The sequence below is a fragment of the Soonwooa sp. genome (assembly GCF_030151385.1).
Classification (GTDB): Bacteria; Bacteroidota; Bacteroidia; order Flavobacteriales; family Weeksellaceae; genus Soonwooa.
In genome coordinates this window covers 1-52,870 of sequence record NZ_JASLDS010000001.1, presented here as the reverse complement: position 1 = coordinate 52,870, position 52,870 = coordinate 1, and the positions used below count along the sequence as shown (strand labels likewise).

Annotated in this window: 44 protein-coding genes; 25 read left to right on the top strand and 19 right to left on the bottom strand. The window is 34.9% G+C overall.

Annotated features, from left to right (window positions below; all coding sequences use genetic code 11):
- The 4 genes from Q1V95_RS00220 to rocD all read left to right on the top strand — a co-directional run.
- Positions 1 to 134, top strand: a 134-nt coding sequence (locus tag Q1V95_RS00220) for a 50S ribosomal protein L32 (RefSeq protein WP_300668873.1), incomplete at its 5' end; no start/stop codon positions are given.
- A 108-nt stretch (positions 135 to 242) separates the two neighbouring features.
- Positions 243 to 719 (top strand): acetyl-CoA carboxylase biotin carboxyl carrier protein, encoded by a 477-nt coding sequence (gene accB, locus Q1V95_RS00215; protein ID WP_300668867.1) that lies wholly within the window; start codon positions 243 to 245, stop codon positions 717 to 719.
- A 91-nt stretch (positions 720 to 810) separates the two neighbouring features.
- Positions 811 to 2,169 carry an acetyl-CoA carboxylase biotin carboxylase subunit gene (gene accC / locus Q1V95_RS00210; RefSeq protein ID WP_300668864.1) on the top strand — a complete coding sequence of 453 codons (1,359 nt, stop codon included), beginning with the start codon at positions 811 to 813 and terminating at the stop codon, positions 2,167 to 2,169.
- 78 nt (positions 2,170 to 2,247) lie between these two features.
- The gene (gene rocD, locus Q1V95_RS00205; RefSeq protein ID WP_300668861.1) at positions 2,248 to 3,489 is read left to right on the top strand and encodes an ornithine--oxo-acid transaminase; all 1,242 of its coding nucleotides are present in this window, start codon (positions 2,248 to 2,250) and stop codon (positions 3,487 to 3,489) included.
- A 33-nt stretch (positions 3,490 to 3,522) separates the two neighbouring features.
- On the opposite strand, the gene Q1V95_RS00200 is transcribed toward rocD, so the two are convergent.
- The gene (locus Q1V95_RS00200; RefSeq protein WP_300668859.1) at positions 3,523 to 4,584 is read right to left on the bottom strand and encodes a glycosyltransferase family 1 protein; all 1,062 of its coding nucleotides are present in this window, start codon (positions 4,582 to 4,584) and stop codon (positions 3,523 to 3,525) included.
- Positions 4,585 to 4,597: 13 nt separating this feature from the next.
- Positions 4,598 to 5,722: a glycosyltransferase gene (locus Q1V95_RS00195; RefSeq protein ID WP_300668857.1), complete on the bottom strand. Its 1,125-nt coding sequence runs from the start codon at positions 5,720 to 5,722 to the stop codon at positions 4,598 to 4,600.
- An 80-nt stretch (positions 5,723 to 5,802) separates the two neighbouring features.
- Between Q1V95_RS00195 and Q1V95_RS00190 the strand changes: the two genes are divergently transcribed.
- The gene (locus Q1V95_RS00190; RefSeq protein WP_300668854.1) at positions 5,803 to 6,618 is read left to right on the top strand and encodes a DUF6492 family protein; all 816 of its coding nucleotides are present in this window, start codon (positions 5,803 to 5,805) and stop codon (positions 6,616 to 6,618) included.
- A gap of 3 nt (positions 6,619 to 6,621) precedes the next feature.
- Here the strand turns inward: Q1V95_RS00190 and Q1V95_RS00185 are convergent, their stop codons facing one another.
- The 3 genes from Q1V95_RS00185 to Q1V95_RS00175 form a co-directional block, all read right to left on the bottom strand.
- Positions 6,622 to 6,828 carry a hypothetical protein gene (locus Q1V95_RS00185; RefSeq protein ID WP_300668853.1) on the bottom strand — a complete coding sequence of 69 codons (207 nt, stop codon included), beginning with the start codon at positions 6,826 to 6,828 and terminating at the stop codon, positions 6,622 to 6,624.
- On the bottom strand, positions 6,792 to 7,874 hold the full coding sequence (locus tag Q1V95_RS00180) for a hypothetical protein (protein ID WP_300668851.1): 1,083 nt from the start codon (positions 7,872 to 7,874) through the stop codon (positions 6,792 to 6,794). Before Q1V95_RS00180 ends, Q1V95_RS00185 begins: the two co-directional genes overlap by 37 nt.
- A gap of 200 nt (positions 7,875 to 8,074) precedes the next feature.
- Positions 8,075 to 9,013: a glycosyl transferase family 90 gene (locus Q1V95_RS00175; RefSeq protein WP_300668848.1), complete on the bottom strand. Its 939-nt coding sequence runs from the start codon at positions 9,011 to 9,013 to the stop codon at positions 8,075 to 8,077.
- Between the two features lie 263 nt (positions 9,014 to 9,276).
- On the opposite strand from Q1V95_RS00175, the gene gltX reads away from it, so the two are divergent.
- Complete coding sequence (gene gltX / locus Q1V95_RS00170) at positions 9,277 to 10,791, top strand: glutamate--tRNA ligase (protein ID WP_300668846.1); 1,515 nt, start codon at positions 9,277 to 9,279, stop codon at positions 10,789 to 10,791.
- 74 nt (positions 10,792 to 10,865) lie between these two features.
- Positions 10,866 to 11,822: an acetyl-CoA carboxylase carboxyltransferase subunit alpha gene (locus Q1V95_RS00165; RefSeq protein WP_300668843.1), complete on the top strand. Its 957-nt coding sequence runs from the start codon at positions 10,866 to 10,868 to the stop codon at positions 11,820 to 11,822.
- A gap of 84 nt (positions 11,823 to 11,906) precedes the next feature.
- Here the strand turns inward: Q1V95_RS00165 and Q1V95_RS00160 are convergent, their stop codons facing one another.
- On the bottom strand, positions 11,907 to 12,461 hold the full coding sequence (locus Q1V95_RS00160) for a DUF6759 domain-containing protein (RefSeq protein ID WP_300668840.1): 555 nt from the start codon (positions 12,459 to 12,461) through the stop codon (positions 11,907 to 11,909).
- 137 nt (positions 12,462 to 12,598) lie between these two features.
- On the opposite strand from Q1V95_RS00160, the gene tsf reads away from it, so the two are divergent.
- Positions 12,599 to 13,420 (top strand): translation elongation factor Ts, encoded by an 822-nt coding sequence (gene tsf / locus Q1V95_RS00155; RefSeq protein ID WP_300668837.1) that lies wholly within the window; start codon positions 12,599 to 12,601, stop codon positions 13,418 to 13,420.
- A gap of 56 nt (positions 13,421 to 13,476) precedes the next feature.
- Here the strand turns inward: tsf and Q1V95_RS00150 are convergent, their stop codons facing one another.
- A complete protein-coding gene (locus Q1V95_RS00150) occupies positions 13,477 to 13,938 on the bottom strand; it encodes an Lrp/AsnC family transcriptional regulator (protein ID WP_300668834.1) in 462 nt (153 codons plus the stop codon).
- Positions 13,939 to 14,083: 145 nt separating this feature from the next.
- Here Q1V95_RS00150 and Q1V95_RS00145 point away from each other — a divergent pair, with 145 nt between their 5' ends.
- The 10 genes from Q1V95_RS00145 to Q1V95_RS00100 all read left to right on the top strand — a co-directional run bounded on the left by Q1V95_RS00145 (position 14,084) and on the right by Q1V95_RS00100 (position 27,309).
- Positions 14,084 to 15,289 (top strand): aminotransferase class I/II-fold pyridoxal phosphate-dependent enzyme, encoded by a 1,206-nt coding sequence (locus Q1V95_RS00145; protein WP_300668831.1) that lies wholly within the window; start codon positions 14,084 to 14,086, stop codon positions 15,287 to 15,289.
- Positions 15,290 to 15,437: 148 nt separating this feature from the next.
- Positions 15,438 to 16,115, top strand: a complete 678-nt coding sequence (locus tag Q1V95_RS00140) for a VCBS repeat-containing protein (protein ID WP_300668828.1) — start codon at positions 15,438 to 15,440, stop codon at positions 16,113 to 16,115.
- Positions 16,116 to 17,168, top strand: a complete 1,053-nt coding sequence (locus Q1V95_RS00135) for an FG-GAP-like repeat-containing protein (protein ID WP_300668825.1) — start codon at positions 16,116 to 16,118, stop codon at positions 17,166 to 17,168.
- A gap of 336 nt (positions 17,169 to 17,504) precedes the next feature.
- Positions 17,505 to 19,028 (top strand): choice-of-anchor L domain-containing protein, encoded by a 1,524-nt coding sequence (locus Q1V95_RS00130; protein WP_300668823.1) that lies wholly within the window; start codon positions 17,505 to 17,507, stop codon positions 19,026 to 19,028.
- Positions 19,029 to 19,037: 9 nt separating this feature from the next.
- On the top strand, positions 19,038 to 19,976 hold the full coding sequence (locus tag Q1V95_RS00125; RefSeq protein WP_300668820.1) for a gliding motility-associated C-terminal domain-containing protein: 939 nt from the start codon (positions 19,038 to 19,040) through the stop codon (positions 19,974 to 19,976).
- A gap of 92 nt (positions 19,977 to 20,068) precedes the next feature.
- Entirely contained in the window at positions 20,069 to 24,361 is a 4,293-nt protein-coding gene (locus Q1V95_RS00120) for a T9SS type B sorting domain-containing protein (RefSeq protein ID WP_300668817.1), read from the top strand.
- A 130-nt stretch (positions 24,362 to 24,491) separates the two neighbouring features.
- Positions 24,492 to 25,283, top strand: coding sequence for a hypothetical protein (locus tag Q1V95_RS00115; RefSeq protein ID WP_300668814.1), 792 nt, complete (start codon positions 24,492 to 24,494; stop codon positions 25,281 to 25,283).
- Positions 25,284 to 25,349: 66 nt separating this feature from the next.
- Positions 25,350 to 26,027, top strand: a complete 678-nt coding sequence (trmB, locus tag Q1V95_RS00110) for a tRNA (guanosine(46)-N7)-methyltransferase TrmB (RefSeq protein WP_300668811.1) — start codon at positions 25,350 to 25,352, stop codon at positions 26,025 to 26,027.
- A 2-nt stretch (positions 26,028 to 26,029) separates the two neighbouring features.
- Complete coding sequence (locus Q1V95_RS00105) at positions 26,030 to 26,656, top strand: DUF6759 domain-containing protein (protein ID WP_300668808.1); 627 nt, start codon at positions 26,030 to 26,032, stop codon at positions 26,654 to 26,656.
- Positions 26,657 to 26,805: 149 nt separating this feature from the next.
- Positions 26,806 to 27,309, top strand: coding sequence for a hypothetical protein (locus Q1V95_RS00100; protein ID WP_300668805.1), 504 nt, complete (start codon positions 26,806 to 26,808; stop codon positions 27,307 to 27,309).
- Between the two features lie 73 nt (positions 27,310 to 27,382).
- Here the strand turns inward: Q1V95_RS00100 and rpsB are convergent, their stop codons facing one another.
- The 3 genes from rpsB to rplM all read right to left on the bottom strand — a co-directional run bounded on the left by rpsB (position 27,383) and on the right by rplM (position 29,196).
- Positions 27,383 to 28,141, bottom strand: a complete 759-nt coding sequence (gene rpsB / locus Q1V95_RS00095) for a 30S ribosomal protein S2 (RefSeq protein WP_079667344.1) — start codon at positions 28,139 to 28,141, stop codon at positions 27,383 to 27,385.
- Positions 28,142 to 28,348: 207 nt separating this feature from the next.
- Positions 28,349 to 28,735, bottom strand: coding sequence for a 30S ribosomal protein S9 (gene rpsI, locus Q1V95_RS00090; protein WP_300668797.1), 387 nt, complete (start codon positions 28,733 to 28,735; stop codon positions 28,349 to 28,351).
- Positions 28,736 to 28,740: 5 nt separating this feature from the next.
- Positions 28,741 to 29,196: a 50S ribosomal protein L13 gene (gene rplM, locus Q1V95_RS00085; protein ID WP_300668795.1), complete on the bottom strand. Its 456-nt coding sequence runs from the start codon at positions 29,194 to 29,196 to the stop codon at positions 28,741 to 28,743.
- An 808-nt stretch (positions 29,197 to 30,004) separates the two neighbouring features.
- On the opposite strand from rplM, the gene Q1V95_RS00080 reads away from it, so the two are divergent.
- Positions 30,005 to 31,144 (top strand): DUF3667 domain-containing protein, encoded by a 1,140-nt coding sequence (locus tag Q1V95_RS00080; protein ID WP_300668792.1) that lies wholly within the window; start codon positions 30,005 to 30,007, stop codon positions 31,142 to 31,144.
- Positions 31,145 to 31,225: 81 nt separating this feature from the next.
- Here Q1V95_RS00080 and Q1V95_RS00075 read toward each other — a convergent pair whose 3' ends face one another.
- Positions 31,226 to 31,558 carry a hypothetical protein gene (locus Q1V95_RS00075; protein ID WP_300668790.1) on the bottom strand — a complete coding sequence of 111 codons (333 nt, stop codon included), beginning with the start codon at positions 31,556 to 31,558 and terminating at the stop codon, positions 31,226 to 31,228.
- 7 nt (positions 31,559 to 31,565) lie between these two features.
- A complete protein-coding gene (locus Q1V95_RS00070) occupies positions 31,566 to 33,092 on the bottom strand; it encodes a hypothetical protein (protein ID WP_300668788.1) in 1,527 nt (508 codons plus the stop codon).
- Between the two features lie 139 nt (positions 33,093 to 33,231).
- On the opposite strand from Q1V95_RS00070, the gene Q1V95_RS00065 reads away from it, so the two are divergent.
- The 4 genes from Q1V95_RS00065 to Q1V95_RS00050 all read left to right on the top strand — a co-directional run bounded on the left by Q1V95_RS00065 (position 33,232) and on the right by Q1V95_RS00050 (position 41,251).
- Positions 33,232 to 36,579: a methylmalonyl-CoA mutase family protein gene (locus Q1V95_RS00065; RefSeq protein ID WP_300668870.1), complete on the top strand. Its 3,348-nt coding sequence runs from the start codon at positions 33,232 to 33,234 to the stop codon at positions 36,577 to 36,579.
- 112 nt (positions 36,580 to 36,691) lie between these two features.
- Positions 36,692 to 39,664, top strand: a complete 2,973-nt coding sequence (locus Q1V95_RS00060) for a T9SS type A sorting domain-containing protein (protein WP_300668785.1) — start codon at positions 36,692 to 36,694, stop codon at positions 39,662 to 39,664.
- 102 nt (positions 39,665 to 39,766) lie between these two features.
- Complete coding sequence (locus Q1V95_RS00055) at positions 39,767 to 40,630, top strand: hypothetical protein (RefSeq protein ID WP_300668782.1); 864 nt, start codon at positions 39,767 to 39,769, stop codon at positions 40,628 to 40,630.
- 81 nt (positions 40,631 to 40,711) lie between these two features.
- The gene (locus Q1V95_RS00050) at positions 40,712 to 41,251 is read left to right on the top strand and encodes a hypothetical protein (RefSeq protein WP_300668780.1); all 540 of its coding nucleotides are present in this window, start codon (positions 40,712 to 40,714) and stop codon (positions 41,249 to 41,251) included.
- 94 nt (positions 41,252 to 41,345) lie between these two features.
- On the opposite strand, the gene Q1V95_RS00045 is transcribed toward Q1V95_RS00050, so the two are convergent.
- The 3 genes from Q1V95_RS00045 to Q1V95_RS00035 all read right to left on the bottom strand — a co-directional run bounded on the left by Q1V95_RS00045 (position 41,346) and on the right by Q1V95_RS00035 (position 45,957).
- Positions 41,346 to 42,707, bottom strand: coding sequence for a T9SS type A sorting domain-containing protein (locus Q1V95_RS00045; RefSeq protein ID WP_300668777.1), 1,362 nt, complete (start codon positions 42,705 to 42,707; stop codon positions 41,346 to 41,348).
- A 6-nt stretch (positions 42,708 to 42,713) separates the two neighbouring features.
- Positions 42,714 to 44,093, bottom strand: a complete 1,380-nt coding sequence (locus tag Q1V95_RS00040; RefSeq protein WP_300668775.1) for a T9SS type A sorting domain-containing protein — start codon at positions 44,091 to 44,093, stop codon at positions 42,714 to 42,716.
- Between the two features lie 190 nt (positions 44,094 to 44,283).
- Positions 44,284 to 45,957 (bottom strand): tetratricopeptide repeat protein, encoded by a 1,674-nt coding sequence (locus Q1V95_RS00035; protein ID WP_300668773.1) that lies wholly within the window; start codon positions 45,955 to 45,957, stop codon positions 44,284 to 44,286.
- 195 nt (positions 45,958 to 46,152) lie between these two features.
- Between Q1V95_RS00035 and Q1V95_RS00030 the strand changes: the two genes are divergently transcribed.
- Positions 46,153 to 47,259, top strand: a complete 1,107-nt coding sequence (locus tag Q1V95_RS00030) for a serine hydrolase domain-containing protein (protein ID WP_300668770.1) — start codon at positions 46,153 to 46,155, stop codon at positions 47,257 to 47,259.
- 13 nt (positions 47,260 to 47,272) lie between these two features.
- Here the strand turns inward: Q1V95_RS00030 and Q1V95_RS00025 are convergent, their stop codons facing one another.
- Both Q1V95_RS00025 and Q1V95_RS00020 read right to left on the bottom strand, forming a co-directional pair.
- The gene (locus Q1V95_RS00025; protein WP_300668767.1) at positions 47,273 to 48,634 is read right to left on the bottom strand and encodes a M64 family metallopeptidase; all 1,362 of its coding nucleotides are present in this window, start codon (positions 48,632 to 48,634) and stop codon (positions 47,273 to 47,275) included.
- A 2-nt stretch (positions 48,635 to 48,636) separates the two neighbouring features.
- Positions 48,637 to 49,125 carry a hypothetical protein gene (locus Q1V95_RS00020; protein WP_300668766.1) on the bottom strand — a complete coding sequence of 163 codons (489 nt, stop codon included), beginning with the start codon at positions 49,123 to 49,125 and terminating at the stop codon, positions 48,637 to 48,639.
- Between the two features lie 113 nt (positions 49,126 to 49,238).
- Here Q1V95_RS00020 and Q1V95_RS00015 point away from each other — a divergent pair, with 113 nt between their 5' ends.
- Positions 49,239 to 50,942: an OmpA family protein gene (locus Q1V95_RS00015; RefSeq protein WP_300668765.1), complete on the top strand. Its 1,704-nt coding sequence runs from the start codon at positions 49,239 to 49,241 to the stop codon at positions 50,940 to 50,942.
- Between the two features lie 85 nt (positions 50,943 to 51,027).
- Here the strand turns inward: Q1V95_RS00015 and Q1V95_RS00010 are convergent, their stop codons facing one another.
- Both Q1V95_RS00010 and Q1V95_RS00005 read right to left on the bottom strand, forming a co-directional pair.
- Complete coding sequence (locus Q1V95_RS00010) at positions 51,028 to 52,296, bottom strand: ectonucleotide pyrophosphatase/phosphodiesterase (protein WP_300668762.1); 1,269 nt, start codon at positions 52,294 to 52,296, stop codon at positions 51,028 to 51,030.
- A 300-nt stretch (positions 52,297 to 52,596) separates the two neighbouring features.
- Positions 52,597 to 52,869 (bottom strand): DUF3467 domain-containing protein, encoded by a 273-nt coding sequence (locus tag Q1V95_RS00005; RefSeq protein ID WP_300668759.1) that lies wholly within the window; start codon positions 52,867 to 52,869, stop codon positions 52,597 to 52,599.
- Between the last annotated feature and the right edge of the window lies 1 nt (position 52,870).

Genomic DNA, 52,870 nt, shown 5'->3' with positions numbered 1-52,870 from the left:
CTCCTCAATTAGCTAAAGACGCTACAACTGGAGAATTACACCTTTTCCACAGAGCGCATTGGCATGAAGGAAAACTATACTACAGAGGAAAAGTAGTATTGGAAAAAACAGTAGAAACTACTGAAGAAAACTAAGATATTTTACATAAAATATCTTATTCACGACATAAAAAACCACTCAATTTGCTCAAAATCGAGTGGTTTTTTATTATCTTTGACTTTCAAAATTAATTTACCTATAATATGGATATTAAAGACATTCAAAATCTAATTAGATTTGTTGCAAAAGCAGGTGTATCTGAAGTAAAATATAAAAACAAGGACTTCGAAATTTTTATTAAGACACCACTAGGTGGAGAACCAGTAAGTTACGTTTCTCAACCAGTTGCTTATCAAGCGCCAGTTGCAGCTCCTCAAGCAGCTCCAACTTCTGCACCAGCAGCGAGTACAGCTACTGAATCTGCTGATGACGACAGCAAATTTATCATTATCAAATCGCCAATGATTGGTACTTTCTACAGAAAGCCATCACCTGACAAAGATGTATTTGTTAATGTTGGTGATAGCATTACTTCTGACAAAGTTGTTTGTGTAATCGAAGCAATGAAATTATTCAACCAAATCGAAGCTGAAGTTAGCGGAAAAATCGTTAAGATTTTAGTTGATGACGCTACACCAGTAGAATACGACCAACCATTATTCTTGGTAGATCCATCGTAAGCAATTTTAGATTGTAAATTATAGATTTTAGATGTTTTTTGACATTTAAAATAATTTAAAATTCAAAATTTAAAATTTAAAATTCTAAAAGATGTTCAAAAAAATATTAATTGCAAACCGTGGCGAAATCGCAATGCGAATTCTACGTACCGCAAAAGAAATGGGTATCAAAACGGTTGCAGTATATAGTACAGCAGACAAAGATAGCTTACACGTAAGATTTGCGGACGAAGCAGTATGTATCGGTCCTGCGATGAGTAAAGATTCTTACCTAAAGATCCCTAACATCATTGCAGCAGCAGAAATCACTAATGCGGACGCGATCCATCCTGGTTACGGATTCTTATCTGAGAATGCTAACTTTTCTAGAATCTGTGCCAACAACAATATCAAATTTATTGGAGCAACGCCAGAACAAATTGAAAAAATGGGTGACAAAGCTACAGCTAAAGCAACCATGAAGGCAGCAGGAATCCCTTGCGTGCCAGGTTCTGACGGACTAATCGATTCTTATGAAGATGCTAAACGCATCGCGAAAGAAACAGGTTATCCAGTAATGATTAAAGCAACTGCTGGTGGTGGTGGTAAAGGTATGCGTGCCGTTTGGAAAGAAGAAGACCTAAAAGAACATTGGGAATCTGCTATCCAAGAAGCTGTTGCCGCTTTCGGAAACGGTGGTATGTACATGGAAAAACTTATTGAAGAACCTCGACATATCGAAATTCAAGTTGCTGGTGATCAATATGGAAAAGCTTGCCACTTGTCAGAAAGAGATTGCTCTATCCAAAGAAGAAATCAAAAGTTGATTGAGGAAACACCATCTCCATTCATGACAGATGAACTTCGTGAAAAAATGGGTGAAGCTGCTGTTAAAGCTGCTGAATTCATCGGATACGAAGGTGTTGGTACAATCGAGTTTTTGGTAGATAAGCATCGTAATTTCTACTTTATGGAGATGAACACTCGTATCCAAGTAGAGCATCCAATTACAGAGCAGGTTATTGACTACGACCTTATTCGTGAGCAAATTTTGTTAGCGGCTGGAACGCCAATTTCGGGTATCAATTACTATCCAAAATTACATGCTATCGAATGTCGTATCAACGCAGAAGATCCGTATGCGGATTTCCGTCCTTCACCTGGAAAAATCACTGGATTGAATATCCCTGGTGGTCATGGTGTAAGAGTTGACACGCATGTATATTCTGGTTACGCAATTCCGCCAAACTACGACTCTATGATTGCTAAGTTGATTACAACAGCGCAAACAAGAGAAGAAGCGATTGCAAAAATGAAACGCGCTCTAGAAGAATTCTACATCGAGGGTGTTAAAACCACAATTCCTTTCCACAGACAATTATTAGAAGACGAAGCTTTCTTGTCTGGAGATTACACGACTAAATTTATGGAGTCTTTTGTTATGGATCGTAAATACGAGTATAGCATTTAAGATTTTAAATAAATACGAAATTGCCCAGCCTAGGTTGGGCATTTTTTTTAATTTTGACAACCACGAAATTATTTAATAATGGAAAACAATAAAGATTCAAACTATTATATTGAATTAGAAGAAAAACATGGTGCTCACAATTACCATCCACTACCAGTGGTTTTGGAAAAAGGTGAAGGCGTTTTTGTTTGGGACGTAGATGGTAAAAAATATTATGATTTTCTTTCAGCTTATTCTGCGGTAAATCAAGGGCATTCGCATCCGAAAATTGTAAAAGCTTTAACAGACCAAGCGCAAACTTTGGCTTTAACATCAAGAGCTTTCTACAATAACAAATTAGGAGAATACGAAAAGAAAATTACTTCACTTTTCGGTTTTGATAAGGTTTTACCGATGAATTCTGGAGCAGAAGCTGTAGAAACTGCTGTTAAATTAGCTCGTAAATGGAGTTATGAAGTGAAAGGTATCTCAGAAAATGCTGCAAAAATCATCGTTTGCGAAAATAACTTCCATGGAAGAACAACTACAATTGTTTCTTTTTCTAATGACCCAGATGCTAATTTAAACTATGGTCCTTTTACACCAGGTTTCATTAAAATTCCTTACAATGACTTAAATGCTTTAGAGGAAACTTTAAAAGCTGACGCTCAAAATATCGCTGCATTTTTAGCAGAACCAATTCAAGGTGAAGCGGGAGTTTATGTTCCTGATGAAGGTTTCTTGAAGGGCGCATCTGAACTTTGTAAAAAATACAATGTTCTTTTTATTGCAGACGAAGTACAAACTGGAATTGCAAGAACAGGTGAGTTAATTGCCTGTCACCACGAAAACGTACAACCCGATATTTTGATTCTTGGAAAAGCGCTTTCTGGCGGAATGTATCCAGTTTCAGCGGTTTTGGCAAATGATAATATTATGAATGTTATCAAACCAGGTCAACACGGTTCTACGTTTGGAGGAAATCCTTTGGCTTGCGCTGTTGCAATCGCTGCTTTGGATGTTGTTGAAGAAGAAAAATTATCGGAGCGTTCACAAGAATTGGGTGAACTTTTCCGTTCTGAAATAGAGAAACTAATTCAAAAAACAGATTTAATAACAGCTGTTCGAGGAAAAGGTTTGTTAAACGCTATTTTAATTAATGATACTCCAGAAAGTTCTACAGCTTGGAATCTTTGTGTCGCTTTAAAAGAAAATGGCCTTTTAGCAAAACCAACACACGGAAACATTATCCGTCTTGCACCACCATTGGTCATCACAAAAGACGAATTATTGGATTGTGTGAAAATCATCGAGAAAACAGTTTTGGAATTTAAGAAATAACAAAAAAGTGGCTCTCTTAGGAAAGCCACTTTTTTATCGCAGAACTTTTGAGTAAAACTCGAGATAGTTAAAAGCCATCACTTTGTAGTCAAATTGCTTCGCCCAATCCTTTATTTTATTTTCTTCTAGAACTTTATTTTCGTGGTAGAATTTCATTTTATCTTGATAAAACTCAGCCATTTGTTTGGCTTCAAAATTATCAAAATAATAAGCAGCATCCCCGCCTATTTCGGGAAGACTTGTATACTTTGAAAGGAAAACTGCTTTACCAAAAGCCATTGCTTCAATTGGGGGAATACCAAAACCCTCCGCAATGGACGGATGGCACATTGCTTCGCAGTTTTGGATTAACGCATATTTTTCCTCTTCGGATACATTTCGAAGGAAATGAACACGATCTGCAAGATTTAATTCTTTAATAGTTGCTCGGACTTCACTAGCATAAGGCTCTTTTTCTGCGGACGCCAATAAAACTAAGTCTTCATTAATATAAGGCAACATTCTAACTAAAGAAATTTGATTCTTTTTATCAAATAAAACACCGATATTAAGAATGTATTTTTTCTGTTTTAAAAACTCAAACTGTCCCAAATCGTAATCCTTGGCATCTGGAAGTTTGATTCCGTTATGGATAACATGAAAAGCTTTGAGTTTATTTAACTTAAATAATTGTTGATTTTTCTCAAAATCAGTTTTTGCATATTCTGAAATGAAAACAATATAATCTGCATTTTTAACATTGTTATTGACCTTAGTCAACATTTTTTCTTTCTTAGAATCGGAAAGATTTTCGTGTAAAAAATTAAGATCATGTAAAGTCAAGATTTTAATCGTCTTTTTATAATCCTTTTGGAAGTAGGACGAAAGCTGATGACTTACATGGACAATATCATATTTATCACTAAAATTTTCATAAAACTTATGCCATTTTTGCCATTGACGCTGACTTTCCGAATTGGCGAATTTTCCGAAAAAACTGAGATCAAGATTACAATTATTGGCTTCTAGACCAGCTCTCAGATTCCGAAATACATTAGCAATTCCAGAATACGGATAACGGAGTCTCTCAAGATCTATCAGGATTTTTTTTCTCATTCAATAACTTTTACTAGCCAAAAATTTGACTTAAAATTTCGTCCTCTTTAGTGGGACTATGATTGTTTACAAAATAAGAAACAGCTTCGTCTCTAGTTTTATTGTAAAAATCATCATTTATTAATAGTTTCTTAATTTGGTTTGCAAAATCCAAACCAGTATCTGCAACCAAACAACCATTGTCAACTTTGTTAATAAGTCCATCGACACCGCGTCTATTGGTAACAACAGGAATCCCGTAGGACAAAGCTTCTAAAACTTTAATTTTGATACCTGTGCCACTTAACATTGGACAAATGGCAATTTTTGCGTGATTATAATAATCTTCCAAATCATCGACCAAACCATGTTTAACAACATTTGGATAATCTCCTATCACCTTACAAATTTTTCCAATGACATGAATTTTAACATTTTCTAAATTTGGTAAAACATATTCTAAAAACCATTGGATTCCCTTTACGTTATGAGGATTATCACTTGCGACAAACAATACATCATACTTAAAATCTTGGGTATGATTTTGAAATTTCACAGGAAAAGAGATCGGCATCAATGTCACTTTTTTATCAGTGAATTGCTCAAAAATGTACTCTTCCTCCACCGAATAAGTCAAAATATTATTGTAATAACGCAAAAGATTCATTTCATCTTGAAACAATTTTCCGATTTTATTTTTTTTGTGACGACTTTGTGCTGTTATAAAATCATGAGTATCGATAATTTTCGTCGTCGTATTTGGAAAATAATCGCCCAACTTTGCCCAAGATGCATAGCTGATAACTGCAATATCGAATTGGGATTGTTTTGCGATATTTCCGAATTCCTTTCTTAGGATAAAGCTCGTAATATCAATTGAATTTTGCTTGAATAAATTCGGGATTTTGTAGAGAAAAAGGTATTTAAAAAAACGTTTTTTGTATTTTTTTTCAAGCAGTTCCAATTTAATATTTGGAAATTTGTCTTGAAACAAAAGCACGTCCTTTTCTGTCCATTGCCCCCAATCGCGTAATGACACAAATGTGACATCAAACCGCACATCATTAAAATAAGAAAGCATCTGGTTAAGACGTGTGATATTCCCTGCTTTGCCAGAGATTGGATTATCTGGCATAAAATAGAGGATTCGTTTTTTCAAACTTTAATTTTTTTTTGAATATACAAATATGGATATTTGCATTGAATACAGCAAGAATCTAGCCTTAATTATCGTTCAAAATGCATAAACTGATTTTATTTATTAAAAGTTATCGTCGAGATTTTGAAGCTGTCAAAAATCTGCTTCAATCTGTAAGTAAGTTTAACAAAGAAAATATCCCTGTTTATCTTTCTGTTAATGACAGCGATTTTGACTTCTTTAAAGAAAATATCAACAGCGAAAATTTAACATTAATAAAAGATGGTGATGTTATTAACTGTAACATTAAAGATGGTTGGCGCTATCAACAAGTTATTAAAGCCAACGTCTATCGACTAGGTATTTGCAAAAACTATCTTTGTATAGACTCTGACTCCCAATTTATTCGGGATTTTTATTACTCGGATTTTTTATATGATGACGACACACCTTACACCATTATGCATGAGTCCAAAAGCTTTTTGGAAACGATGGAAAACATAGGCAAAGATTCGGACAAAATTTTCTTTAAAGAAGCGCTGAAAGCAACGCGACCTTTGTTCGGAAACAAAGGAAAAGAATGGGATTATGGACCATCTCCTTATTTGTGGAGTTGCAAAGTCTGGCAACACTTCAATGACGTTTTTCTAAAAGAGCGTAACCAAGATTTCATGAATTTCTTTAACGAGATTGATGCGATAACCTCGCCGTCAGAATGTATTATCTATGGTGAATATTTATTAAAAACGAGATTAATTGACATACTTCCTGTTGAAGGATTCTTTAAGGTATATCACTTTCAGGAACAATTTAATTTGGAGAAAAAATTCCATAATCTTGAAAAATTAAGAAAAAATTATCTTGGTGTAATCTTCCAAAGCAACTGGAAAAAGAAGAAAAAGTTTTTGTTTTGGTAAATCCTATTTTGCCAAAGCCTCATCCATTTTTTTCTTACTCAACTGAAACTCTCGATAAGTGAAAACTCCATTTTTGGTGGCAACGACTGCACCAAAATTGATATGTTCACCATCACTTGATTTCGGAAATACCGAAGATCGATATGCATTGTACTCCACCATCATCTTAGGAATTACCTTAAAGTTGACACCATCTTTAGAGAAAGCCAAGTACAAACTTTCTGCAGTAAACTTTTGACATCTCCTACTGCAAGACATAAAAAGTAATAACCATCAACATACGAAGCTTGCAGATGCCAAGGCGAGTAATTAGCATTAGTTTTGGTCCAAGGCTTATTGATAAAGTTGACAACTTTGCTTTTATTAACAAATGAAAAATCTAAACCATCTTTCGAAGTTCTTTTTACAACAAAAGAAGCTTCATCACCGGGAAAATTTGCATTTGCATTATTCTGTACCTCGTAGCTTGTGTAACTTCTACCATCATATACAAAACTTGGTGACAACAAAAGATTATTCTGTGGAGAATACGGAGCATTGCTAGTATACAAAGCCTCTAATGGTGTCCAGTGGATACCATCTGTAGAAGTTTGTCGCACGATTACTCTTTGCGCATCGACAGATAATTTATTGTTATTATTTTGTGATTTAGCTCCTCGTTTTGCCAAAACCGCAGCTTTAATGAAGCTTGCACGATAATACAAATAGAACTTATTATTTTCATAAAGCAAATCAACGTCCGACCAAAAACCTTGTTTTGGCGCTTTGTCACCATCTGACATACTTTCCTTCATCGAAGGAGCAAATTGTAAAGGATTTTTTAAACCTTTGGGAACTTCCCAATTAAGTCCATCATTTGAGGCTACAATTGTAGGATTCTCATAAGGTGTTGACGACCTCTGTGCTCCAACGGACCCGAAATACGGCGTAAAAGCCATCCAATATTTGTAGCCGCCAAAAGCCTTTTCAAAGTAGACAACATCTGGATGACAATAGGCAGGATTTGGCTGATTAATATTCTTAATTAAGTTACTGGTATTATTTCCAAATGAATTAGCATTGGCATTAACATCAATATTAATAACGCCAATATCTTTTGTAAAATCCGCCAATGGCGCGTAGGCAACCAGATTATCAGGATTTTGAACTTCTGACTCTGGTGCTAGGAAATCACCACTTTTTGAACACGAATTAAATAAGAAAAAAACACTGCAAAAAAGAATTGTTTTCTTCAGAAAGATTAATTTTCTAGACATAAAAAAATCAAAAATATTAAATGCTTTAACCAATAATCTTAAATTACAAATCATTATTGCCATGAAATTAAGTGTTCGGTTTAACTACAAAAATTGATTTAATTCTAAAACTATGTATTAAAAAATTAAAATACAATTTCACAACTAATTTTAAGTTTTTTTTAATTTTTTATTAATCTTTAAACAAAAACCCACACAAATCACACAACAATATCAAAATATTTTTTAAGAACAAGCAAAGATATTAAATCTTCCAATTTCTTATTATTAAATTTTGTTCTAAATTCTTTCGCAGCATCAATGATTAATTTTGCCTCATTAGGATGATCAAGGTAATACTGCATACGTTCTTCCAAATCCGAATAGTCATCAGCAATCTGGACATAATGTTGGTTAGGAATTAAAGTACCTTCCATATACCATGTTTCCATTTTTAATTTTGGAGAAATAGCTAAAGAATTGGAGCACATGATCCACTTGAGATTAGTTGCAACATCGTTGCCTTCTAGACTCAGAATGAATTTGTTTTTTAAATGTTCGTGAATCGAAATCTTGGGTTTTAACCATTTGGAATCGCCGCCCTTTTTATTAACTTGTCCCAAATCGCATATAGGATGCTCGAAATATATTTTGAAAAAATCAATACGATGTTGTTGATGTACAGCTGCCCGACCAATTAATTTATCCGACTTCGACTCGAAATCTCGAGGATCAACAATCTTAACAAAATGTCTAGCTTTATCAAGATTTAACAAAACGTTATTTTCATTATTACCATCAATAGGACGACTTTTCGTAATCATTGGAAACGACAAAATCTTGTCAACATCGCCGAACGTGAAATCTATTAACAGATTTGGATCAAAATATTTGGCATACTCATACGTATCAAAATAGTAAGACTTGGGTGATTTGGGATTTTGTAAATCTTTGATTTTAGTACCCGACTTTTCGAAATTGTGCTTTCCCGACAACTTATTATAATAAGCGACACGATATTCAGCAACATCCAAATCCTTTTTACTCAAAGTTTTTGAAAGTGTAGAAATCTTTTTTTCAAGACTTTCCCTAAGAAGAAACTTTGCCGAATAACCTTTAATATAGAATAAGAATTTGTTTTGCTTTTCTACTTTTGTCATGATACACACCTATTTACAACTGATTCATAATTCTACCAAAGCTTTCCAAACTGCAGTACCATGAAAACTAAATTAAATTTCAAAATTCTTTTAATTTAGTTAACTACTTGTATTTTTAACATAGTCTGCTTACTCTCCAAATATAAATTAAAAATACATATCAAAATAGATATAAAAATTTTAGCAATAAAAATTAAACACGTTCCTAAAACTAATACATTCGATTCAAAATTCGTAAATTTGCACTCTAAATTTTTCAAACAATGGAAAGAGTAAGAGTCCGTTTTGCGCCAAGTCCTACAGGTGCTTTGCATTTGGGTGGTGTAAGAACTGCATTATATGATTATCTTTTCGCTAAACATAATGGAGGCGATTTTGTATTAAGAATTGAAGATACAGACACGGCAAGATACGTGGAAGGTGCTGAAGATTACATTATGAAATCTTTGGAATGGTGCGGATTAATCCCTGATGAAAGCCCAATCCACGGCGGACCTTACGGACCTTATCGTCAATCGGAAAGACGTGATATTTATGATAAATACACTGAGCAAATCTTAAAAACGGATTACGCTTATATCGCTTTTGATACTCCAGAAGAGCTAGATGCGATTCGTGCTGAATTTGAGGCTAAAGGTGAGGTTTTCGCTTACAATAATTTTACGAGAAATCGCATGAAAAATAGTTTAACACTTTCTAATGAAGAAGTTGAAAAACTAAAAGCAGATGGCATTCCGTATGTTGTACGTTTCAAAATGCCAGTTGGTCGTCAATTGAATATGGAAGATATTATCCGTGGAAATTTTAGTGTAAATACGGATACATTGGATGATAAAGTTTTGGTAAAAAAAGATGGAATGCCAACTTACCATTTTGCCAATATTATCGATGATCACGAAATGAAAATTTCACACGTTATTCGTGGTGAAGAGTGGTTGCCATCTATGGGACTTCACGTTTTGTTGTACGAAGCAATGGGTTGGGAAGCGCCAGAATTTGCACATTTATCATTGATTTTAAAACCTGAAGGAAAAGGAAAATTAAGCAAAAGAGATGGCGCTAAGTTTGGTTTTCCTGTGTTTCCGATGGACTTCAAAGATCCAGAAAGCGGTGATGTTTGGAAAGGATACAAGGAATCAGGTTATTTCCCAGATTCATTCATCAACATGGTAGCATTGTTAGGTTGGAGTCCGGCAAATGATAGAGAAATCTTGACAATGGATGAAATGATTTCTGAATTTGATCTTCACAAAGTTCACAAAGCCGGTGCAAGATTTAACCCAGAAAAAGCAGTTTGGTTTAACCACGAATATTTAATTAAAAAATCAGATGCAGAAGTTTTAGAATTGTTCAAAGATTTGGATGAGGTTAAAAATTCAAGTTTAAATGATGATACGTTGTTAAAGATTGTTTCTTTGATGAAGGAAAGAGCTAGTTTCATTAAAGATATTTACAATGATAGTAAATTCTTCTTCGAAGCGCCAACTTCTTACGACGAAAAAGCGAGCAAAAAAGCTTGGAACGAAGAAACAGGAAATCTTATGCAAGATTTTGCAGGCATGCTGAGCAGAGTCGAAGCATTTGAGCCAGAAACGCTTAAGCAAGCTATTCATGATTTTGCAGAAGCAAAAGGACTTGGAATGGGCAAAGTTATGATGCCACTTCGATTAGCTTTAGTAGGAGAATTAAAAGGACCAGATGTACCAGACATTCTTTCAATTCTTGGAAAAGATGAGAGTATTTTGAGACTTAAAAACGCGATTTCTAACATTAAATAATACATTTCGATTTTTAAAAAATTTAGATGTTATAAAAAAACGCTATTTTTGAAAATTGAATTCTTATACAAACAATGGAATATTTAGATTTTGAACAACCGGTACAAGACCTTATGGCGCAATATGACAAATGTGCTCTAGTAGGTGAAGAAAGCGGTGTAGATGTTAAAGAATCTTGCAAAAAGATTGAAGATAAAATTCTTGCTACCAAGAAAAAAATATACGGAAACCTAACGCCTTGGCAACGTGTGCAACTATCTCGTCACCCAGATAGACCATACACTTTGGACTATATCAAAGGAATTGCTGATGAAGATAGCTTTGTAGAATTGCACGGCGACCGTAATTTTGGTGACGATCCAGCGATGGTTGGTGGACTTATCAAAATAAATGGCGAAAGTGTCATGATTGTTGGGACTCAAAAAGGTAGAACAACTAAAGAAAGACAACATCGTCGTTTTGGAATGTCGAATCCAGAAGGTTACCGCAAAGCTTTACGTCTAATGAAGTTAGCAGAGAAATTCAACATTCCTATTGTAACTTTGGTCGATACACCAGGAGCTTATCCAGGTCTGGAAGCTGAAGAACGCGGACAAGGTGAAGCCATTGCAAGAAACATCTTAGAAATGTGCCAAATGAAAACCCCAATTATCACCATTATTATTGGTGAAGGTGCTTCGGGTGGTGCTTTAGGTATTGGTGTTGGTAACCGCGTCTATATGTTAGAAAATACTTGGTATTCCGTTATTTCGCCGGAGAACTGTTCAGCAATTCTTTGGAGAAGTTGGGAGTACAAAGAAACTGCAGCGGCTACAATGAAGTTGACTGCGCCTGACATGTTAAAAGAAAAATTGATTGATGGCATTATCCCGGAACCACTTGGAGGTGCACATTATGATCCAAAACAAACTTTTGAAAATGTTAAAGAAGTTATTTTAAAAGACATTAAAACATTATCAAAACATTCTGGAGATCGACTAATGAAAGATCGTCAAGAGAAGTTTATCGATATGGGAGAATTCAAAGGTTAGAAAAAAACAAAAAACGCTTCAGAAATCTGAAGCGTTTTTTTATGCCTTAATCTTTTATCACTTTTTGAAAATGTTACTTGCGATTTATTTAACACCTAAAGTAATTACAGTATTTGCGTTAATAGTTTTGCTGGATGTATAAGATGCACCACAGATGGAAGTTGTAATGTTGTAGTTTCCTTTTTCAATAAGGATATAGTTTTGATTCTTAGAAGAAACATTGAGGTTGTAGAATTTTTTACCATTAATTTTAACAACCAATTCGCATGCAGAACGATTCACAATTTGCAAAACCGTTTCCTTGTTATTCTTATCATTACTAAATAAGTTGGTCAAAACAGCGGCTGTCTTTTCTGCACTCTCCGAAGTTTTGGATTTATTGATATTCTTTTCTAATTTTTTTGGAGTTAAGTTCGAAATCTTAGGTTCAGCAGCAACATCGCCGCCTCCAGAACCACCAACATAGCGCATATTCATGAGTTTCTTTTTTAATTCAGGAACTTTAGGATGTTTAGGATTGGCCGTTATAAAAGACTGCACAACATTAGGATCATTAGAACTCATCGCCGCAAAGACACTTACCTGCGCATAGTAAAGTCCTGTAAGCATCATTAAAACAAATAAAAATATTTTCTTCATCGTAAGCAAAAATTACATTCACATATATTTAACGTAGAATCTATCTTTTTAGTTTGTGGATATTTTAGTATATTTGCCACGCTAAAAAAACGATTAAATATATCACTTTTTTTAAAATTTAAAAAATCATTACAAATATGTATACACCAGTAGCAGCAGACGTAGCAAAGCTAAGAAACACAACAGGTGCAGGTATGATGGACTGCAAAAAAGCATTAGTAGAAGCAGAAGGTGACTTCGAAAAAGCAATTGAAATCTTAAGAAAAAAAGGACAAAAAGTTGCAGCTAACAGAGCTGACAGAGAGTCGACTGAAGGTGCAGTTATCGCAAGAGTTAACGAAGATAACACGTTAGGTGCTATTATCTCTCTTAACTGTGAGACTGACTTTGTTGCTAAAAACGAAGCTTTCGTAGAGTTAGCTTACGAATTGGCAGAAATGGCTATCACAGCTGCTTCTAAAGAAGAGTTATTGGCTACAGATTTCCACGGAATTACAGTTGCTGATAAATTAATCGAGCAAACTGGTGTTATCGGAGAAAAAATCGAAATCGGTGCTTTCGAAAGAATCGAAGGTCCTTTCGTAGGAGCTTACATCCACGCTGGTAACAAAATCGCTGCTATCACTGCTCTTTCTGCAAAAGTAGATGGCGCTGAAGAAGCTGCTAAAGCTGTTTCTATGCAAGTTGCTGCGATGAATCCAATCGCACTTGACGAAACTCAAGTTTCTCAAGAAACTATCGACAAAGAATTAGAAATCGAAAGAGATATCTTAACTAAAGAAGGTAAACCTGCTAACATTATCGATAACATCCTTAAAGGTAAAATGCAGAAATTCTACAAAGACAACACTTTGGTACACCAAGCATTCATCAAAGATGGTGGTATGTCAGTAGCTGATTATGTAAAGTCAGTTAACGGTGATCTAAAAGTTGTAGGATTCGTAAGAGTTAGCCTATAATCCTAGATTAGGTCATAAAAGCAAAAAAAACCAGTCAATTAATTGACTGGTTTTTTTTATATGATAGAAACTGCTGTTGTTGATTTAACTTCGCCAATGACAAAAGCACTGTGTGAACTTCCAATATGTTTAACAACCGTCAATTTATTAACAATAAAACTTCGATATTCTTTAATATTAGCAACACCAATTTTTAGAATATAATCGAAATCTCCACTCACATGGAAACAATCCATTACTTCTTGTAAGTCTAAAATTTCCTTTTCAAATTCTTGAAGGTATTCTTTTTTATGCTGTGTAAGCTTGATGTGACATAACACCACAAAATCACGATTAACTAATTCTCGATCAATTAAAGCCACATATTTTTTTATCACTTTATTTTTTTCGAGCTTTCTAATTCTTTCGTAGACTGCCGTTGCCGAAAGGTTAAGTTGATTAGCAATTTCCTTTGTCGTCATTTTCGAGTCTTCTTGGAGAAGCATTAACAACTTTTTGTCTGTATCATCAAGATTCATAAAATATTCTATTAGGGTGTAATTTAAAATCAAATCTAAGCAATATTATCTAACAAACAATACATATAATGTAATATTATCCAAATATCAATTCACATATTGTAATATTTAATACTTTCTGCAATATTTGTATAAAATAATCAACGTGAATACATTCGATCCAGCTAATAACATACAAGACTTACAATACTTTGGGGAATTTGGTGGTGTTAATCCTTCCATTTCTGATAGTTCGACTTACACCTTTTTGTCGGCTAAAACAATGTTTGATACCTTCGAAGGCAATACCGATGGTTGCTATCTTTACTCGCGCCACTCCTCGCCTAGCAATTTATATTTGGGTGAAGCTTTGGCACAAATGGAAGCAACAGAAGCTGCGAATGTTACTGCCTCTGGAATGGGCGCAATTACCTCAGTATTGATGCAACTTTGCAAAGCTGGCGATCACATTGTATCCAGCAGAACAATCTACGGCGGGACTTATGCATTTATGAAAAATTTTCTGCCAGATTATAATATTAATACAAGCTTTGTTGATATTACAAAATTGGATTTGGTAGAGGCAGCCATTACTCAAAACACAAAAGTATTGTATTGCGAATCTGTAAGCAATCCTCTTTTGGAAGTTGCCGATATTGCCGCTTTATCACAACTCGCTAAGAAGCACAATCTAAAATTGGTTGTTGACAACACGTTTTCGCCTTTATGCATTTCACCCAAAGAATTAGGTGCAGACGTCGTTATCCATAGTTTAACAAAATTCATTAACGGAAGTAGCGACACTGTTGGTGGCGTTATCTGCGGAACGCAAGATTTTATCAACGATCTTAAAAATGTAAATTCTGGCGCTTGTATGCTCCTTGGTCCGACGATGGACAGTCTTCGTGCCGCTAATATTCTTAAAAACCTAAGAACGCTTCACATACGAATGAAGCAACACAGCCACAATGCACTTTATCTTGCTGAAATGTTCGAAAAAGATGGATTAGTTGTTAAATATCCAGGTCTACAATCACATAAAGACCACCAACTTTACAAATCGATGATGCGTGAAGAATATGGTTATGGCGGACTATTGACTTTAGATGTAGGGACAACCCAAAAAGCTAATGAAGTCATGGAAATGATGCAACATGAAAACCTTGGCTATCTTGCTGTAAGTCTTGGATTTTACAAAACATTATTCTCGGCTTCGGGAAGTTCGACATCATCAGAAATCCCCGAAGAGGAAAGAAAAAGTATGGGATTATCGGATGGACTTATTCGCTTCTCAATTGGCCTAGACAATGACATCAAACGTACTTACGAAAAGATGCGCGCTTGTTTGGTTTCAACACAAATATTACACTAAATCATTTTCTAATACTAAAGTTAAGTTTTCCCAAGTCTCAAAAGGCTTGGGATTTTTCTTATGACAACAATCATAAAATTATTTTATAATCGTCAATTCATAAAATCTACATTTATAATATTAATTTAGAGCAAATAAAAATAACGTTATGAAATTAAAATTTTCTTTTTTGTCAGTTTTCGCTATGGCTGCATTTTATCAAGGGCAAAACTTTGTTGAGCAAACCACAAACTTTAAGGACTTTTACTACAGCTCGAGTAGTGTTGGCGATTTCAATAACGATGGCTTTTTGGATATTGCAATTACAGGTGCAATCGATAGTGACGAAGACGGCAATGTTGACACCACGGTAACATATATCTATAAAAATATTAATGGGAAGTTAACTGAACATCAAGTCCTACAAGCGCCTGTACATCTTGGTGACATAAAATTTATCGACATTGACAATGACGGTGATTTGGATATTGTAAGTGTTGGTCTTAGTTACCAAGATATTGTTAATCACAAAACATATGTCTACATCAATAATAATGGAAGTTTTGTCTTAGACAAAAGCGATGTAGGCAAAATATACAGTTCGATAGAATTAGCCGACTTTAACCATGATGGCAAAATGGACTATTTCATAAATGGTGTTGAGTATCAATCTGGAGTTGGAATTGTTTTCGAAATGGATTACTATAAAAATACAGGTGGTAAATTCCAAAAAAATAAAAACTTCTTACCAGGCACACAAAATGGAAGCTTCAAAATAGTTGATTTCAACAATGATCAACATTTAGATTTCCTAGTTTCTGGCCTAGACAAAGATTATCAGCCATAATTGTACATCAACGATGGCGAAAAACTTGTTGAAGCGCAAAATTTCGAACCTCTTACACAAAGTTCTTTTGCAATAGCAGATTTTGATGGCGATGGATACCAAGATATTGTGGCAATTGGCAGCAATGAAGATTACGATAATGTTTTCAGATATTTTAAAAATAATGGAGATGGTAGTTTTACCCAACGAGACACTGATATAGAAGGTGTAGCAAATGCAAGTGGCTCCAAAGCAATTGATGTGGGAGACATTAACAAAGATGGATATCCTGATATTATATTAAGTGGCGATAATGATGAAAACGAAGCTGTTACCAAAATATATACTTATAACCCAACATCAAAAAACTTCGAACTTTTTGAAGAAGAAAATATTACACAATTAGGTGGTGTTACCAATGTTCAATTGGCAGACTTTAATAATGACAATAATTTGGATGTATTTATTAGTGGTTTTGACTGGGATGCGACCAATTATCCTTCTGTTACAAAATTGTATACTAATGATAACAACCTAATAAATACCAAGCCTACACCTCCAACAATCCTTTCTCATACTATTGCGGGAAAAAAATTAAATCTAGAATGGAGCGGCGCTACAGATGACAAAACTCCAGTCGATGGTCTAAAGTATAAGATAAGCCTCGGTACAACTAATGACAAAGCTGACATTGCAAAATATATTGTAACAACTAAAAAATGGTTTTTAGAACTTGAAGAATTACCGCAAGATATCTATTGGTCAATAAAAAGTATAGATGCAGGAAATCAATTTTCAAATCAATCAGAAGTCAAAAAAATATCGAACCTTGCGACCCATGAAAGCAATGTGGAGGCGTTAAACATCTATCCGAACCCAGTAAAATCCACATTAAATATTGACTCGAATAAAAAAATAAAGTCAATTTCAGTATATGATATATCTGGAAAATTACTTAAAACTTATTCAGCATCAGCACAACTAGATTTATCCTCATTATCAAGAGGAAGCTTCCTTCTGACAATACATTTTAGTGATTCATCTGTTGCAAACAAAAAAATTATCAAAGAATAAAAACACAAAAAACCATATCACTATTTTTCAAGGAAAGGCTTTTGGGACTATCTCATAAGCCTTCTCCATTTCGTAATATCGAAAATTGAAGTTGTTGTTATAGAAATCATTAAAGCAAAAAAACTCAAAGCAAACAAATAGTCGTTTGCCTGATCGTAACACAAATATTACACTAAAACATTTTCTAATACTAAAGTTAAGTTTTCCCAAGTCTTTTGAGGCTTGGGATTAAGTTTATTTAAAAATATTTTAATGTAACCAGATGCTCAAGCTAACTTTAAAATTGTAATTTTGTTGCCCAAAATTTCTGCAATAAAAGAAAGTTTGAAGCAAAAAATGTGTAAAAATCTATCTTATAAAATTCTTTTCATCCTAAGTCTTATTTTAACGAATACACTTGGGAAAGCGCAATTTATTTCTGTTGACACTAATTACAATGCACAGCAATTGGTGGATAAATTTTTAGGCGCTAACAATGCGTGCATAAGAGTTAGCAATGTATCCATTACAGGTTGGAACACTCCAGGAGAGCTTAGTTATGGTTATTTTACAAAAAATGGTAGCAACTTTAGCATTGATGAAGGTATAATTCTCTCCACCGGAAAAGCAGCAGATGCACATGGTCCTAAAGGCGACATACAAAGTTTCACAAAAGATAGTTGGCACGGCGATTCTCTTTTAGAGCAAGCACTTAATATGCAAAATACGTTTAATGCCACTATATTAGAATTTGATTTCACACCTTCCCTCAGTGACCGTATTTCATTTGAATATATGTTCCTTTCAGAACAATATCTTACAAATCCAGTAAACACTCCAAAATTAAATCAATGTAATTACACTGACGCTTTTGTATTTCTCATTAAAGAAAAAAACGACCCAGCAACAAGCTACAAAAATATAGCAGTACTTCCTAACACCAACATTCCTGTTGCTGTCAATACAGTAAGAGGTCAAACCGACAACAATGCTTGTCCTGTCGCAAATCCCCAGTATTTTGGACAATATAACTCTAGAAATCCTACCATTTCTCCTACAAATTTTAATGGTGAGACTAAAGTTTTAACGGCCTCGACAATTGTGGATGCAGGTAAAATTTATACTATAAGATTAGCAATTGCCGACCAAAATAATGGACTTTACGACTCTGCAGTTTTTCTAAAAGCAGGAAGTTTTGTCGGCAATCAAAATCTAGGTTCCGATTTGACAATGGATTATAAAACAGCTCTTTGTCCAGGAGAAATCCACAAGATTGATGCCACCCCAATATCTGGCAATCCAATCTCTTTCATTTGGAAAAAAAATGGACAAATCCTACCAATCGGCTCAGTTACTTCTGGAGGTACAACAATTACAAATTTAACGTCCCAAATTAATATCAAGGCACCGAACCAGTTTGATGAGTACACTCCTGAGAACGAAGATCTTTACGAAGTTGAAATAGAATTAGATAGTGGATGTAGGTTAAAGGGTGATGTGAAAGTAGAAAAACAAATATCTCCTGACATTCATCAGTCCTTAAAATTTGAAGCTCCTTGCGATGACGACTTAGATGGTAATATTGATGTATTCTTTTCAGCCTACGTTCAAAGAATTATAAGCAATATATCGGCATCCGACCAAAGTTTTGATATCAAATATTTTAAGGATAAACCTGCCGATCCTAACAATCCAGATTTCTCACAAGCAATTACTAGCATTAGTTTTTCTACAGACTCACAAAGTGTCTGGATATGGGTAAAACCAGGAAATTGCGATCCTTTTCTAAAAGAGATTACATTTTCTAAAAAAGCCAAAAGCATTCCAAACACTTACTCAGATATTCCAATTTGTGATAATGAACTTACTGGTTCTAAATAAGTTGACCTTATGGATTACAAAGATATTATTGCAAGCAATATTGTTGGAACTCCGAGGTTTTACAAATCGAGACCAGACGCCAACAATCAAAGTAATGTTTTGGCAAATACCAAGATTACTTTGACTCCAACTTCGCAAAACAAATATTACATCCGTTATAACCAACTTGATTTATGCGACGATGTGGAGGAAATGACTTTTATTTTTAAACAACCTGCAAAATCCACAACGCTAGAAGATTTGACAATTTGTAAAAATGCCACAACAACTTTGGATGCAGGAGTTGGTCCTGGTACCGGTTTCACATCATATGAATGGAGTTATATAGATCCTATAACCCAAACAAATGCTACAACTCAAACCATTGAAAACGTGCCTGTTGGCATATATACGGTAAAATTGGGATACAACAACTGTTTCTATACACAAACTGTAAAAGTAAAAGCGGCAACATCGGCAATCATCGACGCCATTGACATCAACGGTTCTACCGTAACTGTTTCTGCGACAGGAGGCACACAACCTTATTTCTATGCTTTAGATGGCGATCCTAATGATTCTGGTCACTACCAAGCTTCTAATATTTTTCACAATGTTCCTATTGGTCAACATGTCATTTACCTAAAATCAAAAGATGGTTGTGACGTTGTTTCTAGAAATTTTTCCATTGTCAACATTAGTAATGTTATAAGTCCAAATGGTGATGGTATCAATGACAATATCAACCTTTCTGAATTATTAAACAAAACCGATGCACATTTTAAAATTTATAACCGAAATGGCGTTCTAGTTTTTGAAGGTAATTCTGGAAATAACTTCATCTGGAATGGAAAACAAAACGGCCACGTTCTTCCAACTGGTAGCTACTGGTATACCGCGGATTGGACAGAACCCACCTCTGGAAAACGACAACAAATAAAAGGTTGGATTTTGCTTAAAAACTATTAAAATAACAACAGATTAAAACTGTTAAATAGGTCCGTCACCAAAATACTTTTGCTAATAAATCGTTACATTTGTTAACACAACTTTGTTATTCAATGAAAAGATTTCTATCAGCCTTTGTATTTTTGTTTTTCTTTGCTCATTTTTTCGCACAATTAGACCGAGAACATTGGTTTGCGCCAATATATGATGGTCAAGAGAATACCAATCAACGTCAACAATATTTGTCTTTGTCAACAGACGAGCCAAATGACACTACAGTTAAGGTATACAACAATAACGTTTTAATTTACGAAATAAGGGATTTAAAGAAAGGAAGCCCAAAATCCATTGGAATTGACAGAAATTATATTATTACAAGCAACTTGACGAACCTTGCAAGCGTTGGTTCATTAGGCTTGCATGTTGTTGCTGATAATCCAATATATGCGAATTTGCGAATTGCTGTAGAAAATCATGCTGAAATTATTACCTCAAAAGGTTCTTCTGCATTAGGAAAAGAATTTTATACAGTTGTGTCTCCCAATAATGTTGCGGCTTCCAGTCTGAATTTTATGACTAGTATTATTGCCACTAAAGATAATACCAAAGTAACGATCAATGATTTTAAAAAATCTTTAAAATATTTAAATACTACCCAATCTTCTAATTTTACAGTAACGCTTAATAAAGGACAATCCTATATTCTAGCTGGAAGAACTAATGACAATACAGGCAATTTAGATGCTTTTACAGGTGCTCATATTACAGCTAATAATCCCATTACCGTAACTAATGGTAACTTCAATGGTCAACAATCTTCATTAATGGCTGCGGGCACTACTGTTAAATCCGACATCCTTATGGATCAGTCGGTACCTGTTAATTTTTTGGGTGATCAGTTTGTTGTAGTAAAAGGTTTTGGAAAAATTGGTAATGACATGGAAGGTGCTATCGTCGTTGCTACAGAGCCTAATACCAGCATCTTCGTTAATGGTAGTACGACGCCTATAGTTGTTCTTAATAATCCTGGTGATCACTATTGGATCAGAGAAACCAATTTTCAAGAAAATACTCCTGGCCATTTTAATATGTTAATAAATACAGACAAAAACTTTACGACTAATTCTCAAAAAAAAATCTATGTTTATCAATTAATGGCTGGTGTAGAAAATGGCGATAACGCTCTAGCAACAGGAGGAATGAATTTTATCCCACCAGTTAGCTGTTATTTGCCGAAAAAAATTGATGAAATTGGTGATATCAACAAAATTGGCTTAACGTTTTATCATACAAAATTAAACATTGTAACGCAATCAGGAGCGGAAGTGACTGTCAAAAAGAATGGTGCGGTGTTGCAGGTTATACAAGCTTCGGATCTAGTGAGTGTTGGGGGAACTTCTGAATGGAAGTCTTTTTCGATTGATAATATTTCTGGAACTATATCTTTAGAATCAACCAAGGCTATGACAGCTGGTATTTCTGCAGGAGATAACAATGTGGGGTATGGTGGTTATTTTGCAGGCTTTTCAAAAATTCCGTTAATTGTTAACAAAGGCGGAAATTGTATTCCAACTGCAATCCTGACGCTTCCAGAAGGTTTTGATGATTATAAATGGTACAACAAAGATAATCCGACAGTTGTGCTTTCGACTTCTAATACCTTTCAACCTAGTGTAGCAGGAATTTATTACGCTGTGGTCAAACAAGGTACATGCGACGCTGCGCAAACTCAAGATTTCTATTTTTATGAATGTACTACTTATACTGGCGATATTATCAATATTTGCGATGCCCAAAATATACCGACAATTACTGCAAAATTCGTACTAGGAACAGAGGCGCCAGCAAGTATAAAAATTACAAAAGACTGCAATCCTAGCTTTGGTAGCTTAAGTATCAATGGTTTGCAAATTTCTTACACTCCCAAGCCTAATGTATCAAATGTCGTAGATAGTTTCGAATATCAAGTATATAATGCTGCAGGCACTTACTACGAAGAGTTCCATGTTACGGTTAATAATAATCAGATTGCAGCCAAGGATGCTACTGTTGGACAATGCTCGACTACCAATCCAACTAGTTTCGATTTAACAGAAACGAATTACACTACGGAACCACATTTCCAAAGTGTTAAATACTATACATCGCCAACTGGAGCAGAAAATCAAACAGCCACTGAGGAGATACCAATGCCATATACTTCATATACCGCATTGGGTGGAACAATCGTGTATGCCAGAATCGAAAACACTTTAGGCTGTCATGTTGTTAGAAAAGTGACTTTAAAAATTTTATCAACACCGGATGTTAGACCAGAAAACTATACAAAGCCACATTGTGACGAAGACGATGGCAAACTAGATGGCAATTACCAAGCAGATCTTGAAGAGGTCACCAATAGCATTTTGGCTGATAAAGCTGGTTTTACAATTAATTATTTTAAAACGCAACCAGACGCAAATTCGCCCACTGCAAGCAATACATTACCAAAAAACATACCCTATATCTTCACTGCGGCTAATAACAAAATTTGGGTGCGCGTAGAATCTGGAAGTAGCTGTCCTGTTGTCATGAAGGAAATTGAATTAAAAATTGGTAATTTAATTCCTGATGCAACTGGCGGATCTGCAAGCCTTGCAGATAATGCTTGTAATGATGTTACCGCTTTTGATTATGTAAGCAAATTCACAAACGAAACGGGATTGAGCGCAACTTATTACAAATCCCTGCCCGATGCTCAAAACAATACGAATGGCACAACTGTTAACAATCCAACAATGCTTAGTATCGTTGATGGACTTAACACTTTCTACTTTAGAGTTTGGAATGCGGCATCTTGCGCTAGAATTTTTAAACTAGAATTAACACGTCAAAGCCCTCCAACGCCAACCTTCCCAGATGCGCCTTATCACATTTGCGATGATGGTACTTCAACCTATAATTTAACTGCTGGTTTAGGCTCTGGCTATACTTATGAATGGTATAACGATAACACTAGCACATTCGTTGGCAGTGGTGAAAGCATCACAGTCTTGCCTGGAAAATATTTTGTTATTGTTAAATCTGCAAGTTTGCCTTGTACAACAAAATCGACAGTTGTGGAAGTTGTCGGCGAGCCAAAACCTATCCTTAACACAGCCGCATTCATCGAAACATTTTGCGATGATCATCTTGATGGCACCTACAATGTAAAATTCTCAACACAAGTTACTCCAGTAATATTACAAAACAGCACTAAGTTCACTACCCAGTATTATCGTGATGCTGTGATGATGGATGAAATATTGACTGATGATTGGTCATTTACTACCAACACTCGAGTTTGGGTTAAAGTTACATCGCTATATTGTGGTTCTGTATCAGGTTATATAGATTTCAAAACACGTCAAAAAGTACATTTAGATAATGACGTGGCTACTGCTACAGAGTGTGGTGACTTAGATGGAAAATACACTGTTACTAATCTTGATAATTATAGAAGCAACTTTACCACAGATCCTAGTTTAAATATTACCTACCATAACTCAAAATCAGGTGCGCAAAACAGCAATGATATTGTCAACACCGCAGATTTGACCTTTATAAATACTAAAACTTATTATTTGCGTATTTCGTCATCAACTGGCCCATGTCCTGTGTTAGCAGAATTAACTATAAACATCAATCGTCCAGAAGCTTCCACAGAATTAAAAGGCGTATCTATTTGCGCTGGGACAACAGTTGAATTAAAAGTGGGAACAACTTTAGATGGATCAGATTTCAAAAGTCAGGTTTGGTACAAAGCAGAAGACCTTAATACAGCAATATCAACTGATAAAACTTACAATGCCTCAATAGGAAATTATGTTGTCGTTCTCGAAGCACAAAATGGATGTAAGCATTCCCAATCTGTTAAAGTCTCTCAGGCAGAATCTGCAAAAATAACAGCCATAATTATTGACGGTACAACGGTTACAGTAAAAGCCGAGGGAGGAGTTCCGCCTTATGAATATTCTCTAGATGGTCCAATGTATTACAGACCATTTAGTACCAACAATGTTTTTACAGATGTCAGCATTCCCGGCATTTACAACGTTTTGGTAAAAACCTCTAGTAATTGCGAACCAACATTGGCACATTTTACCATCATTAAAATCCTAAATACCATTACGCCAAATGGAGACGGACAAAATGATTACATAGATTATTCTGACTTGAAATCGAAAGCTAATGCTAAATTTATCGTTATTGATAGATATGGAAAAAAAGTCTACGATTCTGCAGAAAGAAAAGATTATATTTGGGATGGTAAACTTAATGGTAAACCACTTCCTACAGACACCTATTGGTATATCCTGGAATGGACCGATCTTGGTGCGTCTGCGCCAACACAACAGAAAGGTTGGATATTGCTTAAAAACAATTAAAAATCTATCACTAAAGATTTAATTATAACAAATTAACAAAATCGGGTTAAAGTTTAATATAACTTTAACCCTTTTTATTTATCAGAATATCGACGAATAGAGAAATTTCTATATATTTTTGCTTCTCGAAATGAAACAATTTTTTATCCTTTTTATTGTCGTTTTTGGCTTTACCGCAAAAGCACAAACTTTCACTGGTGAGATATACTTAAGAGACCGATCTAATCTGTTTCTTAATCAGTTTTATGTAACCAATCTTAATACTCAAAAAACGGTATTAGCGGACTATAACGGTAATTTTACACTTCCTGCAAAAGCTGGAGATGTTATACGCTTCACCTCGATTATTACAGAAAGAAAGGATCTAAAATTAACGAATGATCAAATTGTCACAACCAAAAATTTTATCGAATTAAGTATTGCTTATTACGAGTTTCAGGAAGTTATTGTTTCTGCTTTCAAAGCAAGTGGCAACCTTAGAAAAGATGTGACCAGTCTCAAAAGCACTGACAAATCTTACGAAATTCGCAAAGTTATTGGTCTACCAGCTCCTAAAGGCGATGGCACACCACCACAAGAATCACTTATGGGACTTAGAGATGGCGGGTATAGCTTGAGCATCAGCAGTCTATATGATATGCTTTCTGGTGAAGCGAAGAAGAAGAAAAGATTATACGAGTACGAAAGAATGGAAAAAAGTATAAGTGGTGTACAAAAATATTTTGGAGATGATTACTTTGTTCGTTTAAAAGTTCCGAAAGAGTTTATCCAAAATTTCTTGCAATTTATCTACAGTTCCGACAACATTGCTTACCTAACAGAAGCGGGTAACTACGAAGCCATTAAACCATACATCGAGCGTTATCTTCCCGTTTATCAAAAACGTCTAAAAAATTCGCATTTGGCTGAAACAAATCCATAAAATAAAGCTAGATTTAATTAAAATTTAACTTTAAAATCATTATTTTTGCATCCACTAATTTTTAAAATGGGCAAGAATAAGATTGCAAGATTCGAAGAGAATAAAGTTTTACCAAATGTTTTCCAACCGACACGCGAGGAAGCACTTAACAACTATCCTCTGAAAGGTAACTGGAGAAAGGATGTTTTTAAAAACGATAATCCTATTGTATTGGAACTTGGATGTGGAAAAGGAGAATACAGTGTTGGCTTAGCAAAAGCTTTCCCTGAGAAAAACTTTATCGGCATCGACATCAAAGGGGCAAGATTTTGGTTCGGTGCAAAAGAAGCGCATACTTCAGGAATGAATAATGTTGCTTTCCTTAGAACTCAAATCGAACTTATCGAACATTTTTTTGCAGAAAATGAAGTGGACGAAATTTGGATTACCTTCCCAGATCCACAGATTAAATACAGACGTACCAAACATCGTCTAACACATCCAGACTTTCTTGACCGTTATAAAAAAATCATGAAAAAAGATGGTGTTGTCCATCTTAAAACGGACTCCGAATTCTTGCATGGCTACACGCTTGGATATTTGCAAGGCGCTGGTCATAATATCATCACAGCACACCATGATATCTATGGTGCTCCCGAATATGAACCAGGCACACCTCTTTTGCGCGAAATCCAAACTTATTATGAGCAATTATTCTCCGCTAAAGGAAAAACGATAACCTATATCAGATTTCAAATTAAGTAAGTATGAAAAGAGTTTTATGCATTGTAGGGCTTGCTCTATTGACTGCTTGTGCTTCAAATTCGAATGCTGATACAGGCAAAAAGCACCATATTACACAAAGCACGGACATCAAAGAAATTGAGAATTATCTTAAAAACGCACATAAAGACGACCAATACCGTTTATTCTTAAAAAGAAAGCTTATTGCTCTTAAAAATGCAGCTTGGATGAAGAGTGGACAAGGAGTACCAATGGCGGCAAGACCAATTGTCACTGATTTGCCAACAAATCCTAAGTCGAATAAAATCGATCGTGAACTTTTCAACAAATTACTTTCCGAGGCTAAAACAAATCAAAAGAAAAATACTGTCAATGTGTTAAATGAGCTTTTTAACGATAGCAATCCCAATAGTCCGACCTCTATTGTCCTGATCCAAAACAAGTCCGTATGTGATATGATTTTGACATTAGAAGGTCCAAAGTTATACAACCTTGCTATTCCAGCAAATTCGGATACAAGTATCACTGTGGAAAAAGGCACTTACAAACTACAATCTAATGTCTGCGATGCAGCCTACTCGTCTACAAAAACTATAACAAAAGGAATTGTTATCAGCTTAAATACTGACAAGCTGGCAACCAAAAATTAATCACAGTTTTAATTAATAAAAACAAAAAGATTCAGAATAACTTTTCCGAATCTTTTTTTGTTTAAAAAAGTCAAGCTTCGCATATTTCTGATTCATAATTTATATTATGGAAAATCTTTTTTAATTTAGTTAAGTAAAATAAAAGGCTAATGAAAAGGTTTAATCTAGTAATTTGTTTGTTGGTAGTAGTATCTATACTGGGTTTTCTCATGCTTTTTCGACATTCCATCTTTAAAACAGAAGCGCAAAAGAATGCAGAAAATCGTGCATACCAACAGCAACTAGATGAAGCTGCCATAAAGCTAGCAAAATTCAATAAAGATGTTCTAACAAGAATCGAACTAGATGGAACTATAATTGGTCGAAATTACGAAAGAAACAAGGGCGACAAATACAGTTTAAGTATAAAAGTGAAACATCTTAACTACGGCAATTTGGCTCCGAACATTGACTTCTTATACGATTTCCGAAACAGAGAAACGATTCGTATTTACTACTACCCTTCTGATTCTTGTTCTATTGATGACTCCAATATTGGTGATGCCATAAGAAAGAACTTAAATGAAGATTATTTCACAATTACTTCCAATAAACCAAACCAAAAGAATACAAGCCGTAAATTATATTTTGCCAAACAAATGTTTCTGAAATAGACTGTCAAATTCTGAAAACAAAAAAGGTCCAGAATAAATTCTGAACCTTTTTATATTTCGATTAATCTGTTGATTAAGCTTCGAAGTCAGCATCTTTTTCTGCTGTAGCCTTCTCCCCTTCTTCTTTAGATTTTTCTTTCTCAGCTTTTCTTTGAGATTGTCCTTCTTTGATAGATTCTGATACTACAGAAAGTACCATATCAATAGCTTTAGAAGCATCATCGTTTCCTGGGATAACGAAGTCAACTTTTCTAGGATCAGAGTTAGTATCAACGATACCGAAAACTGGAATACCTAATTTTTTAGCTTCTGTAACTGCGATGTGCTCTCTCATAATATCTACTACGAAGATAGCAGACGGAAGACGCACCATGTCAGAGATAGAACCTAAGTTCTTCTCTAGGTTAGCTCTTTGACGGTCAACTTGTAATCTTTCTTTTTTAGATAAAGTTTCGAAAGTACCATCTTTCTTCATTTTATCGATAGCGTTCATTTTCTTAACCGCTTTTCTGATAGTTACGAAGTTAGTCAACATACCACCTGGCCATCTTTCTGTGATGTAAGGCATGTTAAGTTCTGCTGCATGTTTAGCAACAACTTCTTTCGCTTGCTTTTTAGTCGCTACGAAAAGAACTTTTTTACCTGCAGAAGTTATTTTTTCTAAAGCGTTACAAGCTTCGTCCAATTTAACTGCTGTTTTATGTAAATCTACGATGTGAATACCGTTTTTCTCCATGAAAATGTATGGAGCCATATTTGGGTTCCACTTTCTAGTCATGTGACCGAAGTGTACGCCAGCCTCTAGAAGGTCTTTTACATTTGCTTTTGCCATGTTTTCTTTTTTTGTTAGTTTACTTTCCGTTTCTTAAACAATCAACAACTTCTATAGATGGGAGAAGCGTTTGGATGCTAAACGTAACGGGCAATTGGCGGTTGGCTTTTTGCTTGTAGCAATTGGCTTGTCGCCGAGATTAAGTTTAAATAAAATTTAACACATTTCTGTAGCCAATAGCTAATAACCATTCGCCAACAGCAAATCTTAACGTTTTGAGAATTGGAATCTCTTTCTTGCTTTTTTCTGACCTGGTTTCTTTCTTTCAACCATTCTAGAATCTCTAGTAAGAAGACCGTGAGGTTTTAACATCCCTCTGAATTCTTCGTTGATTTCGCAAAGAGCTCTTGAAACGCCTAATCTGATAGCTTCAGCTTGACCTGTGATACCACCACCGAAAACGTTAACTGTTACGTCATACTGACCTACAGTTTCTGTTAATAAAAATGGTTGGTTTGTTTTATATACTAAAACATCTGTACCGAAGTATTCTTTAACGTCTTTACCATTAATAGTGATGTTACCAGCACCTGGTTTTACGTATACTCTAGCTACAGAAGTTTTTCTTCTTCCGATTTTGTGTACTGTAGACATACTTATTATTTAAATTCGTTAAGGTTGATTACTTTTGGCTGTTGAGCTTCGTGCTTATGCTCAGTCCCTACATATACATGAAGGTTTTTAAGGATAGCGCTACCCAATCTGTTTTTTGGAAGCATACCTTTAACTGCTTTTTGAACAACTTTAAGGTTGTCTTTTTTCATAAGTTCAGCAGCAGTCATAGACTTTTGTCCACCTGGATATCCTGTATGCCAGATATAAGTCTTATCATCCCACTTGTTTCCAGAAAGTGCTACTTTCTCTGCATTCAAAACGATTACGTTGTCTCCACAATCTGCATGTGGTGTGTAATTCGTTTTGTGCTTACCTCTCAAAATCTTTGCAACTTTAGAAGCTAAACGTCCTAATGGTTGCTCAGCAGCGTCTACTACAACCCATTCTTTATTTGCAGTAGCTTTGTTTGCCGATACGGTTTTGTAACTTAATGTATTCACAATTTATCGTTTACGATTAAACATAATTTTTCCCTATAAAAGGTGTGCAAAGGTAAGAATTATTTTCGGAATAAAAAATCCTTTTCAAAAATTCTAAGAATTATTCTCTTTCTTAATGGCTTAAATAATGAATTGTCAGTATTTTTCACAGATGAAAATTTAATATTAGAAATGATTTTAAAATAAAAAAGCTTGAAAATCACTTTCCCTATTCTTGTCAAAGTAATAAGATTAACAGGTCGCTCCTACGGAGCTCCTCCTTCAAATCACAAGATTTCTACTAACAGATAGTTCCTACGGAACATATAATGTTTTTAAAAGCAAAAAATTCGCATACAACTAAATCTACAAAACTAACAGTCCGCTCCTATGGAGCTCCGCTACCAAATCACAAGACTTCTACTATCAGATAGTTCCTATGGAACATTTAACTTAAAAAAACATATGCGCCTGAAATCCAGAAAACTAACAAATCGCAACTAAAGAGCTCCGCCATCAAACCACAAGATTTCTGCTAACAGATAGTTCCTACGGAACATTTGACTTTAAAAAAAACATATGCGCCTGAAATCCATAAAACTAACAGTTCGCTCCTTCAGTACTCCTCAATCAAATCGAATGACTTCTACTAACAGAGAGCTCCTACGGAATCAACTAACTAAAGTTTGTTATATTTAGAAACAAAAATTGTTAGCATATAATACCAATTGTTCAAAAAAAAGAAATCATATTCATTTACCGTTCATCATTTTTATAAATATTTTTTGAGCAGAAAAATTATATTTGCGTTCGAAAACATCATCACATTATGAGTCACGGAAAAATTAGACATGAGAAAGATTGTCTTAATTGCGGACATTACGTAGAAGAAAGATTTTGTCCACATTGTGGTCAAGAAAATACCGAAACGAGACAACCTTTTTATTTTTTGTTTACCCACTTTTTCGAAGATTTAACGCATTACGACGGACAATTTTGGGGAACGATTAAGAATCTACTTTTCAAACCTGGAAAACTCACCAACACTTATCTAGAGGGCAAACGTCAAAAGTTTGTTCCACCTGTTAAGCTGTACATTTTTGTCAGCTTTATCTCATTTTTTGTATTTGCCCTTTTCCCTACTATTAATTTAAATAGCGAACCACATCAATACAAAACTCAAAGTGAAGCCGTTGCAGCAAAAAAAGAAGCAGAGGCTAAACGGGAATTCTTCACGGAAACAATCCAAGGCATCCAAAATAATAGCAGCAAGCAACTACCGGATTCTCTTGTTAAGCAAAAAATTGATTCTCTAAAAACAATCATCAAAAAAAATAATAAAAACGGAGATATTAGTCTTAGTTTAAAAGATATAATTGACGCCGACAATGGTATAAGTGAAGACATTAATTTTCTAGGTTACAAAACACAGGAAGAGTATAATAAAGGCACAAAAAATAAAATCAATGGTTTAACTTGGTTGCAAGATGCTTTTGCTCACAAATATTTTGAACTAAAAGAACAAGGCGTCAAAAAAGGTGATATATACACCAAACTTTTGCAAACTTCTTTCCATAATCTACCAAAAGCATTGTTCATCTACCTTCCGATTTTCGCCTTCTTTTTATGGATTTTCCATAACAAGAAAAAATGGTGGTATTTCGATCATGGTATTTTTACATTGCATTATTTTTCGTTTTTACTACTAACGATTTTAATTGCTACCCTAGCTATAAAGCTTAACGGTTCTTTGGAATCTCAAGGATTTTTAGCATCAATAATTAATCTTTTTGCAGTTCTATTATTCGCATATAGTGCTATTTACTTCTTTATTGCACATCATCGTGTTTACAAATCGCATGGTATGATTAGCATATTAATAGGATGGGTTATTTTCTTTCTAAATATTTTTGCATTCACATTTTTAGTAATGGCATTAGGTCTTTTTAGTTTTATCATGATGCATTAACCGAATATTCCAATAAATAATAAAGCGCTTCAAAACAAATTGAAGCGCTTTATTATTTTAATATGATTTTAAAAACAAATTCTATTGACGCAAAGATTTACTTTCTCGGAAACTTGCAATTAAATAATAAGCAACAAAAACTGTCGAAAATCTTATAATGGAAGGAATCGCGATTTCAAAATTGAAAAACGCAAAACCAATGACCACCAACAAGGCAACGCCAATTAAGGAAAATCCCATTTTCTTAGGAAGTGCCCAATCTGGTCGATCAACATAATAAGCCATCCCCCAGCCTAGCCCAAATGCTAAAGCATAATAAAAATCGATTCTTGCAGAACCAGTTCCTGATAAAAATTGATGAAATAGGAAACTAATTAATGTTCCCGCTACTAAATATATAACTGCTCGTTTCATGTAAAACTTAATACTTACCTATCAAATAATCTTCGTAAAAATACGAACTTGGACGGTAATATTCGTCACCTTCTATTTTAAGAAGCTCTTTGGTCTCCAAAAACAATACGCCATTATCATTGTAACGTCTTGTGTATAACCACTTATCTTTAACTTCTTGTTCGGTTTCTGATGAATAATCTTTGTATCGAATTTTTCCATGAACCAACAATCCGTCATTAATTGTTGCTTTAGAAATTGCTTTACCTTTTTTATACTGAGTCACCTCTGCACTAAAACTATAATCGCCATCAAACTTCTTATAAGTATACGTTAGATTTTTGTTCTCGTCGTAAACGCTGGTGTTAAAAGTTTTAAGAACTGGATCGTATTTGGTTTCATAGAACGTATTTCCAGATTCTGGATAAGTTTGCATTTCGTAGACTAAAATTCCTTTTTCGTATTTAGAAACAGAATTATCACCATACATTGTACCATCACTTGGATTACCATCTACATAAGCCAGTTTGGATCTAACAGATTGATCTGGATTATAATATACTGCTTCTTTTATGTTGTCACCATCGTAGTTAATCTGCTCTTTTAATTTACCATTTTGGTCATAATTTTTAACATTTACAGTTTTAAAATTATCATACTTTGTAATGGTACTCACCAAGTCAGAATCATAAGCGAATGTATAATCTTCCCCAGAATACTCCATCAAATAATCCAAATCGGCATTAGTTTTATAATTGATTTTCGCCAATTGCTTTCCTGCCTTATCAAAAATAACTTTGCTTGCTTCTTTATTCTTCTTAGTATATTCTTGCGATTTTTCTCCAGATATATAATAAGTCTCGTAAGACTTTACTTCTCCGTTATTATCGTAATTATCAATGCGCGAAATTCTAAAAGGATCATATCCGAAATTAACTTCAATACCTTTTACTTTCCCATCGCTATCGATTTTACGAGAACCTAGCGCCTTTCCATTTTTACCGAAATACTTAGTTTCGACTTCCGATCCATTCTTATAGTAAGACTCGTATCCCATTGGATTTGCTTCGCTTTCAAAAACCTTAGCATAAACAGCATCACCATCTTTCATTTCGGTAATACTATTATAACCAACACCATATTCCTCATCTTTGTATTGATAATACTTACCAGACATCTTACCCTCGCCTTTGTAGACAACATCTTCGGTAATACGACCATGAGTATCATATCCTTTTGAGACTCCATTAAGTTCACCTTTCTTAAATTCGGCTATACTTTGTGGCTTTCCATCTGGATAATACCAAGTAACCTTACCATTATAGACTTCTTTGCCAGGTGTCGCATCCGATGCCACACCTTCCATTTGCAAAGTTCCATTTTTGTAAAAATCTTTGATTAAAGTTTCTTGACCTTGCTTATAAGCTTCTCGATAATAGCTCATATTTTCCTTCTTTGTAGGCTGCCAATCCTCATCGAAATAAGTAATCTGTTGACCAAAAACCGACATCCCAAAACTGATCGCAAAAAATGCTGACATCAATAATTTTTTCATAATTTATTTTTAAGCCTTTAAAAATACTGATTAAACATCGATTCCTAAAGTAAATTTTAAATTTTAACAATTCCCAAAAGCTTTTGAATATTTGAAGGAATCCTTGTAAATGATTATATTTGATGGTTATAAGTTTTATATGGAAAACCAAAAATATACCCCTAACAATAAGGTTAGAATTGTAACTGCGGCGGCGCTTTTCGACGGGCACGATGCAGCGATTAATATTATGCGTCGTGTAATCCAAGGTTCGGGATGCGAAGTAATCCACCTCGGACACGACAAATCTGCTGAGGAAGTGGTAAATACTGCGATTCAGGAAGATGCCAATGCAATTGCGTTGACGTCTTATCAAGGTGGTCACAACGAGTATTTCAAGTACATTTATGATCTTTTGAGAGAGAAAAACTCACCACAAATCAAGATTTTTGGTGGCGGTGGCGGTGTAATTCTTCCCGAAGAAATCAAGGATTTGATGGATTACGGTGTGGACAGAATTTATTCTCCAGACGATGGTCGCGAGCTTGGTCTTCAAGGGATGATCAATGACCTTATCAAAAGATCGGACTTTGCAACAGGTGAAAAAATTACGGCTGCTGATGTTGAAGATTTAAAATTTGAAGATTCGGCGAAGTTGGCGCAAATCATTTCTGCGGTTGAAAATTTCTCTGATGAAAAGCCAGAATTGGTTGTAGCAATTAACGATAAAGCTAAAGATTTAAATATTCCGATTGTTGGGATTACAGGTACTGGTGGTGCTGGTAAATCTTCATTAACAGACGAATTGGTGAGACGTTTCTTGCGCTCGAATCCAGATAAAAAAATCGCTATTATCTCAATCGACCCTTCTAAAAAGAAGACAGGTGGAGCACTTTTGGGCGACAGAATTCGTATGAATTCCATCAACGATCCGCGTGTATTCATGCGTTCGATGGCAACGCGTGAAAACAACGTTTCGGTTTCGCCTTTCGTTCATACTGCTTTGAATGTTTTAAAATTGGCTCATCCTGATGTTATTATTTTGGAAACTTCGGGTATTGGTCAATCAGGTTCGGAAGTATCGGATATTGCTGATGTTTCAATGTATGTAATGACGCCTGAATACGGTGCTTCAACGCAATTGGAGAAAATCGACATGTTGGATTATGCCGATTTAATTGCTTTAAACAAATCCGATAAGCGTGGTGCATTGGATGCCTTACAAGCAGTAAGAAAGCAGTTCCAAAGAAACCATTTGCTTTGGGAAAATCAATTGGACGAAATGCCAGTTTTCGCTACAAAAGCGTCTCAATTCAACGATCACGGGACAACAGAATTATTCAATACTTTGGTTAAAAAAGTAAACGAAAAATTTAGTTCAACAGGTCTTCAAGAGTTTTTAGAGCAGGAAATTACGAGTGATACGACGATTATTCCTGGGAAAAGAGTTCGTTATCTTTCTGAAATCGTTGAAAACAACACACACTACGACCAACAAGTTTTGAAACAAGCTGATTTGGCGCGTAAAATGTACCATATTGATGGTGTTAAAAATTTAATTCAAAATGAAGTTTTAGACGCTGAATTCCAAAAAGCAGAAAAAGAACTTCAACAAGAAAATATAGACTTCTTAAAAACTTGGGATGATACCAAAAAGGCTTTCCACGAGGAGTTTTATTCGTATTTCGTAAGAGGAAAAGAAATTAAAGTTGAAACCTCGACAGAATCTTTATCACATCTTAAAATCCCGAAAATTGCACTTCCAAAATACCACGATTGGGGCGATTTAATTGCTTGGAAAGGTCAAGAAAACCTTCCAGGAAGTTTCCCTTACACGGCGGGAATTTATCCTTTTAAAAGAACGGGGGAAGATCCAACGAGAATGTTCGCAGGTGAAGGTGGTCCCGAAAGAACCAACAGACGTTTCCATTATGTTTCTGCGGAAATGCCTGCAAAACGTTTGTCGACGGCGTTTGACTCGGTGACGCTTTATGGTCAAGATCCTGCTTTGCCACCAGATATTTATGGTAAAATTGGTAACGCTGGGGTTTCGATTGCAACTTTGGATGATGCTAAAAAATTATATTCAGGATTTGATTTGATTAATGCTTTGACTTCAGTTTCAATGACAATTAATGGTCCTGCTCCAATGTTGTTGGCGTTTTTCATGAATGCTGCCATCGATCAAAATGTGGAGAAATATTTGGAACAAAACGGTCTTGAAGGTAAAATTGAAGAAGCTTTAAAAGCAAAATTTGATGCTAAAGGTCTGAAACGTCCAGAATACAACGGCGAATTGCCACCCTCTAACAACGGTCTTGGACTGAAATTATTAGGTTTAACAGGTGATGAAGTGGTTCCTGCAGATGTTTATGCAAAAATAAAAGCCGAAACAATTGCGACAGTTCGTGGAACAGTTCAAGCGGACATTTTGAAGGAAGATCAAGCTCAAAATACGTGTATTTTCTCGACAGAATTTGCATTGAGATTAATGGGCGACGTTCAGGAATATTTTATTAAAAATAAAGTAAGAAACTTCTACTCGGTTTCGATTTCTGGTTATCACATTGCAGAAGCTGGTGCAAATCCTATTTCGCAGTTGGCATTTACATTAGCAAATGGTTTCACTTATGTTGAATATTATTTGTCTCGTGGAATGGATATCAACGATTTTGCACCGAACCTTTCGTTCTTCTTCTCCAATGGTATCGACCCAGAATATTCGGTGATTGGTCGCGTGGCAAGAAGACTTTGGGCAAAAGCGATGAAGTTTAAATACGGAGCTGACGAACGTTCTCAAATGTTGAAATACCACATTCAAACATCGGGTCGTTCGCTTCACGCGCAAGAAATCGATTTTAACGATATCAGAACCACACTTCAAGCTTTGTATGCGATTTACGATAACTGTAACTCGCTTCACACGAATGCATACGACGAGGCGATTACCACGCCAACGGAGGAGTCTGTAAGACGTGCGATGGCGATTCAGTTGATTATCAACAAAGAATTAGGTTTGGCGAAAAACGAAAATCCACTTCAAGGTTCTTTCATTATTGAAGAATTAACGGATTTAGTTGAAGAAGCTGTTTATGCAGAATTCGACAGAATTACGGAAAGAGGTGGCGTTCTTGGTGCTATGGAAACAATGTATCAACGTTCGAAAATTCAAGAAGAATCGATGCATTACGAATGGCTAAAACATACCGGTGAATATCCAATTATTGGTGTAAATACGTTCCTTGGTAAAGATGGTTCGCCAACAGTTCGTCCAGGTGAGGTTATTCGTTCGACTGAGGAGGAAAAGCAAGCTCAAATCGAGAATTTGCACAACTTCCAAAATGCCAACGATGACAAATCTGCAGAAGCACTAAAAACGCTTCAGCATGCAGCTATCAACCAACAAAACTTATTTGAAGTGATGATGGATGCTGTGAAATTCTGTTCTCTTGGTCAAATTACCAACGCTCTTTTCGAAGTGGGTGGAAAATACCGCCGAAACATGTAGTGCGTGTCGCACAGACAATAAATACTACTAACTGTAAAAGTTATTTATAATTAAAAACCTCATCGAAATCGGTGAGGTTTTTTTGTTATATTTGAAAAAAACTCATTTTTCTATGAAAAAAATTTATTTGCTTACATTATTAATTTTGGGGATTCTCTTTAATGCTCAAGAAACTTCTTTAAGCGCAAAAAAGTTATTTCAGGTCAACACATATAATGGTGGTCAACTTTTTAAAACAATTTTTGACAATGATGGGAATCATTTGTCTGTAGGATACGCAAACGGTCCCTATACGTTTTTAAATGAAAACATCACAAGCATTGGCATCAATGATCTTTACCTTGCAAAAACTGACAGAAACTCAGACGAAAAAATCTGGCTAAAAACGCTCAATTCTGGAGTTGGTGGTAAAATACAGCCTTACTATATTTCGGTTGATAACAATAGTAACATATATGTTGCGGCAACATTTGAAGGCACTATAAAAATTAATAGTAATTCCTATACTTCTAATGAACTTGGAAAAGCTATTATTTTAAAATACGATAATAATGGAAAACTGTTATGGGGTTCTAAAATTGATGCAATTCCCACAATTAACATATACAATACAAAAATTGTAAAGGACGGAAATCTATTATTTTATCTCAAGGATCAAAATCTAGTGACATTAAATGCCGATAGTGGAGATATCATTAATCAGAAAACTTTTACATATTTTTCTATATCAGCAATTCAAATTAAGAATAGCGAACTATTTTTAGCATGTTCCGCAAATAATAATATCCAGATTTTAGGTAGTAATTTCAATTCGAATGCTGGATTTATTTTAAAAACAGATTTAAACTTGGAGCCAAAATCTTTTATAAAATTCTATGGCAACTCTAATCAAAACGCAAGAATTTTTGATATTTTGATTTCTGATGATAATAATCTTTATATTATGTCATCATTATCATCAAGTGGAAATCTAATTGCAGAAAGTAGTTCGGGATATATTAAAACAGGTTTAAGAAACGCCAATCAAGCGGGCTATACTAGTAATTTTTGGTTATCAAAATTCAGTTTAGATTTTAATAATTCGGAGTGGATGTACGGTCATTTAGTCAATACTAGTATTTCTTCTTTTTCAGGTCCCAAACTTTATCAAGGCAATGATAATGACATCGACATCATTTTTGGACAAGCAAATTTGAGCGGCTATTTCAATAGTAATATTTTCTATAGTTTCACAGGAAGAGGTTTGCTTAATGTCAGAAAAGACGGCAATCTTCGTCAAATTATTAATGGAATTCCATTTGATAATTACAACGGTAATTATAATGTTGATATCAAACATGATTCTGAGAATTTATATGTCTCAGTTCCGAGATTTGATTTTTCAAATATGGACAGCTTTTATAGTACAGATATCTTAAAAAAAGGAAATCAGGATACAGATTTGTCATTGTCCAAAACTTATCAACCGAAGACTAAGTTTGGTTACTTACGAGCTCGAGAATTATTTAAAGTCGATGACAATGGCGATGTCTTTAATTCTTATGTTACTAAAGGGAAATTATTCAACTTTTTTGGGCAGGAAAACGAAACAACAGCCAACAATAATATTATATCGAGATTATCAGCTAATGGCACTTTACAATGGAAGATAAAGGCAGAAGGCGTTATTGATAATTATACTGGTTATTGGATAGAAGGTCACCGTATCGATATCAACAATAACAAAGAGGTCGTTTCTGTATTTAATTGCTATCACGATGATCTTTCATCTTGCAAATTAATAGATAGTCAAGGCAATTCTGAAGAATTTTATTCGGGCGCTAAAATATCAAAATTCAATGATGATGGTTCTTTTAAATGGTCTAAAGATTTAGGCTTTAACGTAAGTTGGCCTGGTGGACCATCAGTAAAAGACCTTTCTACTTACTACGATAATGCAGGAAATGTTATTGTTGTGGGCAAAAGTAGGGCTACCAATCTATATTACAATGACGAACAATTCAAAATTACTGGAAACAGTTTTTTCATTTTAAAGCTTGATAGCAATGGTAATAAGATGCTTTTCAAGTCATTTCCATACAATGCAAGTTCAGAATTATTTACAAGATTTGACCAACAGAATAATATCTATATGTTTTTAAATATAGAAAATCAGACGAGTGATATGCATTTTGATTCTGTAACAATTCCACAAAATGGGCAAAGTCCTAACAAATTTGTAATGCTAAAAATGAACCCACAAGGCAATGTATTACTTGGAAAAAATTATCTTTCTAACGACGCAAACAATGTGGAGTATATAAGTACTTTCGCAAAGTTCGATGGTAAAGATTTTGTCCTCTACGGCCATACAAGCAATGGGATGAATTTACAACATGAGACTTTTGCAAACCCATACCCAAATACATATAGCTTCTCTACCTCTTTGATTTCCAAAATTTCGGTTATTGGAGATATTATTTGGTCATATCCTTTTTACTCCTCAAGTAATTCCAATGCGCCGATAACTTCAACACAAAATTATAATTCTAATAATATTGATTTTGATGAAGACAAAAATATTTACGTTACTGATATCTGGCGAGGTTCTATGAATTACAGAAACACTGAAATTGCAGCGACATCGGATTTAAAAACAAAATTGTTTAAACTTGATGCAGATGCCAATTTAAAATATTATAAAGCTATTGACAATTCTGAAAGTAACCCGTATATCAGCGTTTATGGAAAGGATAAAATCGCTGTGGCTTCTAACAGCAGTAAGAATTTTTTATTAGACAAAGCACTTAATGATCTTGGTGGAAGTAACAGCTATATTTTATTTTTAGAAAAAGAAGAATTGGCGACTCAAAATATTTCACAAAACATTTTTAACATTTATCCCAATCCTACTTCTGATGTCATCAATATTAATTCAAAAGAAAAAATCAAAACTATTGAGATTTATGATGCCACTGGAAAAATAATGATTAGCACGATCAATTCAAATAATCAGGTTGATGTTCGGAAACTCATCAACGGAATTTACTACATCAGAATAAGCACTGATAACAATAATTTCACTTCAAAATTTATTAAGAAATAAACTCAAAACCGCAGAATATACTGCGGTTTTATTATTTTAAAATATATTAAGACTAAGCATTGAAAAACGCTCACTTTTACTACCTTAGTAAAAAGCAAAATGATGTCAAAAATTAAAATTGAAAATCCTTGTCACGAAAACTGGGACAATATGAAATCTGTTTCAGGAGGTCGCTTTTGCGATTCTTGTTCGAAAAAAGTTTTTGATTTGACTGATAAAACTGATCAAGAAGTTAACGAAATATTCAACTCCAACAAGGATAATCATATCTGCACCAGAATTCAGAAAAGCAGATTAATAACGAAGCACACAAAACATAACACCAATAGTTTTTCTCTTGCAAAATCTGTCAGCAGTATGCTTTTACTCGCTACTCTTGCACCTAATGTTAGCGCGCAAATCTCAAAAGACACTGCGACAGTACAAGAAATCACCGAAGTTATTGTTGTTGGTATAAGCATTCCTATCAATGATTCCGACGATAGTCCATTTCAAAAAACGGAATACAAAAAAATCAACGGCTGGGTCAACAGCAAATCTTCTGAAAGAGAAAAACAAGCCGAAGTCAACCTTGTTGGTTTGTCAAATCTATACCGCGTCAACACGAACAACCAAGGCAACTTCAATTTAGAAATCACAAAAGACGAATACAAAAAGAGATTGCTATTTATCTCAAAGCGAAAAGACGAGCCTAATCGTATTTACTTTAATGAATTTCCAAATGGCGATATCGAAAATATTCGTTTGACCTTAAGTGAAGAACATAGCTATTTGTTAAATCCAAAAAAAATCGCAAAAAAAGAGTCCTATTTTTTTGATGGCGAAGAAGTTTCTTATGCCGATTTTACCGATATAATTACCGATACTGACAAAGTAGAATATTTTTACATTCCTGTTAGGTTCTCTGTTTTGCCTAAGCCAAAGCAAATACAAACTGGAATATATGTGGCATATTCTAAAAATTAAAGAATTTAACCTAAGCTTAACTTTTGTTTAAAAATAAAAACCACTTTTCATCGTAATATTATAAGACTAAAATATTAAAAGATGAAAAAACTTATTTTGTTAGCTTCGGTAGTTGGAGCTTTTAGTATGACATTTGCGCAATCAGTGATTGGCTCTTACACACAATCGGCTTTTATTGCACCTGACCAAATCCGTGATGCTGCGAAAACTGATGTCAAGATTACACAGGACAAAACTCAGAAAAATAAAATTTGGGTTGCGAATCTTATTGGTGGTTCAACTTTTTATGCTTTAGCAAATGCCAGCAACGAGGACAAAGCTGTCTACAGTGTTCCTGCGCAAACAGTTGGTGGCTACGCAGTAAAATTAGGTTGCGTTATTTTTGACAAGGAAGAAAACCAAGTTGCTATTGCATTAAATAACAAATCTCAATGTTTTGGCATTTCGCAGTCAGATTATGATAACGTTTCGGTTAGTAAAAAAGGCGTGAAAGCTGGTGGCGTAAAGGTTGGCAGTAACGGCGAAATCTCCGCAGGAGGAACGAAAGTTGGCAAAAACGGTGTTGATGTCGATGTTAAAGGTGCATTGGCTGGCGTTCAATATGTCGGAAGCAAGAATTAAATCTGCAAAAATTTAAAATAAAAAAACCTCGCAATTGCGAGGTTTTCCATTAAAACTGGGTTTTAACTAACTCAATAAATATATGAAAAATAATTTACTTTTTAATCACTTTATAGGTTTGTGAGCCTTTGTCAGTTGTCACATTAACATTGTAAACGCCAGTTGTTAAGCTTGTAACATTTATTTTTTTATTAGCATCCACTTTGGATTGGTTAACCAATTGTCCTGCTCCATTGTAAATTTTGACAGACTCTACTTTGTCTTTGGTTTCGATACTCAAAACCTCTGTTACTGGATTTGGATAAAGTTTAACATCGTTTTTAACTGCAATGTTTTGAGCAGCTAGGAAGCTATCAGGTAATTGAATACGGAAACTTTTATTTGGATCCGTATTGATACTTGGGAATGACCATCCAACAATATATTTTCCATTTGAAGACATCATAGTAGGCGCTGCAATTTTGTCCCCATTTAAATTAAAGCCTAAATCGTTTTGCACAAAATCATTAAGATTTTTTATTCCACCAGTCTTCGTCCAAATAAACGGTAGTGAAGTACCATTTTGCTTCATTTGAAAACCTAAAACAATAGAGCCATCATTATTGATTGCGCTCACCATAGAAGTGTAAGCTGGTTCAGGAAAAAGACTACCTAAATTAATAACACCGGTCTCTTCACTCCAAATCCACGCCGCTGGAAATGCTGGATCACTTTTACCACCAAGCCATTTTCCATTTTCAGAAATAGCCCGAATTTCACCTAACTGATTATAATAATCTGTTGGACTTCCATTAGGATTAACTAAGAGCATTTTATTAGCATCATAGCTTCCATCTGCATTTCTCTTCCAAACAGAAGATTTCCATGGTCCACCAATATCTTGCCACCCTACAATGATTGCTCCATCACCACTAACCGCATTAGCTCTTGCATCCTTACTGATATTATTTGACTTCAGCTCGATAGGTCCTTTTTCTTCATTCCAAAGAAATCCGATTGCTTTCTTATTTCCATTAGAATTAAAAGAAAGACCAACAACATTTTTACCATCTTCAGAAATATAATAGCCCGAACTTAGCGAATTCGGATCTAAGGCAACACCAGTACTACCTAAATTCTGCCAGGTTTTTGTAGAAACATTGTATCTCGACATTTCAGCAAGTTTGCCATTTCCTTGACCATTAAATGCAGAACCAGAAATATAGTTACCATCTCCAGAAAAAACATAGACACCACCATATCCATTTCCAGGTGCAACGCCTCCAATATTTTCAACGGTTTTCTCTTCTGGATTCCAAAAGAATATTGGTCCAGCAAATGCATTATAACCAACTACTTTTCCACTATTTGAGACACCAGTAGCACCAGGAAAAACTGAAGTTGAAAGATATTGTGCTGAAATTTGATTAGCATTTATTGCGAATAATGCACTTGCCAAAAGTAATTTAATTTTCATAATCTTTTATTTCTTGATGATTTTATGAGTTTGTGATCCTTTGTCGGTTGTCACATTAACATTGTAAACACCAGCTGTTAAGTTTGTAACATTTACTTTTTTATCAGCATCCACTTTGGATTGGTTAACCAATTGTCCTGCTGCATTGTAGATTTTGACAGATTCTACTTTGTCTTTGGTTTCGATATTCAAAACATCTGTTACTGGATTTGGATAAAGTTTAACATTGTTTTTAACCTCAATATTTTGTGATGCTAAATAACTATCAGGTAATTGAATACGGAAACTTCTTAATTGCTCGCTAAGATTAGATGGAAATGCCCAACCAGAAATATATTTTCCATTTTGAGAAATCATTAATGGCACATAGATTTTGTCACCACCCATATCGTAACCAAGCGTATTTTGTACAAAATCATTTAGATCTTTAATACCGTCTTTTTGTGTCCAAATAAATGGATAATAAATCGCAGGCGAATCAACATCTTTTTTAGCAATATAATAACCCATAACAATACTTGCATCATTATTAAAAGCAGTTACCCAACCTGTTCGACCTTCCTCGTTAGTTAAAGTTCCTAAATCTTTAACACCAGTCGCTTCGCTCCAAATCCAAGCATTAGGAAATGCAAAATCGCTTTTGCCCCCAATCCATTTTCCATCTGGCGAGATTGCGCGAACTTCTCCCAATTGATTATAATTATCAGTCGCACTGCCATTTGGATTGACTAACAGCATTTTATTAGTTTCATAAGTTCCATCTGCTTTTCTTTTCCAAACCGAAGACTTCCAAGGTCCACCAATATCTTGATAACCAGCTACAATAGAACCATCACCGCTAATCGCGTTAATTCTGGCATTTTTTAATGGATTAGAAGATGTCAATTCAATTGGTCCTTTATCTTCATTCCAAACAAAACCTACCGATTTTTTGTTTCCATTAGAGTTGTAAGACAAGCCACCAACAGTTTTTCCATCAGCAGAAATATAATAACCAGAACTCATCGAGTTAGGGTCAGAACCCATTCCTGTAAAACCTAATACTTTCCAAGTTTTAGTTTCTCTATCGTATCGAGACATTTGTGCTTTTAGCCCTGTTCCGTTTGGATTTTCGTCTGACGCTGTTCCAGATAAATATCTTCCATCAGCAGAAAAAACTGCAATTCCACCATAACCATTTCCTGGCGCAATTCCGCCGATGTTTTCAATATCCTGCGTGTCTGGATTCCAAATGTAATATGAACCAGGAGAATTGTAAAGAGAAACTAAGCCTTGGTTGGATACGCCAATTGCGTTAGGAGAAAATTGAGTTCTTATATATTGTGCCGAAATTTGATTAGCTGTTATTGCAAATAATGCACTTGTAAAAAGTAATTTAATTTTCATAAAAATAGAATTTTGTTAGTTGTGATGTTTGTTTGGTTTTCGAAAATTTTCTTGAACAAAGATTATTATTCACCAATTAATTTCACAACAAAATGCTAGTACAATACTAATACACTCCCAAAATTCTATATTACATTTTTAATACAACGGAACGCAAAGCGTTTATTTTCAAACACTTAACTATATTACATTACAACTCCATCAAAAAATTGGTAAGATTGGTATCTTCACCTTGGATGTTAAGTTTTTTTCGAAGTCGAGTCCTCGAAACCATAATCGAATTAACAGACTGGTAGGTAATTGCTGAAATCTCCTTAGTCGACAAATTGAGCTTGAGAAAAGCACACAATTTTTTTTCGTTGGGTGTTAAATCAGGAAACATTTTTTGAAGTTTAGAATAAAACTCAGGATTAACTTTTGTAAAATGGGTCTCGAATTCTGTCCAGACATCGTTGTCTTTTTTCTGGCGCATTTCCATAATCATCTCTTGGATGCGATTTTGGTTTTGAGCTGCTGCCGATTTTTTAAGTTCAATTAATTGATCTGCAATAGAATTAATAAGTTCATTCTTTTTAAGTAAAAACATCACCTTACTCGTCATTTCTCGATCTTGATAAGCAATATCTTCTTTGAGTTTATTCCGTTCTAAAGACAAATTCTTTCGCTCTAGCTCTAGCTTTTCATTCTCAAGATTTATATTTTTGATTTTCGACTTTTGCAGGTAAATCCACAATATAAGAATCCCCAAAATGCCAATTAATAAAGCTGCAATCATGTAAGCGCGAAAACGTTGCTTGGTATTTTGAGCTTCTTTGATTGCCAAGTCTGATTCATAATTTTCCTTTTGTTTGTCCAGAGCATACTTCATTTCGACTTGCGCGACATTTCTCAAACTCTGTTCATTAAAGAGGCTATCTTTAATTTTCACCATATCCGAAAAATTGCGATAGGCTTCTTTGTATTTACCTGTCTCATCATAAAGCGCCGTTAGAGATTCAAGGCTATTAACCATAGATTCTGGACTACCAATCTCTTTTCCTAGTGTCAAGGCATTACTAAAATAAGTTTCGGCTCGTCCAAAATCTTTGCTAAGCGCATAACATTTTCCAAGATTGTTATAACATTGGGCAATGCCGCGCTTGTCGTTTAGGTCTTGACGAATTTTAAGAGCTTGCTCATAATAATAAATTGCCAGGGCATACTCCTTTTCCTCCACATGGCAAATGCCAATATTATTGTACAATGTCGCATTCAGCGTTTTGTCATTATAAGTTTCGTTGATTTTTAACGCAGATTCGAAAAGACTTATCCCTTTCTTAAAGTTTTTTTGCTTGATATAAACACTTGCCGTATTATTAATGATTTTTAATTCCAAGAAACTGACATCTTTTGGAGCTATTACCTTTTGTTCCTTTAAAAGTTTATCTGCTTCCGCATAATGTTGTAGCGCCTTTGCGTAATCACTTTGTAACTGCTCTAGGTTGCCATAAAGCGAAATAATCTCGATTTTGTTTCTATTTAATAATGGATCTTTGGACGATTTTTGCAAAAGTTTGTCATTAATAGAATTCGCTTTCATATAATAGTCTAGCGAGCTAGCATAATTCCCTTTAGCTAGATAAATATTTCCCAAAGTTCTGTAGACCCCAATCTTCTCAATACCTTCTGGCAGTTTGCTAATTAAAATATCTGCCCGCTTACTATAATACAGTGCAGAGTCTAAATTGGATTTAATAAAATCGTCCGATTTCTTAAGGTAATTGTTGATTTCGATGACTTTAGGATCTTTCGACTCCTGACTTCCATTTTGCGAAAACAACAAATTGCTAAAGAACATTAATATGACTAACAAATACCTCAACATTAACTTGGATTTAATACCGAAAGTTACAACTTATTGAGATTTGCATAAGAAAGTATTTTTGGAATTTTTAAGACTAGAAAGCATACAAATCCCAAGTCTAAATCTGATAAAAATCAAATTACTTTTCAGAATTCTATATTTTCCCTACTTTTAAAACAAAAACACATTTTGAAGAATCATTTTCCCTTTTATTTTTTGTTCATTTTTCTAATTGGCTTTCAATCTTGCAAAAAAGCTGAAGAAGTTAAAGCTCAAAAAATCATTGATCAAAAACGTATTGAAGATAGTATAGCGGTTGCCAAAAAAAACGCTGAAATAGCACCTCTTTTAGATTCAATTATTTTAAAAAATAAATTTAATGCAATCGTTTCTGTAGATTGGGATGGAAAAAAAATATATGAGCGCGCCAATGGTTTTTCAAATTTTAAAACCAAATCCAAAATCGACAATCAAAGCCTTTTCCCAATTGCATCAAATAGTAAGCAGTTTGCTGGTGTTTTAATCCTACAACTTCAGGAGCAGCATCTGTTAAATATCAATGACAAAGTTTCGCAATATCTTCCCGATTACAAAATAAAATCTTATCAAGACATCACGATTGCACAATTGCTGCATCACACTTCTGGCATCAACTTTATTGGTGAAAAACTTCTCTTCCAACCTGGCGCCGAAATGCATTATTCCAACGACGGTTACAAAAGTCTTGGTGACATTGTCGAAAAAGTAACAGGCAAATCTTATGATGATAATGCAATGGCACTCTTCCAAAAGTTAGGAATGACACATTCTTCAACAGGAAATCTCTATAACGGAAACAATTTTGCTAGCGCACATATTGGAAGTCTTACACAAAACGAAGAAGTCCCAAACATGCCGAAACGTTTGGATAAAAATCATATTTCTATTGCGGCTGGTGGTATCCTATCCAATGTTGATGATTTACATCTTTGGAACAAATCTTTGTACAATGAAAAAGTATTGAGCGATTCGGCGTTTCAAATTTTTGTAAAGCCTGCCAAAACTTTTGATCACTATATTTTAGGAAAAGTGAAATATGGTTGTGGTATTATGATTCATGATGAAAACCCAAAAACCTATCTCCATACAGGCTATGTTAAAGGCGCTCCATCTTTGGTCATTTACTATCCAGAAACCAAAACCTCAGTTGTTATTCTATCCAATATCGCCAACGAAAAATTAGGTAAAAAAGCCATTTATAAAAGTCATCGCGAAATAAGAGCAAAAATGGATTCTTTACAAATGCTTTGGACAAAAGCAGAAACAAAAAGCACCGCTGGTTAACAGTGCTTGAAGATTATTCTTTAATAACTTGTTTAGTAAATAAGAGCGAAGCATCTTTGTAAACGCTTACAACATAAGTTGCTCTTGCTAAATACTTCATATCAACTTTATAATTGTCAGATTCTTTTAATTTAAGTTTAGAAATCACACGACCAGACATATCGCTAATCACAGCTGACAATTCGCCTAGATTCTTTTGCTTAGATCCAATTTGTAAATAATCATTTGTTGGATTAGGATAAACCACGAAATCATAGATTTGACTTCCAACATTTGATACACCCAAATTAGAACGATTGATTGTCCAAGTAATACTCGTTAAATGCGTCGCCGAATGGTTGTCAATTCTAACATCCGAAGTATTATCTACCACATTAAAAGTTAGCTGATTATCCCCCGTTTGCAGATCTGTTTTGTTAATCGTCAAAGCTCCAGAATTAGTACCAACGGCTGCTCCATTTAACTTCCAGCTTGCATCTAACGTATTTGGAATTGGTAAAATCAAATTAACATTAAAATTCATTTGCTCCGCAGCATCCATTGTCCCAACATTTGTTGGTGTATAAGATTCAACTGGATTTTTGGTTGCATGGATTTTTTCAATTAAAGTTTCCTTACAAACAGCACAAAACTGTTGGTTGAGATAACGCATTTCACAATTTTGGTGCGGTCGGAACCAAGTTGGACTTTCTGTGTAAGGATAGATCCCAACATTGTTAGTACCAAGCCAGTTTTTCCATTTAATCGTTGCAGAATTATTATTTAGAGTCTTATTAGGAGATTCTCCACTACCCGAGAACCAATACTCATCTGCTAGTTTCCCGAACGAATGCCCTAGCTCGTGTACTGCAACATCTGGCGCTTGGGCGTGTCTTGACAAAAACGCGTAGGCACCACCGCAACCACCATATTCGGTATCGTTACCAACAATTAGCGCCATATCATAATCTGGAAAATTGGTCGCTAAAGTTTGCGCTGTTTTGGTTGCATTTCCATAGACACAGCGGTGTGTACCACCAACATCATAAGCAGTTCCTAAATAATTATTAGGGTTAGAAATCGGGATAACAGGTTCTGTAACATCTGTCGCGGTTCCAGGATGCTTAACGCCAGATTCTGCAGAGATTACCTTAATCGCATAAACATTAAAATAATTTTTGTAATTGGTATAAGGCGCCTTACTAAACAAATAGTTTGCAATATTTGCAACATCTTGCGTAAAAGTCGCTTGCTGGCTGCTTGTATAACCATCTCCCATGATAACAAGGTTGATGCGTTTGTCGCGTGGACCATTTTGGATAACTGGTACAACTTCGAATGTCTGTGCGCACATAAGGCCACCTAACATCCCAAATAATAAGGAGAGTTTTTTCATATTTATAAGTTTTGATTGTGTATTAATTTACTATTCTGTCCATTAATTTCATAAATGTTAATTTGCGTCACCTTCGCTGCTGGATCTTGATTAAATCTTATTGAAAAATCCGCTTTTTCGAAACTGGCTTGTTCTTTCTCCATTCCACTAGGTGTATAACTTTCCATGACTGGCGCAAGCGGATCATCTAGTAAAAATGTTTTAGCAACCTTTTGATCAGCTGTTAGCAAATCAATCTTAAGATAATTCGGCATTTGTTCTCTTCTATTGTCCAAAACCTCCAGTTTAATGACACCATCGGTTAATTTTTTATCATGCAATTTAACAATTGGCGAAGAATTTCCTTTTTCAATTTCAAAAAAGAGGTACATTATTTTTGGAGGCGCAGACTGCACAACGGATGGCAAAGTACCACTAGCATTAGACTTTTCATTATAGCCAACATCGCATGCATAAAGAAAAATTAATAAGAAAGGAGAAATCCATTTCATAGTAAAAGTTTTGAAGAAGTTAAATATTTTCTGTTACAAAACTAATATTTTAATCTCACTTTTATTATTGTAAATGAAAAACTTAAAATCCCTATTTTTACAAAAATTTTTCTGTGAAAAAAATCTATGCTTTTTTGCTTTTAGCTTGTTCATTTGGTGCAACAAAGGCACAATATTACGGCGACTTTGATAATAACTTTCGACTGGGAATCCATGGTGGAATCGACGTTGCCTCTTTGGATAACAAAACACCTTTCATCAATTATAAAACTGGTTTTAATGCAGGGCTTAATGTTGATTATTTTTGGACTTGGTTTGGTTTGGGAGCAGATTTTAATTACCTAAGCAATACCACAAAAAGCACTTATCCAAGCGACAATTTATTTTTTAATAATGTTAAATTAAATAATGTTCAGCTTTCAGAAAAATCGATTAATAGAATGTTTATCGGAATTGGTCCGAACTTCAAACATGATTTTTCGGACGAGCTTTCTATGATTTTCAAACTTCGTGGCGGAATCAGCACTTTGAAGAATGGGGATATTCAACTGACAGGAATTGCAAACAATCAAAACATTGCACTTAACGAACATAATAGTTATGATGTGTCAAGTGTTGCGAGTGCCAAAGCACAACTGGAATTTAATTATTTCTTCACCGAAAATCTTGGGTTAAATTTCGGCGCTTACTATTTGCAACATTTCCAAGTTAAAGAAAACGGTACAGGCACAATTGCTGGCTATTATCCTTATTCGGAAGCCAATGGACAAATTAACCTCAACACACAACAAGGCTTCCAAGGTCGCAGCTCGCTGGAGCACGAAGCACATTCTGTTGGGGCTTTTGCAGGTTTGATCTATCGTTTTGGGAACTCTTACAAAAACAAAAAGTCCAAAGTTGCGACCACTTCTTACAAAATGGAAGTTTTAGTAAAGGATAAATATTCTGGTGAGGTGCTTCCAAACTCGGAAGTTGTATTATTTAACAGCCAAGGTCAACGTTCTTATTACGGAACATCCAACAAAGATGGAAAAGTTATTTTCACGAATGTTAAACCTGATGATTACGAGCTTAAAGGAAAATTCCGCGACATTAATTTAGTTACAAAAAAGATTGAGAAAAAAACAATTCTGACGCTTTCGCCATTATATTTCGAGCTTGAAAATGAAGACGAAAGATTCTTTATCGAAGGAAAAGTGACAGATTGTAATACACAAAAAGCATTGCCTTATGCTAGTGTTAGTCTTAAAAATGAAAAAACTTCGGAAGTTAAAAACCTAAAAACTTCGGCGAACGGAACATTTAGTTTTATGGCGTCAAAAGATGAGTTGTACAGCATCTATGGCAAAAAAGGAAACTACTTTTCACAGACCGAAAATCTTGATGGGAAAAATAATGACCGAACTAAAAAGATGTTTATCAATCTTCAAGTTTGTATGGAAGAAGCGACTTGTGACAAAGCCATCAACTTAAAAAACATTAATTACGATTTTGATAAAACCACGATTCGTGATGATGCAAAACCAGAACTTGACAAACTTTATCAGTTCTTGGCAGAAAATCCAACGATAAAGCTAGAATTATCGTCACATACAGACTCTCGTGGTTCTGACGATTATAACCTTAAGCTATCACAAGGTCGTGCCGATTCGGCTGTTAATTATTTAGTTTCGAAAGGACTTAGTCGAAGTCGCGTCATCGCAAAAGGTTATGGCGAAACGAAATTGTTAAACGAGTGTAGCAACGGTGTCAATTGTACTGAAGAGCAACATCAACATAATCGAAGAACGGAATTCAAAGTGATTTGCGCTAAATAGAATATAAAAACGCCTTTCAGAGTTTCTGAAAGGCGTTTTTTTTATTTTTTTTCGTAGATCTAAATTACATTTATTTAATGAAAAATTATTTCAAAATCTTGTCTGCAACTTTTTCGTTTCCGTCAATAGGTGAAGTGATTTTGAGACCTAAAATCTTCGTTACAATTGGATAGACATTAATATTGTCAAAATGCGAAATCTCCAAATCTGATTTGAAAGCTGGTCCCCAAGCTCTAAAAATCGCACGCATTTCGGGAACTTTTTTAGGATCAAAACCATGTTTTCCGATGCTTGTTGTTTTACCTTTTTCGAGGAAAACTTTTGGTGCATTAGGAACCAGAAGGATATCGCCAATTCGGTTATAGACATCATCTTTTTTACCAAAATGCAAGCGTCGTGGAAAACAAGATTCTTTGTAAACTTTATAATCTGAGGTTTTAGACTTTTTTAATTCACGATAAGCCGTTTTCACATCGTCAGGATTTTTAACTTTTACACGCAACAACGTATTGCTATTAAAATAATCGAAACGCGATTTATCTTTTAGAATTTCGGGAATGTCGATGGCATTTTCTTTATCAACCTTTATCATACCGTGGTCAGACACGAAAACAAAACTCACATTTTTGAGTCCAAGATTATTAACCTTAGCAACCAATTCGCCGATTGCTGCATCGACAGATTTTACAGCCTCTTCCGTTTCTTTTGAGTCTGGCCCGTGATGGTGTCCATTGCTGTCAACTTCTGGAAAATACATCGTGATAAAATGCGGTCGTTGCGCTTCGGGAAGTTTTAGCCAATTAAGAACGATGTTTACTTTTTGATTATTATTAAACTTTTCGTGGTAGTTGTAATAATAAGTTGGTCGCGTTTTCCCCGCATCGGACTGAGAACTTACCCAAAACAATGATGCTGACAAAAGTCCTTGCTCTTCCGCTAAACTCCAAAGTGGTTTTCCGCCGTACCAAGTTCCGTCACTTACCACTTTTGCATCATTCATTTTGTAGGCTTCGTTACGCTTATAATCGTAGAAGAAATTATCTACCAAACCGTGATGCGCAGGATACAAACCTGTTACCAAGGTGTAATGATTGGGAAATGTTATGGAAGGAAAACTCGGATTCATGTAATCGGCTGCTACACCTTGCTTTGACAATCTGTCAATATTTGGTGTCGCATATTTTTTTGGATAATCATACCTAAAACCGTCCACCGAAATCATAATAACATAAGGTTTATCCTGAAAATCCGCTACTGTATTAGCTCGATTAGGAACGACAATTTGTGCTGTATCAGTCTGTGCACTCGCAAAAGCACACAGCAGCACATTAAGGAAAAATAGGAATTTTTTCATTGTGGTAAAAATAGATAACAAATTTAGTTTTGATTTTTGAAACTTGGGTTAAATAGTGGTCAATTTTTCTAATTATCCCGAATCTGCGTGAGGGCGAAGCGCATTGTTGGAGCTCGTGATGTGAGGCGGCGGAGCGTAGCGGAGCCGTCCGAGCATCACAGCGACTGCGCGCAGACCGACACTGGCGGCGAGGGAGGCGCGAGCGCAGCGAGCGCCGAAAGAGCCGTCATGTGGCACGCCCAAAATAAAAAAATCCCGACTCTTGGTAGAATCGGGATTTCTTGTATGTTAAGAAAAATCTTAAGCTTGTACGTTGTTACCTCCTAATACGAAAGGTTCAACTTCTTTGATTTCTCCGTATTGTTGCTCGTAGTTAGCGATGTTTTGTTGTAACGCAGCCAATACTCTCTTTGCATGAAGTGGAGCAAGGATAACTCTTGATCTTACGTTAGCTTGTTGTACACCTGGCATCAATTGGATGAAATCCATTACGAACTCTGATGGAGAGTGGTTAACTAATGCTAAGTTACAGTATACACCAGCAGCTACCATTTCGTTAAGTTGGATGTTGATG

Bases quoted from the DNA above. Each gene is read 5' to 3' on its own strand.
- accB (WP_300668867.1), top strand. From the start codon at position 243: ATGGATATTAAAGACATTCAAAATCTAATTAGATTTGTTGCAAAAGCA.
- accC (WP_300668864.1), top strand. From the start codon at position 811: ATGTTCAAAAAAATATTAATTGCAAACCGTGGCGAAATCGCAATGCGA.
- rocD (WP_300668861.1), top strand. From the start codon at position 2,248: ATGGAAAACAATAAAGATTCAAACTATTATATTGAATTAGAAGAAAAA.
- Q1V95_RS00200 (WP_300668859.1), bottom strand. From the start codon at position 4,584: ATGAGAAAAAAAATCCTGATAGATCTTGAGAGACTCCGTTATCCGTAT.
- Q1V95_RS00190 (WP_300668854.1), top strand. From the start codon at position 5,803: ATGCATAAACTGATTTTATTTATTAAAAGTTATCGTCGAGATTTTGAA.
- Q1V95_RS00180 (WP_300668851.1), bottom strand. From the start codon at position 7,874: ATGTCTAGAAAATTAATCTTTCTGAAGAAAACAATTCTTTTTTGCAGT.
- Q1V95_RS00175 (WP_300668848.1), bottom strand. From the start codon at position 9,013: ATGACAAAAGTAGAAAAGCAAAACAAATTCTTATTCTATATTAAAGGT.
- gltX (WP_300668846.1), top strand. From the start codon at position 9,277: ATGGAAAGAGTAAGAGTCCGTTTTGCGCCAAGTCCTACAGGTGCTTTG.
- Q1V95_RS00165 (WP_300668843.1), top strand. From the start codon at position 10,866: ATGGAATATTTAGATTTTGAACAACCGGTACAAGACCTTATGGCGCAA.
- Q1V95_RS00160 (WP_300668840.1), bottom strand. From the start codon at position 12,461: ATGAAGAAAATATTTTTATTTGTTTTAATGATGCTTACAGGACTTTAC.
- tsf (WP_300668837.1), top strand. From the start codon at position 12,599: ATGTATACACCAGTAGCAGCAGACGTAGCAAAGCTAAGAAACACAACA.
- Q1V95_RS00150 (WP_300668834.1), bottom strand. From the start codon at position 13,938: ATGAATCTTGATGATACAGACAAAAAGTTGTTAATGCTTCTCCAAGAA.
- Q1V95_RS00140 (WP_300668828.1), top strand. From the start codon at position 15,438: ATGAAATTAAAATTTTCTTTTTTGTCAGTTTTCGCTATGGCTGCATTT.
- Q1V95_RS00130 (WP_300668823.1), top strand. From the start codon at position 17,505: ATGTGTAAAAATCTATCTTATAAAATTCTTTTCATCCTAAGTCTTATT.
- Q1V95_RS00125 (WP_300668820.1), top strand. From the start codon at position 19,038: ATGGATTACAAAGATATTATTGCAAGCAATATTGTTGGAACTCCGAGG.
- Q1V95_RS00120 (WP_300668817.1), top strand. From the start codon at position 20,069: ATGAAAAGATTTCTATCAGCCTTTGTATTTTTGTTTTTCTTTGCTCAT.
- Q1V95_RS00115 (WP_300668814.1), top strand. From the start codon at position 24,492: ATGAAACAATTTTTTATCCTTTTTATTGTCGTTTTTGGCTTTACCGCA.
- trmB (WP_300668811.1), top strand. From the start codon at position 25,350: ATGGGCAAGAATAAGATTGCAAGATTCGAAGAGAATAAAGTTTTACCA.
- Q1V95_RS00105 (WP_300668808.1), top strand. From the start codon at position 26,030: ATGAAAAGAGTTTTATGCATTGTAGGGCTTGCTCTATTGACTGCTTGT.
- Q1V95_RS00100 (WP_300668805.1), top strand. From the start codon at position 26,806: ATGAAAAGGTTTAATCTAGTAATTTGTTTGTTGGTAGTAGTATCTATA.
- rpsB (WP_079667344.1), bottom strand. From the start codon at position 28,141: ATGGCAAAAGCAAATGTAAAAGACCTTCTAGAGGCTGGCGTACACTTC.
- rpsI (WP_300668797.1), bottom strand. From the start codon at position 28,735: ATGTCTACAGTACACAAAATCGGAAGAAGAAAAACTTCTGTAGCTAGA.
- Q1V95_RS00080 (WP_300668792.1), top strand. From the start codon at position 30,005: ATGAGTCACGGAAAAATTAGACATGAGAAAGATTGTCTTAATTGCGGA.
- Q1V95_RS00075 (WP_300668790.1), bottom strand. From the start codon at position 31,558: ATGAAACGAGCAGTTATATATTTAGTAGCGGGAACATTAATTAGTTTC.
- Q1V95_RS00070 (WP_300668788.1), bottom strand. From the start codon at position 33,092: ATGAAAAAATTATTGATGTCAGCATTTTTTGCGATCAGTTTTGGGATG.
- Q1V95_RS00065 (WP_300668870.1), top strand. From the start codon at position 33,232: ATGGAAAACCAAAAATATACCCCTAACAATAAGGTTAGAATTGTAACT.
- Q1V95_RS00060 (WP_300668785.1), top strand. From the start codon at position 36,692: ATGAAAAAAATTTATTTGCTTACATTATTAATTTTGGGGATTCTCTTT.
- Q1V95_RS00055 (WP_300668782.1), top strand. From the start codon at position 39,767: ATGTCAAAAATTAAAATTGAAAATCCTTGTCACGAAAACTGGGACAAT.
- Q1V95_RS00050 (WP_300668780.1), top strand. From the start codon at position 40,712: ATGAAAAAACTTATTTTGTTAGCTTCGGTAGTTGGAGCTTTTAGTATG.
- Q1V95_RS00045 (WP_300668777.1), bottom strand. From the start codon at position 42,707: ATGAAAATTAAATTACTTTTGGCAAGTGCATTATTCGCAATAAATGCT.
- Q1V95_RS00040 (WP_300668775.1), bottom strand. From the start codon at position 44,093: ATGAAAATTAAATTACTTTTTACAAGTGCATTATTTGCAATAACAGCT.
- Q1V95_RS00035 (WP_300668773.1), bottom strand. From the start codon at position 45,957: ATGTTGAGGTATTTGTTAGTCATATTAATGTTCTTTAGCAATTTGTTG.
- Q1V95_RS00025 (WP_300668767.1), bottom strand. From the start codon at position 48,634: ATGAAAAAACTCTCCTTATTATTTGGGATGTTAGGTGGCCTTATGTGC.
- Q1V95_RS00020 (WP_300668766.1), bottom strand. From the start codon at position 49,125: ATGAAATGGATTTCTCCTTTCTTATTAATTTTTCTTTATGCATGCGAT.
- Q1V95_RS00010 (WP_300668762.1), bottom strand. From the start codon at position 52,296: ATGAAAAAATTCCTATTTTTCCTTAATGTGCTGCTGTGTGCTTTTGCG.